Source organism: Erysipelothrix amsterdamensis (assembly GCF_940143175.1).
GTDB classification, from domain to species: Bacteria; Bacillota_I; Bacilli_A; order Erysipelotrichales; family Erysipelotrichaceae; genus Erysipelothrix; species Erysipelothrix amsterdamensis.
Map to the genome: position 1 here is coordinate 57,672 of NZ_OW659496.1, position 57,671 is coordinate 115,342.

A 57,671-nucleotide genomic window follows, 5' to 3' on the forward strand; every position below is an offset into this window, starting at 1 on the left:
AGAAGTGTTCCACATTCGAATGTCTACAGTTTAGTCTGTTTCTAAATAATCAAAGTTCAAGCTCCAGACAAACCTTCCTTTGATGTGCTCTAAAATTTTCGTGGCATACACCGAGCAGTGCTGGCCCTTATTCTTTGTGAGTGAGTTGATATCGTTTGCCCAAAGACCAAACGCCCGATATCAGGCTGCAGCGTTAAACGCTAATTAAGCAGCGAATTGTAAACTGTTGTTTCCAGTTAATTTTTTTTAGCTATTAGGTAGCAACTCCACTGCAATTCGAATCAAACGAAATCCTGTCGAAACCATGACATCCCCAGGACCACCATTATAACAATATTTCCGCAAAACTACAATAATTAGACGTTATCGTAGCTCTTTTTAAAAAATATCAGATGGTGTATTATAGATGGAGAAATAGAGGGACAGAAATCATGAATAGAGAAGTTTTAAGAGATAAAAAACGTATTGTTGTGAAAGTAGGGTCGTCATCCCTTACGCATAAAGAATCAGGAGATTTAAATTTTCGTAAACTCGAACAGCTTGTACGAGTTTTAGCGGATTTAAAGAGCCAAGGTAAAGAAGTTGTGCTTGTTTCTTCTGGAGCACAAGCTGTTGGTCGAAAGGCTCTAAATCTATCTCAAATCCCCGATAAAATGGCTAAGAAACAAGCATTAGCGGCGATTGGTCAAGCCAAATTAATGATGACATACCAGCGTTTATTTGCGGAGTATAATCAAATTGTTGCGCAAGTCTTACTTACAAAACATACAATGTTTAAAGAAGAAAGTCGTAATAATGCGAAGAATACCTTCCATGAACTACTGGAAATGGGCGTTATTCCGATTGTGAATGAGAATGATACCGTTGCAACTCACGAAATTGAGTTTGGAGATAATGACCACCTCAGTGCGTTTGTACTTGCGATGATTGATGCAGACTTACTCATTATTCTTTCGGATATTGATGGGTTTTACACGGATGATCCCTCACAAAATGAAGATGCACGACTCATCGAATATGTGGAGAAAATTGATGAACGTCATTTTAAAATGGGAAAAGAAACAAGCTCATCTGCAGTTGGTACGGGTGGTATGAGTGCCAAGATTGATGCAGGTCGCATTGTGACCAGTTCAGGAGCGGATATGGTCTTGGCGAACGGGAAAGATGTGAACATTCTTCATCAAATTCTTGATGGAGAAGTAGTTGGAACTTATTTTAAAGCAAATAAATCAGAATCGTTTGATTTAGAAGCTTATTTGTAGGAGGAACGATGAAAGACATTGGAATAAATGCGAAAGAAGCATCGCGCTCACTTGCATTATTAACACAAGAACAGAAAAATGATGCCCTTGGTCGTATTGGTGAGGACTTATTACGTAATGCATCCCAAATTATCGAAGCGAATCAATTGGATTTGGAAGCGGCAGATCAAAATGGAATTACTGGCGCATTGCGTGATCGCTTAGTTTTAAATCAAGCACGCATCGAAGCGATGGTACAAGGACTAAATGAACTTACGCTGTTAAAAGATCCAGTGGGTGAAGTTTTAGAGGTTTTAGAACCTGACAATGGATTGTACATTGAAAAAGTATCCGTACCACTGGGTGTTATTGGGATTATTTATGAATCAAGACCCAATGTAACGGTCGATGCTTTTGGTCTATGTTTTAAAAGTGGCAATGCGGTTGTATTAAAAGGTGGAAAAGAAGCGATACATACTAATATAGAACTTGAACGGATTGTTCGTGACAGCCTGACGGATTTAAAAATAAATCCCAACTGTGTCCAAGTTATTAAAGATACACGTCGTGAAGTAACGACCCAACTTATGAAACTTAATGAATATATCGATGTACTGATTCCACGAGGGAGTGCGGGCTTGATTCGTGCCGTTGTGGAAAACAGTACTATACCCGTTATTGAAACGGGGGCAGGGAATTGTCATATTTATGTGGATAACGATGCGGATGTATCGATGGCTTTAGATATTATTGAAAACGCGAAATGCCAAAGATTGGGTGTGTGCAATACGATGGAATCTTTAGTCGTACATAAAGATATTGCACCAACATTTTTACCTTTATTAGTGGATAAACTTCCTCATGTTGTTTATCATGGTGATTTGGTTGCATGTGAAATTGTAGATACAATGGTTCTCGCGAATGACGATGATTTTAGGAAAGAGTATTTGGATTTAGAAATGTCGGTTAAGGTTGTAGATTCTTTAGAAGAAGCGATTGCGCATATAAATTTCTATAATACGAAACATTCTGAAGCAATCATTACAAATAATGAGAAGACGGCTCAACGCTTTACGCAAGAGGTTGATGCTTCAACGGTGTATGTAAATGCATCTACACGCTTCACAGACGGCTCACAGTTTGGTTTTGGGGCTGAGATAGGTATAAGTACTCAAAAGTTGCATGCGCGGGGTCCAATGGGCTTAAAACAGCTTACATCTTATAAATATATCGTAAAGGGAAAGGGTCAGACACGTGTCTGACCCTTTTTCTATTTATCGAGTGTTGTCATTAAAGAACGATCATAGAAAGTACTTCTACGAGATAGTTCTTCATTAAAGGTCTCAAGCCCATCGCGCTCGACCAATGTTGGTTCTTTTGAGAATAAATCAGTACCCAAACCAAGACGGTGCCCATCAATCTCGACACCCATTGCGGAAAGTGTTGTCGGGAAGAAATCAACCGGAGAAAAGAAACGGTTATGAGTTTCTGCTGATTTTTGGGGAGCATTAAGAATTAAGTTAAAAACAGTTCGTTGATAACTTGGATCAAAATGCTCAAAGAATTTTTTATCCATGCTTAAGTGATCACCAGTAATTAGAACGGTAGTATCCTTATAAAAAGACTGTGCTTGAATCCAACGCACAAACTTAACCGTCTCTGCCTGAGAAAATTGAATTACGTTAGCATACTGAGAATCGTGTGGTGTGGGTGCGCCTTCTTGTAAGTAGCCATCGGGGAAATGTGTATCGGCAGTTTCCATTGTAAAATTAAAAGGTTTCCCGGTTGCGGAAAGACGTGTGATTTCATCTTTCGCAAAACGATACAGTTTATCATCTTCATAACCCCACCAAACTTGATAATCTTGAGGAATGAGGCCTTCATTACGGACATGGTTTAAATCGAATATATTAAATTCACCGTGCGAGGTGAAGTAGGTTGTAAGTCCACCGAAATCAGCATCAGCCCCAAACATAATGGTTTGTTCGTATCCTTGATCATGAAGAATATCTCCAATACCGCGTGCACCCGGTAAGAAATATCCAGACTTACCGTAATCTTGACCCTCTGCTGGAACTTTTAAAGGAATCCCCATGCCCATATTTACCATAGCTGCTACAGACCATCCAGAACCATAAGTCTGGAAAGGTCCTCCAAATGTGTCATTATGCGAAAAACTAATACCTTCTTTCGCAAGTTCAGTCATCTCTGGCATCAAATTCACATCCATGTGTCCACCTAATTCTTTAGGTAGGTAAGAGTTCTCCACAGACTCTACATAAATATGAATTAGATTGCGTTTTTTTTCTGGAAAACGAAGTAAATCATCACTTGGTTTGACATAATTGGCTTCAATATACGGAGATTTACTTGCGACAGAAGTTGCGACTTCATCTAAACGTAAGCGTTTCACCCCATACACCGTACCCACTAAAGCGAGTACAATTCCAATGATTAAGGTTGATGTTCGTAATTGCTTAGCAGTAATTACTTCACGACGGTGCTTTCTAAAAATATGTAAGTCTTTTTTGTTTAAGAGGACAAGCGCAAATACAATACCAACAAGTGCAGTCTTTACAACGGGTTTTAATAATTCTGCCATAACACTGTCACCGGTTCCCTTAACGGGTGAAATTAGGTTAAAGATAAACTGCTCTGGCGTTAATGCACCAAAGAAAGCTGTAAACCAACGTGAGAAGAAGAAAAATGCAGCCCCAATCACAATAAGAATAACAAGAATACTATTCGCAATACGATGACCGCGTGTACGAACATAATCTCCAGGAATGAAAATTATCGTATTATTGATAATCGCTTGAAGAAACATGAGGAGTAATCCGACAGGCAATGAGACAAGCACAAACTTAAGTGCAAAATTTAAAGAATAAGCACTGCTCACTAAAACTTGGGGTTTCTCCAAACCGAAACGGATGAATAATACCGTTACAACATTAACAAGAATGCCATAACCTAAAAGATTAACCCAAAGGGATTGCTTTTGGTGTTCTTGGTTCATTAAGTGTGTACTTAAAAAACCAAAAAACAATGCAATAAAACTATATGTCATTATTTGTATAATCATAGTAATACCTCGAATCTATATAAACAAAGGATACAATAGGAATCCCAAGCATACAAGATGAAAATGCTCAGAAAAGAGAAAAAGAGCCAGTTGGCTCTTCTATCCTTGTTTATCTTTAAGAATTGTCGCTTGTGAAGCAGCGTGAATCGCTTTCGCAAAGCCATTTGCATCAAGGGCACGAACGCCTTCGATTGTTGTTCCACCAGGGGAACAAACACGATCGACAAGTACATCAGCCGGTTCGCCACTTTGACTTAAATATTCTGCACTTCCTGTAACTGCTGCGCAGGTAATTTTAAGTGCAGTATCATAATCAAAACCTTCATCAAGTACTGACTTCGCAAGTTCATCGATAAACTTAAATACAAATGCAGGGGAACTCCCAGCAATCCCAATAAAACCACTAAATTGTGATTCGGGAATTGAAACAAATCCACCGAGTGCATCAAATATCCCTTGAACTTCGATGAGTGCGTCGGTAGTGACACGGTTGTTGTGACAAATCGCGGAAATTCCACGTTGAATCGCAACATTTAAGTTAGGCATAACTCGGATAATGGGCATGGAACCTGATAAAACTTCGATATCCTCAAGGGTTTTTTTAGCCGCAATTGAAACTAAGGTTTGATGATCTAAAACAGGCTTAATTTCTGCGAAGATGGTTTCAAACATTTCAGGTTTAACAGATAAAAACAATAAATCAACTGTTTGCGCACATTCTTGATTTGATTTACAGGGATGGACACCGAGAATCTGAGCTTTATCACACGTTGATTCGTAGGTTCTCCCACTAATATAAATCGAATCCTTATTATCAATGCCTTTGATGATTGCATTGGCCATATTACCAACGCCGATAAATCCAATTTTCATAATTCACCTCACGAGACTAAAACAAGTCTTCTTTATACATTACACGATGTACTTGCTGTACCCATTTCTTAAATTCCACAAAATACGCATCGTTCTTTACAAACTGAGGTCGGTGCAGTTCACCATAAACACCTTGTTCGTATCGATTTCGTACGTTGTGATTTGCTTGAGTGGGTGCAATATCTTCAATACAATTTACGGTATAACTTAAATCAGTATTTGCACTACAAATATAAATGCTTGCCGGATCAACAATATTCATGGTTGACAACTTATCCATCGTTAAAAATGTTTGACCTTCAATTTGTGGCATATAATACTCAATAATATGTTGTACAAGGAAGGTATGAAGTGATAAGTCAAAATCATCGCCAATTAAAGTACTCCCCATTAAAGCATCAAATAACGCGAAAATCTTATTCACAAAATCATAGGTTCCTGAAGGAAATTCACCAAAGGGAATAGTGTAATTTCCTTCAATTCCCTTTTTCACGACTTTTAATTCGTATTCCCAAAGATCTTTTCCCTTATGCGTGAATGCGTAATACGCTTCGATTACATTTGGAAATAGTGTGACTAACAGAGCACTTAATAAGGGCTGTGCTTTTTCAAACGCTAACTTTCCGATTGGGTCATGTGTTCCCGAGAATGGGGTTATGTTGTTGTCGGTAAAGAAATTAAAATAAGCTTGATGATCGTAATAGGGTTCTACACCAATGTGCATACGACGAATAAACATACACACATCTAAGAGGGTATATTTAATCGCAATTTTGTAAACAGATTGTCGCTCTATAATGAAGTTCAAAATAGACAACATCGTGTGTTCGCCATAATACGTATCATATAAGTTTTGAATTACGGGAATGTCCTTAGTAAGAATCATGCCTCTCCCAAACGAAAAGTCTGTAGGTGAAGCAGTAAAAATAATAATGGCGCGATTGTTGATGCGTTTAAAGAGACTTTCACTGACAATTTCTTGATATTGATTAAATACAATTTCATAAACAAATACTTGCCCATCAAGAATCATTTCATAAGCGAGAACCATATTATCTTGTGCGAAGATACGGTAATGACGTTTTGCCTCATCACGGAGATTGAACAATTCAATTGAGGGGTGATCATATTTAGGATTATCACGTGTTTCAAGTAAATAATTGAGGTAAAGACCGTTATTCATTTTTCTCAAAAACGCAAAGGATGATAAGAGTGATGATTTACCAGAGGCATTATCACCATAAATATAGATACGCGGTTTTACGGTTCCGCGCTTATTTTTAAACTCGACTCTCAAATCTTTATAACATCTAAAATTCTTTAGTGTTAGACTACCAAACATTAAAAGACCTCACTATTTTAAGTATTTATCCATCCAGTTGGTAATTTCTTCAAGTCGTTTAACACGAGCTTTAGGTTTACCAGTACGTGAAAGACCATGGTTTTCTCCACGTAACCAAACAAAACGTGTATCAACGCCGTTTTCTTTGATATATGTGAAGAATTGCATACCTTGTTCGATCGGACAGCGATAATCTTCATCCGAGTGGATAAAGAGTAACGGTGTTTTCACGTTGCGAGCATATTTAAGTGGCGATTGATGCCACATTTTTTCAGTGTCTTCAATTGGATCTGCAGCCGTTTGATCGTCTGCAAAGTAAAAGCCAATATCCGATGTACCATAGAACGAAATCCAGTTAGAAATAGAACGTTGGGTCGCAGCACATTTAAAACGATCTGTGTGACCAACAATCCAGTTTGTCATAAATCCACCATACGATCCCCCCGTTACACCAACACGCTTAGGATCGATTGCATAGCGATCTAAGACAATATCGGTAAACTTCATTAAGTCATCATAATCAACATCACCATAACGACCAAAGATATCCATAAATTCATTTCCATAAACATCTCCACCACGAGGGTTAGTAAAGAAGACAATATAGCCTTTGTTTGCCCATACTTGCATTTCATGATAGAAAACATCGGAATAGATTGTTTTTGGTCCCCCATGAATATCTAAGATAGCAGGATAAGATTGAGTAGGGTCGTAATCTTGCGGTAAAAGAACCCAACCATCAAGCAATTGCCCGTCATTGGTATACTCAAAGTGTTCAGGTTTTGCAATGTATGTGTCTTTAAGACTTGATTGATTAAATTCAGAAATCTTCGAGACTGTGTTATTTGTGAGGTCAAGACGATAAAGTTCTTGGAGGTTATTGTTATAGAGTCCAATACCGTAAAAATCATCGTTAAATTTAACCCAAGCATCAAGACTTCCTAATGCATCAAATGCACGTTCGATGGAAGTTCCATCAAAACTATAGAGTACAGTTCGATCACGGTATGTTCCTACAAAATAATAGATATCATCGACGACACGGTTGGTTACTGATCCGGCAAAACGAACATCACTACCAATTGAACCCCAAGCACTTAATCCAAAATCTTGGATTTTAATGAGGGCATTGTGAGTGATTTGATATAAATCACTGTTTTGATTAATACCATGTTTTTGGAGGTTACTTCCCAATGCGTAAACGGTATCGTTAATCATGAATACAGAACTAAAAGAAAAATCATGTTTTGTGTAGAGCGCTGTTTCTTCGTTTTTCTTAAAATCATACAAATAAAGATCTTGGAAGAAATCAGGTTTACCCATTGCAACTTCACGTGCATAAATCATACACTGTTTTTCTTTATCAAAATGATAGAGCGAAATGTCTTCATTTTTATCTGAGAGTGCGGTGTAACGATCTTCATCAATCGTATAGATAAACAATTGACTGCGTTTCGCTTGATTAAAACCGCCACCATTTGAGTAGAACGGAATTTCTTCAAAGACTTCGTAGTATGTGTTAGTTTCCGTTTCCGCGTTATATTTCGATCGTGCTTCATCGTCACCTTCAAGGAAAACGTGATCTGTGACACTTAAACTTCCGGAAAGTAATAAATGATTATCATCAATAACTTTTAAAAATCCTACTGGAAACTTGAAAGTATATGCGTGATTTAATTCGCCGGAATGAATGTCATAACGGTAAAACACTGAATGCTTCGCTTTGAGAGCATTCTTTTCGGATTCGATACGTGAAGTGGGGATTAGAAGGGTATCATCAGTCTCCCAAAAATAACGCGAATCATTTCCTAAATCAAAAATACGTTTATGCGTTGATCCATCCGTTAAATATAAATCATGAACATAATCATTTTCATCATAACGTGCATTTGATTTGATAAATGCCATGTGTTTCTTAGCAGGACTTGTCGTAAGTGAAGCCAAATAGGTATATTTCAGAAAATCTTTTAATTCTAATTGTTTCATATGTGTCACTCCTTTTTAGAATTATATCACAATCACGCCAAACAGAACCGTTTAAGCATAAAAAAAGGAGTTGGTGTTACCAACTCCTTAGACATTCAAAATTAAGCATGGATTACTTAGATCGTTGTTCCTTTAAAGGAATAAATAGTCGAAGGACTGGAACCATCACAGCTGCGACAATACCGACCGCAAACCCGGTATTATATAGGTTCATCCCTGCATGCAAGGAACCAGAATTAAGAACAACCGAAGAGTTTATAAATCCAGCAACAACACCCCAAATAAATCCGAAGTCTCCAGCAATTGGTGCTAGGGCGGTACAAAAAAGAGCACCAAGTAGTACTGCAGGTTGATCTAAAGACCAACTCTTGGTAAGGCCACCGAGGTAGATCCCGATAAAAATAGGCGTAATATTTTTCCAATGCTTCCCAGCTCCTGAGAAACCAATTATTGTGAGAATACCGCCAATATTGGGTCCATTAAGTGCACCTTTCGCAACGACAAGCACAAAGAATAACGCTAAAAATCCGTTCACGGACATATTAATTAAAACAGCACCAAGACCATATTTTTTATAAAAATCGTTATCACCATGTCCTGTTTCATGAAGCAATTGGCGATATTTTTTAAAAGCATCATGATCACTGAGCCAACCGATATAAAACAGCAAGAGAAACAAAATTGATAAGACAATTGCGGAGGGAACCGTATATTGAGTCGTTACGATCATGCGTTTATAGGGAACATAACCGTATGATTTCATTACGGATACATAGAGCGTACTCATAATACCAATCGCGAAACCAATATTCGCGAGGCTATAACCGTCATGAACTTTATATAAAGAACGTGCGACGGGTTTAATCGTAAATCCAATCGAGAGACCTACCGTAATACTCAAAAATAATCGTAAGTATAGAGGTAGGTTCACGACAAACATTAACTCACTTACAATTGGGGAAAAACTTGTAGCAAGCAACGATATATGTACGATATCCTTGTATGGCTCTTTGGTAACGAGTGCATAAAGATATGTACCAATGAGAATCGGAATAATATTGACAATGTTTTTACCAAACAATCCGAAACTTAACATAAGCATAATTGAGGCAATAACCGAACCTGAAAATTCGGTCTCAGAATACATAATGATTAAAACGGAAACAAGCGTGATCAGACCAGCATTAAAGAGTGCTGCGCCAACGCCGCCGATTGCGAAATAATCGGTAATCAAAATATCTGACTGAACAATGATCTGAATCATTCCAGAAAAAATAGCTTCAGGTGAATCAAGAACAAAAGCAGAGCCAATAAGTAAAACACTTAAATATAAGAAAAGCCGGTTTGTTTGATTACGCATAAATCACTTCCTTTTTCATAAATATAACTTAATTTTTCTTAAATAAAAAGCATTATATGAATAAAAGAACACCCAGAAAACAATAAAAAGAACGCATAAGCGTTCTAAAAATTGTTCTTTGAGTTTTCATCGTCGATTAAATTTCGGATATCAAGCATTTTTTGATCCGTTTTCGCAATCGTCTCTGCACAGTCAAAAAGTTCTTCGGATACTAACTCTATATGACGATGATCTTTTTTATAACGGATTTCATGTTCCAACGAAGCCCAAAAATCCATGGCAATTGTACGAATTTGAATTTCTACTTTAGCGTAATGTTTTCCATCTGAAAGAAAGACGGGAACCTCCACAATTAAATGAAGACTGCGGTAACCGTTCTCTTTAGGAAATTGAATATAATCTTTAATCTCAAGGACTTGGATATCGTCTTGATTTGAAATCATATCTGCGACAATATAGATATCATCGATGTATGAACAGATTACCCGAACGCCTGCAACATCATTTAAGTGCTGAGGGATTGAATCCACATTCAAAGGGACTTCAAGTCTAAGCAGCTTTTCCACAATACTTTGTGGTTTTTTAACGCGTGATTTTATGGTTGTAATTGGATTTCGTGTCGTAAGTGTTCCAAGTTCTCTGTCCAAAATTTCAAGTTTGGTGGTGATTTCGCGTACTGCGCAATCATATAAAAGCATTAAAGCAATGAAATTTTTGGTTTGATTTACAAAGTCTGTGGGCACTTTAAATTTTTGATTATTAATAATAACTTCATTTCGTGACATAAACTCACCTCTAATATTATTTTATCATAAAATATTAAAAGTCTATGATATCTAGAAGAAAGTAAAAAAGAGGGTTACCCCTCTATTATTGTTACGTCGTATTTTGGTTCATCACGTTCTTTATCAAACGTAATGCTGAGGTCTTTATCGCCAAAAAACCAGTCATCTGATTTTTCAACATAAAAGTTGATGCCTTCTACTTTGATCATTTCCAGCGGTCTACTGGGTTCCATAATTGCCAATGCAAAAGAGAAACCACCGTGAGGACCATAAACCTTTCCAAAAAATTTAACGCTGTCGTTTGCTTTAAGATTCAGTTCGCGAATATACCACTCTGCTGCTTCTTTTGATACTTCTAATTTCATTGTGTCACCTCTTTTAAATTATGTTATCACACTCTGGCTGAATTATTATGTAATATGCTTACTCTCGATAGGTAGCCATCAAGTCTTTAAACATATCGGCTGTGCTTGGGGGTGTAAAGGATACAGCGTTTGCGCCAGCTTGTATGGTTTTCCGACATGATTCTTCCGTAGGGCCACCAGTCGCGATAATTGGCACTTGCGGATGATTCTTTCGAATTGCCGCAACAACTTCAGGTGTGCGCGCTGCCGCGGATACATTTAGGATTGTTGCACCGGCATCAAGACGTGCCTGAATATCTTCATTTTCGTTTAGAACGGTGATGATAATCGGAATCTCAATCGCTTGTTTCACAAGACGTATTAATTTATTTGTAGTTGGAGCATTTAGGACAACACCTGTTGCACCTTGTTGTTCAGCGTCAACTGCAAGACCTACAACGCGAAGTCCACGGGTAGTGCCACCACCAATTCCAGAAAAGACGGGAACATCTGCAACGTTTTTAATTGCGTGTGTAATTATTGGTTGGGGTGTAAAAGGATAAATTGCGATAACCGCATCGGCATTACAATTACGAATAATTGCGACATCAGTCGTAAATAAAAATGATTTAATCGTACGACCAAATAATTTAATTCCACTTGCTTCCTGAATCGATTCAGGCACACGAATAATGTGTGATCTTAAGTTGCCATTATATTCTGGAACAAACATAATTACCTCCTAGATGAGACGTTTTTCAAATCCTCCGTCTACTTTTAAATTTTTTGTGACAATGATAAAGGCATTGGGATCATGTTTTCGAATAAGTTGTTTTAATTCAACAACTTCACTTTGCGCAACAATGGTTACAAATACATCCATTTGACTCCCGGTATATGCACCGTAGCCATCCCAATACGTTACGCCACGGTGAATAACTTCAATAATTTCTCGTTTGATATCTTTGTTTTTTGTATAAACCATAACACTAACTTCAATATTGTGCTCATGAAACTTATCAAGACAGAAGGAAAAGATAAAGGAGTACACGAGCGAATAAAGTGCAGTTTGTGCATTATAAACAATTAAACACACAAGATAAATTGAACAGTTCACCATTAAATATAATGAACCCAAACTTCCTTTCTTTTTTTGAGATAAATAAAACCCAATAACATCCAATCCACCTGAAGAACCTTTGGCACGATAGGATAGTGAGGCACCAAAAGCTCCAAGAACAGCCGCAATGATTATTGAAATAAAAACATCATCTACAATTGGCTGATTTAGGACAGGAATTAATGTAAAACAGATTGCTTGTGTTACAATAGTTACAAGTGTATAACGCACAAAAGAATGCGAAAACTTGAACCATGCAAAGATGAGCAATGGAATGTTTAAAAATAAATTGACAATCCCGGCGATGTCGAAACCAAATTCAAATTTAAAGACATATTGAATGGCATCACGCAGTAACTGGGCAATCCCAACCATACCGCCATTGTAAATCTGTGCAGGAATAATAAATAGATTAACAGAGAGTGCAAACATAATTGCACCAGTAATACAGAGTAAATAATTTTTTGTTTTTTTCATACTACAATTATAACAAAATCTCGGTGTTAAGAGTATTGTTTCTTTATGAAAGAATTTGAACCTACAAATTAATAAGATAAGAGGGATTAATGATGACAATACAAATTCGAAAAGCAAATATGGATGATTTAACCAAAATCATAAACATTCTCGAACAAGCGAAGATCGTTTTTCGAGAAAAAGGCATTGATCAATGGCAAAATGGTTATCCTAACGTAGATACAATTTTAAAAGATATACGTGATACGAGCAGTTATGTTATTTTAAAAGAACATGATATTGTGGGAACGTTTATGCTTCAATTTGGTGATGATGAAAATTATGATACGATTGAAGAAGGACAGTGGCATCAAGAGGGTCCATATGCTGTAGTGCATCGAATTGCGGTAGATCCTACATACTATGGTCAAAAAATAGCGACACAGGCATTTCTTGAAATAGAAAGTACTTGTGGAAAAGCAGGTTATTCAGTACTTAGAATTGATACCCACAAAAACAATCTTGCTATGAATGCACTGTTAGTGAAAACAGGATACCAACTTTGTGGTAAAATAACTTTAAAAGATGGGGGAGAACGACTCGCGTATGACAAAAAAATATAAAATTATTGATTGGCACTGTGATGTGCTTTTAAAACTCCAACAAGATCAAACGCTTCAATTTAAAGATTCGGAAGATTTGGATGTGAACTATGAAAAATTAAAAGCCAGTAATACTAAAGTTCAAGCTATGGCGATTTTTATTGATCCCGATTTGAACTTTGATGATAAATATCAAATTGCTTTAGAACAAATCGAAGCTTATAAGCATCGTGTACTTACAACTCCAGGTGTCGTTCAGTTAAAATCTTTTCAAGATATCGAGAACTTGGGCGAGGATGAAATCGGAACGTTTCTAACTTTAGAAGGACTCGATTGTGTTGGCAGTGATATGAATAAAGTGAAACATCTTTTAGATGAAGGCGTTCTTTCAATCGGTATGACATGGAATGAAGCGAATCTTGCATGTGATGGTATTGGTGAACCAAGAGGCGCTGGATTAACCGCTTTTGGGTTTAATGTAGTGGAAGAACTAAATGCTCGTAACTTATTTGTGGATGTATCACATATTAGTTTGAAGGGCTTTGATGATGTATTAAATAATGCGAAGCATGTAATCGCAAGTCATTCTAATGTTAAGGCTATCGCGAGTCATCGACGCAATTTAGATGATAATCAGATCCGCCGAATGGTAGAACATGGTTTTCCGATTCATGTTGTTTATTATGATGCTTTTGTAACCGATGAAGAAAAAGAAACACAAATTTCAGACTTGGTACGTCATATTGAATATTTAAGAAAAATGGGCTGTACAAATCAAATTGGACTCGGGTCTGATTTTGATGGGATTGCAACTAAAATCAAAAATTTAGAAGATGCTTCAAAAACCCAGAATCTACTTAAAGAAATAGAAATTGAATTTGGTGAGAAATTTACAAACGCGATCGCTTATGATAACTTTATTAATTATGTTAATCATAAAATGATATAAAGGAGAACTAAAACTAAATGGAAATCTTTAACACTCGATCATTAACACAGAAACAAAGATTTAATGTAGCACTGCTTGTAGGACTTGTATCCGCTGTAGTCTTAGGAATTGTATCTGGAATTTTTAGAAATAAAGTAGCCAACTTTTCACTCGTAATTGTGGGGGTCGGTTATCTAATCGCACTTGCAATTCAAAAATTTGGACGCGGTGTTCAAATAAAATTTTCCATTGCAGCTGCCTTATTCACATTCCTTGCGATTGTCATGAGTGATGTTGTTACGGTAATGGGGATTGCAGGACTCTTTGACTTGAGCAGTTACCAAATTATTTTCAAGTATGCGGCACAAAATGAAATTCATTCAGTTTTATGGATTGCCTATAGATTGCTTGCGATTTATATTAGCTATAACTATTCGAGGATTATTTAATGGATGGTAGAGAGACGATTGCAACGATAAATCTCGACAATCTTTCGTACAATATCAATAAAATACAAGAAGTGACGGGTAAGTCGCTTTTTGGCGTCGTTAAGGCAAATGCATATGGTCATGGTGATGTTGAATGCAGTCGCATCATGATAGAGGAGAACCTCCCATTTATTTGTGTATCATCAATTGATGAGGCACAACGTTTACTTCATAAAGGAATCAACCATGATATTCTAATTTTTAGTTATGTTGATCCAAAGATTATTGCGGAACAAGGGAAAGAACATTTTATTTATACCATCCCATCAATCCAGTGGTTTCGCGAAGTTATAGCCTTAAACCTTAATCTTCGCATGCATCTTGAAATTAATGTAGGGATGAATCGAATTGGGATTAAAAACGACAAAGAAATTGAAGAAATTCTATCGAGTGATGTTCCACTTGAAGGGATTTACACTCATTTACCAAGTCCTGAAAATCTTGAAAAAGGTAAGGAACAACTCACACGATTTGAGAATATAATTAATGCATCAGGACGTAATTTTAAATGGATTCACGTAGGAAATGCGCCGGTATCTCTAATTAAAGACAATACTTTAATCAATGGATTCCGTATGGGTTTGGCAGTATATGGATATCGCGTAGATATTCCATTTCTTAAACCGGTGTTATCACTTCATTCGAAAATCCGCCATATTGATAGAGTAAACCTAGGAGAATCGATTGGTTATGACTATACTTACCAAGTCGAAAAGAATGAATACTTTGGAACGATGCCAATCGGATACGCTGATTGTTTCGATGTTAGAAATAATTTAGTTCCTGTCTACATTAAGGGAAAACCCTATTCAATTGTTGGGAAAATATGTATGGATCAGACAATGATTCGAATTGATGAAAGTGTTTGCCTTGGTGACGAGGTTGAACTTATTGGACCTCATCGAACCTGTGTAGAAATTGAATCAATTACAGGAATTTCTAAATATATTCAACTCTCAACATTAAGCGAACGCATTACGCGATACTATACCCGAAAAGGTAAAGTTGTCTATATTGAAAAAAGAAAGTAAAAAAGAGGATTCTAGAATCCTCTTTTTTTATATGGAATTTAAAACGTAGGCTTTGATTTGGCTAAATGAAAATAACGTTAATCCCTCATAAGTACCTTCACGCCGTCTATGATTAAACCAGACCGCTTCCCACCCCGCGTTTTTAGCACCAATCACATCATTAGGAAGTGAGTCGCCAATCATTGTGAGTGTGCCTTCTTGTTGTGCTTCAATAACCTGAAATATTTCCCGAGACGGCTTATAATGTCCGATATCTCCAGATACTATAATTCGATGGGTAGGTAAGTATTTTTCAAGACGCAGTGCTTTGATTTTCTTCCATTGGTGTTCGGAAGGTCCATTGGTTAAAATGTAAAATGGAATATTTCGTTTCGCAAGAATCGTAAATAAATCTTGAATCGAGGGATGAAGTTCTAAGTGGTCTAAATAAAAAGCGTAGCGTTCTTGAAAATAATCCGCTTGCTCATTATTTATTATAATACCAAGATCTTCTAAAGGTTTTTGAATTCTATATCGTCTCATATCAAGGTTAGACATCGTCCCGTTTTGGGTTGCTGCAAACACAGAGTCACTATAGATGCGACTTTGTATGTATAAAGATTGAATGTCTTCTAGGTCTCTAAAACCTGAATCTTCGAGCGATTTTTTAAAAGGGATGATTTGGTCATAGATTGTATCATCCATATCAAAAATAAATGTTTTCATAAATTCTCCTCATCATATTGATTATAAGGTGGAATGTAAAAAGATAGTAGGGATAAAAAAGGATTAATTTGAATTAATCCTTTTTCTCTAAATTTATTTAATTTCCCACTGACTCTCGTTAGACATCATAAAAGAATTTAAAGAACGTAAGGCAACTTCTACCATGTCTGAAACAGCTTGATCTGTGTAAAAGGCACAATGGGGTGTAATGATAACATTTTTATGGCTTTCAAGTAGAGCAAGTTGATGATTTGAAAGTGTGGAAAGTCGGTGGTCCTTATGGAAAATTCCAAGTTCTCCTTCAAGAACATCCAGTCCAACAGCACCAATATGTCCATTTTCCACGTATTTAATCAAAGCATCGGTATCAATTAATTCACCACGAGCACAGTTTACAATTACAACTCCGGGTTTTGTTAGGGCGAGGCTTTCCGCGTTGATAATGTGATGTGTTGACTCGATAAGTGGAGCATGTAAAGTAATAACATCGGCTTCTTTTAAAAGTGTTTCGAGATCGACATAAGTAAGTACATCTTTGATAGAATCATTTTCATAGAGGTCATAGCCAATAATGCGACCACCAAAACCAGAAAGATTGCGGGCGGTTATACAGCCAATACGGCCAGTACCGATCACACCAAATGTCATATTATGCATTTCTTTACCCTGAATTCCTGGCAGTGAGTAATCTTTAACTTCTGTTCGTTTCATAATTGCTTTCATGTTACGAAGGGACATAAGAACTAACATCACCGCAAAGTCTGCAACGCAATTGGGTGAGTAAGTTGCGTTTGAGAACTTAAGGCCAAGATCTCGGACGGCATCCATATCCACATTATTAAATCCGGCAGAGCGGGATGCAATATATTTTGTGCCACCTTGCGCAAGAATTTCAAGAACTTCTCTGCTCGCATCACAATTACCTAGAAAGGCAACAGCTTCATATCCGTTCGCTTCATTAACGTTGTCAATACTCATTTGTGCATTCACAACTTTTAAGTCGATATTCATTTCCTTTGTATAGCGTTCAAAAGCTTCCTTTTCATCAGGACGTACAGCATATGCTACTAATTTCATATTTAACATTCTCCTTTATATGATTAAAATGTATTTATAGATAAAAATACACGGACATCTATCATGTGTATCCTACAATAAATCACGATAGAAGGGGTGTATTAAGCCCATAAAGATAGTATTTATTGATTTTCAATATCCTTTTGAGACAGAGCATCGCGGTCAACTTCCGAAATGGATTCAAAGCGACTTGAAATCTTTCGAGAGGTGATGTGTAAATCTTTCACATCTTGATTTACATTTTCGATATGCTTGCTTAAATTATCCCACCGTAATCGATAGCGATCAAACTCAACATTTAAACGCTTCAGTTCGTCATGAATAACACTTGCATACTTTTCACGTTCTAAATTCACGAGAATTGTTTGAATTGTGGTAAGTGTGCTCATTAGTGTTGTAGGAGAAACAAGCCAGACACGTTTTCGTTGAGCATAGTCTAAAATATCAGAATGATAGGCATTAATGGTCGCAAACACTGCTTCAGCTGGGACAAACATTAAAGCTTGATCAGAGGTAACACCGGGAATAATATACTTATCAGCAATCGCATCAATGTGCTTCTTACAATCCAGAACAAATTGTCGTTCAGCGTTTTGGCGTTGGCTGGTTTCAAGGGACTTATCAATCATGCGACGATAGTTTTCGAGGGGAAACTTAGAATCAATTACAAGAGTTCCGAGTGGTTCTGGCGCAAAAAGCACTGCATCAGGTCGAACACCGGGGGATAGATTATACTGCATTTGGTAGATGCGATCATTTTTATCTCCGAATATTGAAGCTAAAATCTGATGGAGTTGTACTTCACCAAAGGTTCCACGCGTTTTTTTATCGGTTAAAACATCTTGCAAAGAGACAATTTCAACGGAAAGTGCATCAATTTTCTTTTGAGCTTCGTCGATTTTACTTAATCGTTCAACGATGTTTGTGAAGGTATCATTTGTCTTCTTGAATCCTTGATCTAGAGATTGATTAACTTTTTCATCCATAAGCAGAAGTCGTTTTTCGACGCTTTCTGTAAGTTTTGTAAACTGTTGATCCAATTGAAGATTCATTTTATCGTGAAAAAGAATCAAGGCGCGATTTACTTCTTTTTCAAAAACGATGTTACGTTGTGTTAAGTCATTAAAGCGAAGATCCATTCGGTCGGTAAATTGATTAAATTTATCGGATGTCTTCTCACGACTTTCGAAATCGAATGCGACCATTTGATTTATTGTATTGTTTGCTTGACTCATCATTAAATCTTTAAGTTGTGCAAACTGATTTTGGAGCGTTTCGTTTTCGACGCTATTTCGTTGTGTTTTTAATTGCATATATATAAGGATAAGTAATAGTGCAATTATAATGAATAATAGAATTTGTATCATATAGACTCCTTTTACTAAAACTATTATACGATACTTCTGCATCACCATGTCAATTTCATGTGTTTATCGAGTAGAAATGACATTTTACTGTATAATAAAGATAGAGGTGTCAGTATGAATAAAATTGGATTAGCGTTATCAGGCGGTGGTGTGAAATCTATCTCCCAACTTCCTGTTATTCGAGCATTAAGTGATGAAGGTATTAAAATTGATATGGTATCCGGAACGTCAATGGGTTCTGTGATAGCGGCACTTGTTGCTTGCGGATTAAGTTCGGATGAATTAACCGATATTGTTTTAAAGTTAGAGCGAAATATTAAAGAGAAACATATTTTTTCAAAACCGAGTCTTAAGCTACTTCCTTTTTCAAAGGAAAAACTTACGGCGGGTTATGTAGATGGACAAGAGTTGGAAGATGAGCTTCAAAAGGTTTTGGACGAAATTGGTGTCAATAATATTTCGGAAGTGAAAATTCCGCTTGCGATTCCTGCAGTTGATTTAACTACAGGGAAAATAGTTTGTTTTGTTTCACATCCTCAGGATTTTAAAGTACTTGATCCAAAGTGGGATATTGTGACGGATATCCCGTTAGCAAAAGCGGTTCGTGCTTCCTGTTCCTTTCCATTTGTGATTGCAGCTATGGAATACCATGGGTACATGCTTGTGGATGGTGGTGTGAGAATGAATCTTCCGCTTGAATTAGTCGAGGCATACGGGTCCGATAAAACAATTGCCGTGACGATGCATTCCAACGAAAATTTCCATGAGTATAATTCGCTGATGGCTATTGCGACGCGTTGTATGGATCTTATGCGTATTGAAGAAGACTATCATATTATTAAAAATGCGGATATCCATATTAATGTACCACTAGACGATGTTTGGGTTTTTGAACTCGGTAAGGGTCGCTTTACAATGGATCGTGCAGATTTGGTTATAGAAAAACATAAGGATGATATAAAAGCCCTCGTGAAGAAGAAAACACTTTGGGAACGCATTAAAGAAGAATTGGGAGGGGTATAATGATTTATAAAACATTGAGTAATGGAACATCGATGCCGATGCTTGGTTTGGGAACCTATCGTTTACTTGAAGAAGATGCATATGAAATTGTTTTGAAAGCTCTTGAACTTGGATATCGTCATATTGATACTGCGATGATCTACGAAAATGAAGAGGCGGTCGGTCGTGCGATCAAGGCTTCAGGTGTTGCTCGTGAAGACCTCTTCATAACAACGAAATGTTGGAATGAAGACCAAGGGTATGAGACGACACTTAAAGCATTCGAATTATCGCTTGAAAAACTTGGCTTGGAATATATTGACTTATATCTAATTCATTGGCCACAACCAAGCTCGCATGAAACATGGCGCGCTTTCGAAGAAATCTACCGTAATAAGAAAGCAAAAGCGATTGGTGTGTCAAACTTCAATACGCAACAATTGGAAGCGTTGTTGGAAGAAGCGAAGATTGTTCCGATGGTCAACCAAGTTGAACGACATCCATTTCTAGTACAATCAGAATTGAAATCGATGTGTGATCGTTATGGAATTGCATGCGAGGGGTGGATGCCGATAGCTCGTAACAAAGTAGCGGACAGTAATGCTGTGTTGGCTTTAGCGGATAAGTATCACAAAACTGCTGCTCAAATTACATTAAGGTGGCAAATACAAACGGACTGGACAGTTTTCCCAAAAACTCAATCGATGATCCGTTTGGAGGAAAACTTTGATATATTTGATTTCGCACTAACAAATGAAGAAGTTGAAATTGTGAATAAGCTTAATGAAAATCTACGTTTAGGTACGAATCCAAATAAATACAATTTTAAATAGAGCGTTTACGCTCTATTTTTTTATTCAACCTTGTGAATCTTTTTATTTAAAGAAAGAATAATGTTAACCGAGAGTAGTAGATTTATCAATTCAAAATGGTATAATATACATATACTGATAATCATTATCATTATTACTGGAGGGTTTGTTATGTGGAAAGACACACTATTAAGTTTAAAAGAAACCATATTATGTGGGATTTTATTATTGCTCGGTGCACTACTTAAAAACAATGTACTATTAATATTAGCAATTGCAATTGGTGGCTATAACCAAACTAAAGAAGGAATTACAGATACAATTCAAAATAAACACTTGAACGTTGAACTCCTTATGATTTTATCGGCGATTGGCGCATGCTTAATCGGCTACTATATGGAAGGCGCTGTATTAATATTTATTTTTTCTCTATCAGGAGCACTTGAGGAGTTAACACTCGATCGCAGCCAGCGAGAAATTCGTTCTTTAATGGAACTGCAACCGACAGAGGCTACGCGTATTAATAAAAACGGAAGTACAGAAGTTGTGTCCGTTGAGTCATTACAAATTGGAGATAAGGTGATTGTGGCAGTTGGTGAAACAGTTCCAATTGATGCAATGATCTATAAAGGTCAAAGTAGTATTGAAGAAGCTGCAATTACAGGGGAATCAATGCCTAAGGAAAAAGGTGTGGGAGATTCCGTATTTGGTGGAACAATGAATATTTCGCATCCAATTACAATCGAAGTTAATACTTTGGTTAACGATACCCTCATTCAAAAAATTGTTAAGATGGTAGAAGAAGCACAACAATATCCATCAAAAACTGCCCGATTTATTGAGCGCATCGAAGATTATTATGCGCGTATAGTATTGGTTGTTGTTTTATTGGTTGTTCTTATCCCTATTATTACAATGGGTCAACCTTTTGAAACTGCGTTTTATCGTGGGATGATTCTACTCGTTGTGGCATCACCATGTGCGCTCATTGCGTCTGTTACACCAGCAACGCTTTCTGCAATCTCAAATGGTGCCAAGCGCGGAATTTTAGTAAAAGGCGGTATTCACTTCGAGAACATGATGGACGCCAAAGCGGTAGCTTTTGACAAAACCGGAACGCTAACACAAGGTGTACCATCTTTAACGAATGTATTCTACATGGATGATGTTGATGCTCGCGAGGTTGGTGAAGCCGTTATCGCAATAGAACAATATTCAACACATCCACTTGCGAACGCTGTGGTATCAGGTCTTTATAAACAATTGAATATCGAAGACTATCCATCTGCAAACAACGTTGAGGAAATTGCCGGCTTTGGTATTAAAGGTGTTTATGCGGGAAAAGAATATCGAATCGGTAAGTTTGAACACATGACATCAGAAGATCAAATCGTTACGGATAAAGGTCTGGAATTTGCTGATAACGGAAACAGCCTTGTTTATATCCAACAGGATGATGATGTTATCGGTGTTCTAGGACTTACAGATGTTATTCGTCCAGAAGCATTATCTTTAGTACACTGGCTAAATAAAAACAATATTAAGACTGTAATGATTACGGGAGATAATAAAAAAACAGCAGAACACATCGGAACACAGATTGGTGTATCGAAGATTGTTGCTGAATGTCTACCTGATGAAAAGGCAACAATTATAAGAGACTTAGAACGAGAGTACGGAACCGTCGTCATGATTGGGGATGGAATTAATGATGCGCCAGCTTTAGCGAATGCAACAATTGGGATTGCTATGGGAAGTGGTACAGACATCGCAATGGAAGCTGCTGATATTATTTTGGTTAAAGATGATATCCACGGAATTCAGTATGCGATGGAGTTATCACTGAAACTTCGTAAGATAGTGATTCAAAACGTAAGCTTTTCAATCGGAGTTATTCTCTTGTTAGTGATTTCAAACTTCTTTGATCGAATATCATTACCTTTGGGGGTTGTTGGTCATGAAGGAAGCACTATTTTAGTAATTTTAAACAGTTTAAGACTCTTGAAAGAAATAAAAATCGAACGATAAGTGATTTTAAAGGGATTATTCCCTTTTTTTATTGCCCCAAACCACCAAATCAAGCCTTTAAAATCACACATAATAAGAATTCAACGATAAACTTAAAATAAAGTGAAAATAGTGTTGACGGTGGCTAAAGAGGGTGGTATTATATACAAGCGCTAAGGGAAACCGGGTGCAGAAAATGGTCTTTGAAAACTAAACAGGAAACGTCAATTTCAAAAAGAAATACGGATAAATAAATAAACAAAACTCGTCAGAGTTAAAAAGAGAAAGAATCAAATGGAGAGTTTGATCCTGGCTCAGGATGAACGCTGGCGGCGTGCCTAATACATGCAAGTCGAACGAAGTGAAGAGGAGCTTGCTCCTTGGAACTTAGTGGCGAACGGGTGAGTAATACATAAGCAACCTGCCTCGATGCCTGGGATAACAGAGGGAAACTTCTGCTAATACCGGATACGTTAATCTAAGACATCTTAGATTAATTAAAGATGGGATACATCACAACGAGATGGGCTTATGGCGCATTAGTTAGTTGGTAAGGTAACGGCTTACCAAGACGATGATGCGTAGCCGACCTGAGAGGGTGACCGGCCACACTGGGACTGAGACACGGCCCAGACTCCTACGGGAGGCAGCAGTAGGGAATTTTCGGCAATGGGGGAAACCCTGACCGAGCAACGCCGCGTGAGTGAAGACGGCCTTCGGGTTGTAAAGCTCTGTTGTAAGGGAAGAACGATAGGAAGAGGGAATGCTTTCTATATGACGGTACCTTACCAGAAAGCCACGGCTAACTACGTGCCAGCAGCCGCGGTAATACGTAGGTGGCAAGCGTTATCCGGAATTATTGGGCGTAAAGGGAGCGCAGGCGGTTTATCAAGTTTATGGTTAAAGTTCGGGGCTTAACCCCGTGATGCCATAGAAACTGGTAGACTAGAGTGCAGGAGAGGTTAGTGGAATTCCATGTGTAGCGGTAAAATGCGTAGATATATGGAGGAACACCAGTGGCGAAGGCGGCTAACTGGCCTGTAACTGACGCTGAGGCTCGAAAGCGTGGGGAGCAAATAGGATTAGATACCCTAGTAGTCCACGCCGTAAACGATGGATACTAAGTGTTGGAGAAATTCAGTGCTGTAGTTAACGCAATAAGTATCCCGCCTGGGGAGTATGCGCGCAAGCGTAAAACTCAAAGGAATTGACGGGGGCCCGCACAAGCGGTGGAGTATGTGGTTTAATTCGAAGCAACGCGAAGAACCTTACCAGGTCTTGACATACCGCGCAAAAGCACAGAGATGTGTAATAGTTATGGCGGATACAGGTGGTGCATGGTTGTCGTCAGCTCGTGTCGTGAGATGTTGGGTTAAGTCCCGCAACGAGCGCAACCCTTGTCTTTAGTTACCAGCATTAAGTTGGGGACTCTAAAGAGACTGCCGGTGATAAACCGGAGGAAGGTGGGGATGACGTCAAATCATCATGCCCCTTATGATCTGGGCTACACACGTACTACAATGGCGTATACAGAGGGCAGCGAAGCAGCGATGCGGAGCGAATCTCAGAAAGTACGTCTCAGTTCGGATTGGAGTCTGCAACTCGACTCCATGAAGTCGGAATCGCTAGTAATCGCGGATCAGAATGCCGCGGTGAATACGTTCTCGGGCCTTGTACACACCGCCCGTCAAACCATGAGAGTTGGTAATACCCGAAGCCGGTGGCCTAACCTAGTTTACTAGGAGGGAGCCGTCGAAGGTAGGATCGATGATTGGGGTTAAGTCGTAACAAGGTATCCCTACCGGAAGGTGGGGATGGATCACCTCCTTTCTAAGGAGTAATTAGAAAGACGTGAAGTTGACACCTAAAGTTTCCTGTTTAGTTTTGAGAGTCCGTTGGAATCTCAAGAAAAATGATCTTTGAAAACTGAATAACAGAAAAGAAAAAGAGATAGACAAAGAAATAAATGTTATCAACATGATCTTTTCGAATAGTTGTATAAAACTAGATTTACATCAAGTTAAACAAAAACAGTAACTTAAGCAATTAAGTAAGCAATCAAAGCAAACACACAGCTTATCAAGCGATAAGCGTTAAAAAAAACCTGATTTTAAGAATTAGGGCGCGAAATTACATGTGATTAAATATGTAAGGGCGTACGGTGGATGCCTAGGCACTAAGAGCTGATGAAGGACGCGACTAACAGCGAAATGCCTCGGGGAGTGGTACGTACACAACGATCCGGGGGTATCCGAATGGGGAAACCCAATACTGGTTATGCAGTATTACACATAAATGAATACATAGTTTATGATGAGGCAACCTTGCGAACTGAAACATCTTAGTAGCAAGAGGAAAAGAAAACAAAAGTGATTCCCTGAGTAGTGGCGAGCGAAACGGGAAGAGCCCAAACCATCTTCGTGATGGGGTAGTAGGACCACAACGTGGGATATCGAAGCTAGTCGAATGGCATTGAAAGGCCAGTCAAAGAAGGTGCAAACCCTGTAGACGAAAGCGTAAGATACTCTAGTGGTATCCTGAGTACGGCGAGGCACGAGAAACCTTGTCGGAATCAACCGGGACCACCCGGTAAGGCTAAATACTCCTTAGTGACCGATAGTGAACCAGTACCGTGAGGGAAAGGTGAAAAGAACCGCGGAAGCGGAGTGAAATAGATCCTGAAACCGTATGCTTACAAGAAGTCAGAGCCCGTTAATGGGTGATGGCGTGCCTTTTGTAGAATGAACCGGCGAGTTACTCATAATGTGCGAGGTTAAGTTGAAGAGACGGAGCCGAAGCGAAAGCGAGTCTTAATAGGGCGATATAGTACATTGTGGTAGACCCGAAACTGAGTGATCTAGCCATGACCAGGTTGAAGTTTGGGTGAAACCAAATGGAGGACCGAACCGACCATCGTTGAAAAGCTGGCGGATGAGTTGTGGCTAGCGGAGAAATTCCAATCGAACTCAGATATAGCTGGTTCTCCCCGAAATAGCTTTAGGGCTAGCGTCAATGTAAGGCCACTGGAGGTAGAGCACTGAATGTATGATGGCCCCATCTCGGGGTACTGAATATAATCAAACTCCGAATGCCAGTGGATAGTAGTTGGCAGTCAGACTATGGGTGATAAGGTCCGTAGTCGAAAGGGAAACAGCCCAGACCATCAGTTAAGGTCCCAAAATTCATGCTAAGTGGAAAAGGATGTGGGGATGCACAGACAACTAGGAGGTTGGCTCAGAAGCAGCCATCCTTTAAAGAGTGCGTAACAGCTCACTAGTCGAGTGACCCTGCGCCGAAAATGTACCGGGGCTAAGTATGATACCGAAACTATGGATTTATTGTTTCAATAAATGGTAGGGGAGCGTTCTATACTGCGTTGAAGCTGTACCGTAAGGAGCAGTGGAGTGTATAGAAGTGAGAATGCCGGTGTGAGTAGCGAGATGTCAGTGAGAATCTGACACACCGATTGCCTAAGGTTTCCAGGGGAAGGCTCGTCCTCCCTGGGTAAGTCGGGACCTAAGATGAGGCTGAAAAGCGTAGTCGATGGACAACAGGTTGATATTCCTGTACCCGATACATAAGTGAAGGAATGACAGAGAAGGCTAGGTTATGCCAGCGACTGGAAGTGCTGGTTTAAGCGAAGGAGCTGTATGGTAGGCAAATCCGCCATGCAAAGCAAAGGCGTTACGAGGAGTGAACCCGTGAGGAAGTAGCGAAGTAACTGATGCCAGCTCTCAAGAAAAGTTTCTAGCGTTAATTATGTATTGGCCCGTACCAAAACCGACACAGGTAGGCAAGGAGAGAATCCTAAGGTGAGCGAGAGAACTGTTGCCAAGGAACTCGGCAAAATGACCCCGTAACTTCGGGAGAAGGGGTGCTCGTAAGAGCCGCAGTGAAGAGGCCCAAGCGACTGTTTAACTAAAACACAGCTCTCTGCAAAGTCGCAAGACGAAGTATAGGGGGTGACACCTGCCCGGTGCTGGAAGGTTAAGGGAATATGTTAGAATTCGTTCGAAGCATTGAACTGAAGCCCCAGTGAACGGCGGCCGTAACTATAACGGTCCTAAGGTAGCGAAATTCCTTGTCGGGTAAGTTCCGACCCGCACGAAAGGTGTAACGATTTGGGCGCTGTCTCGGCAGCAGACTCGGTGAAATCTTAGTACCGGTAAAGATGCCGGTTACCCGCAACTAGACGGAAAGACCCCATGGAGCTTTACTGTAGCTTGATATTGAACTTTGAGCCTACATGTACAGGATAGGTGGGAGACTATGAAGCATGTACGCTAGTATATGTGGAGTCGCCATTGGGATACCACTCTTGTATGTTTGAAGTTCTAACCGCGTACCGTGATCCGGTACCGGGAGAGTGTCAGGTGGGCAGTTTGACTGGGGCGGTCGCCTCCTAAAGAGTAACGGAGGCGCCCAAAGGTACCCTCAGATTGGTTGGAAATCAATCGACGAGCGTAAAGGCAGAAGGGTGCTTGACTGCGAGACCTACAAGTCGAGCAGGGACGAAAGTCGGGCTTAGTGATCCGGCGGTTCCGAGTGGAAGGGCCGTCGCTTAACGGATAAAAGCTACCCTGGGGATAACAGGCTAATCTCGCCCAAGAGTTCACATCGACGGCGAGGTTTGGCACCTCGATGTCGGCTCATCGCATCCTGGAGCTGAATTAGGTTCCAAGGGTTGGGCTGTCCGCCCATTAAAGCGGTACGCGAGCTGGGTTCAGAACGTCGTGAGACAGTTCGGTCCCTATCTGTTGTGGGCGTAGGAAATTTGAGGAGCGCTGTCCCTAGTACGAGAGGACCGGGATGGACATACCGCTGGTGTACCAGTTGTTCTGCCAAGGGCATCGCTGGGTAGCTAAGTATGGACTGGATAAGCGCTGAAAGCATCTAAGCACGAAGCCAACTCCAAGATGAGATTTCCCATACGTAAGTAGTAAGACCCCTGAGAGACGATCAGGTTGATAGGTCAGAGGTGGAAGCATAGTGATATGTGGAGCTGACTGATACTAATAGGTCGAGGTTTTAATCACAAAAGATACAACGATTCGAAAAAGATCAAATTTCTGTTATTCAGTTTTGAGAGTTCATCTCTCTAATGCACTATGATCTGGTGATTTTAGCGAAGTGGTCACACCTGTTCCCATCTCGAACACAGAAGTTAAGCACTTTAGCGGCGACAATATCTAGCCACGCGCTAGTGAAGATAGTTCATCGCCAGGTAATTTGACACTCTATTTAGAGTGTCTTTTTTTTATGTTCTCAAAGAAGCGCTTATACTGACCATCACGGTATAAAATGATGAAACCCGATGTCGATCTAAAAAATTATAGAATAAAGTGGTAAGTCTAAATAGGTGCTGCATTGTGAGCTGGATCGGTATCAAGCTTATAAAACGCCAACTTTTGTGAGCGAAAAGGGAAAAAGAAACAAAAAACTATCCAAAAACCCCCTATAAAATAGACAAAAAAACAGGTTAAATAGGCATATATGAACCGTGAAAATCACGAATGAACTGAAAAGACCTAAAAAAAGAAGAAATGTCAAAATAAAGTGAAAATAGTGTTGACGGTGGCTAAAGAGGGTGGTATTATATACAAGCGCTAAGGGAAACCGAGTGCAGAAAATGGTCTTTGAAAACTAAACAGGAAACGTCAATTTCAAAAAGAAATACGGATAAATAAATAAACAAAACTCGTCAGAGTTAAAAAGAGAAAGAATCAAATGGAGAGTTTGATCCTGGCTCAGGATGAACGCTGGCGGCGTGCCTAATACATGCAAGTCGAACGAAGTGAAGAGGAGCTTGCTCCTTGGAACTTAGTGGCGAACGGGTGAGTAATACATAAGCAACCTGCCTCGATGCCTGGGATAACAGAGGGAAACTTCTGCTAATACCGGATACGTTAATCTAAGACATCTTAGATTAATTAAAGATGGGATACATCACAACGAGATGGGCTTATGGCGCATTAGTTAGTTGGTAAGGTAACGGCTTACCAAGACGATGATGCGTAGCCGACCTGAGAGGGTGACCGGCCACACTGGGACTGAGACACGGCCCAGACTCCTACGGGAGGCAGCAGTAGGGAATTTTCGGCAATGGGGGAAACCCTGACCGAGCAACGCCGCGTGAGTGAAGACGGCCTTCGGGTTGTAAAGCTCTGTTGTAAGGGAAGAACGATAGGAAGAGGGAATGCTTTCTATATGACGGTACCTTACCAGAAAGCCACGGCTAACTACGTGCCAGCAGCCGCGGTAATACGTAGGTGGCAAGCGTTATCCGGAATTATTGGGCGTAAAGGGAGCGCAGGCGGTTTATCAAGTTTATGGTTAAAGTTCGGGGCTTAACCCCGTGATGCCATAGAAACTGGTAGACTAGAGTGCAGGAGAGGTTAGTGGAATTCCATGTGTAGCGGTAAAATGCGTAGATATATGGAGGAACACCAGTGGCGAAGGCGGCTAACTGGCCTGTAACTGACGCTGAGGCTCGAAAGCGTGGGGAGCAAATAGGATTAGATACCCTAGTAGTCCACGCCGTAAACGATGGATACTAAGTGTTGGAGAAATTCAGTGCTGTAGTTAACGCAATAAGTATCCCGCCTGGGGAGTATGCGCGCAAGCGTAAAACTCAAAGGAATTGACGGGGGCCCGCACAAGCGGTGGAGTATGTGGTTTAATTCGAAGCAACGCGAAGAACCTTACCAGGTCTTGACATACCGCGCAAAAGCACAGAGATGTGTAATAGTTATGGCGGATACAGGTGGTGCATGGTTGTCGTCAGCTCGTGTCGTGAGATGTTGGGTTAAGTCCCGCAACGAGCGCAACCCTTGTCTTTAGTTACCAGCATTAAGTTGGGGACTCTAAAGAGACTGCCGGTGATAAACCGGAGGAAGGTGGGGATGACGTCAAATCATCATGCCCCTTATGATCTGGGCTACACACGTACTACAATGGCGTATACAGAGGGCAGCGAAGCAGCGATGCGGAGCGAATCTCAGAAAGTACGTCTCAGTTCGGATTGGAGTCTGCAACTCGACTCCATGAAGTCGGAATCGCTAGTAATCGCGGATCAGAATGCCGCGGTGAATACGTTCTCGGGCCTTGTACACACCGCCCGTCAAACCATGAGAGTTGGTAATACCCGAAGCCGGTGGCCTAACCTAGTTTACTAGGAGGGAGCCGTCGAAGGTAGGATCGATGATTGGGGTTAAGTCGTAACAAGGTATCCCTACCGGAAGGTGGGGATGGATCACCTCCTTTCTAAGGAGTAATTAGAAAGACGTGAAGTTGACACCTAAAGTTTCCTGTTTAGTTTTGAGAGTCCGTTGGAATCTCAAGAAAAATGATCTTTGAAAACTGAATAACAGAAAAGAAAAAGAGATAGACAAAGAAATAAATGTTATCAACATGATCTTTTCGAATAGTTGTATAAAACTAGATTTACATCAAGTTAAACAAAAACAGTAACTTAAGCAATTAAGTAAGCAATCAAAGCAAACACACAGCTTATCAAGCGATAAGCGTTAAAAAAAACCTGATTTTAAGAATTAGGGCGCGAAATTACATGTGATTAAATATGTAAGGGCGTACGGTGGATGCCTAGGCACTAAGAGCTGATGAAGGACGCGACTAACAGCGAAATGCCTCGGGGAGTGGTACGTACACAACGATCCGGGGGTATCCGAATGGGGAAACCCAATACTGGTTATGCAGTATTACACATAAATGAATACATAGTTTATGATGAGGCAACCTTGCGAACTGAAACATCTTAGTAGCAAGAGGAAAAGAAAACAAAAGTGATTCCCTGAGTAGTGGCGAGCGAAACGGGAAGAGCCCAAACCATCTTCGTGATGGGGTAGTAGGACCACAACGTGGGATATCGAAGCTAGTCGAATGGCATTGAAAGGCCAGTCAAAGAAGGTGCAAACCCTGTAGACGAAAGCGTAAGATACTCTAGTGGTATCCTGAGTACGGCGAGGCACGAGAAACCTTGTCGGAATCAACCGGGACCACCCGGTAAGGCTAAATACTCCTTAGTGACCGATAGTGAACCAGTACCGTGAGGGAAAGGTGAAAAGAACCGCGGAAGCGGAGTGAAATAGATCCTGAAACCGTATGCTTACAAGAAGTCAGAGCCCGTTAATGGGTGATGGCGTGCCTTTTGTAGAATGAACCGGCGAGTTACTCATAATGTGCGAGGTTAAGTTGAAGAGACGGAGCCGAAGCGAAAGCGAGTCTTAATAGGGCGATATAGTACATTGTGGTAGACCCGAAACTGAGTGATCTAGCCATGACCAGGTTGAAGTTTGGGTGAAACCAAATGGAGGACCGAACCGACCATCGTTGAAAAGCTGGCGGATGAGTTGTGGCTAGCGGAGAAATTCCAATCGAACTCAGATATAGCTGGTTCTCCCCGAAATAGCTTTAGGGCTAGCGTCAATGTAAGGCCACTGGAGGTAGAGCACTGAATGTATGATGGCCCCATCTCGGGGTACTGAATATAATCAAACTCCGAATGCCAGTGGATAGTAGTTGGCAGTCAGACTATGGGTGATAAGGTCCGTAGTCGAAAGGGAAACAGCCCAGACCATCAGTTAAGGTCCCAAAATTCATGCTAAGTGGAAAAGGATGTGGGGATGCACAGACAACTAGGAGGTTGGCTCAGAAGCAGCCATCCTTTAAAGAGTGCGTAACAGCTCACTAGTCGAGTGACCCTGCGCCGAAAATGTACCGGGGCTAAGTATGATACCGAAACTATGGATTTATTGTTTCAATAAATGGTAGGGGAGCGTTCTATACTGCGTTGAAGCTGTACCGTAAGGAGCAGTGGAGTGTATAGAAGTGAGAATGCCGGTGTGAGTAGCGAGATGTCAGTGAGAATCTGACACACCGATTGCCTAAGGTTTCCAGGGGAAGGCTCGTCCTCCCTGGGTAAGTCGGGACCTAAGATGAGGCTGAAAAGCGTAGTCGATGGACAACAGGTTGATATTCCTGTACCCGATACATAAGTGAAGGAATGACAGAGAAGGCTAGGTTATGCCAGCGACTGGAAGTGCTGGTTTAAGCGAAGGAGCTGTATGGTAGGCAAATCCGCCATGCAAAGCAAAGGCGTTACGAGGAGTGAACCCGTGAGGAAGTAGCGAAGTAACTGATGCCAGCTCTCAAGAAAAGTTTCTAGCGTTAATTATGTATTGGCCCGTACCAAAACCGACACAGGTAGGCAAGGAGAGAATCCTAAGGTGAGCGAGAGAACTGTTGCCAAGGAACTCGGCAAAATGACCCCGTAACTTCGGGAGAAGGGGTGCTCGTAAGAGCCGCAGTGAAGAGGCCCAAGCGACTGTTTAACTAAAACACAGCTCTCTGCAAAGTCGCAAGACGAAGTATAGGGGGTGACACCTGCCCGGTGCTGGAAGGTTAAGGGAATATGTTAGAATTCGTTCGAAGCATTGAACTGAAGCCCCAGTGAACGGCGGCCGTAACTATAACGGTCCTAAGGTAGCGAAATTCCTTGTCGGGTAAGTTCCGACCCGCACGAAAGGTGTAACGATTTGGGCGCTGTCTCGGCAGCAGACTCGGTGAAATCTTAGTACCGGTAAAGATGCCGGTTACCCGCAACTAGACGGAAAGACCCCATGGAGCTTTACTGTAGCTTGATATTGAACTTTGAGCCTACATGTACAGGATAGGTGGGAGACTATGAAGCATGTACGCTAGTATATGTGGAGTCGCCATTGGGATACCACTCTTGTATGTTTGAAGTTCTAACCGCGTACCGTGATCCGGTACCGGGAGAGTGTCAGGTGGGCAGTTTGACTGGGGCGGTCGCCTCCTAAAGAGTAACGGAGGCGCCCAAAGGTACCCTCAGATTGGTTGGAAATCAATCGACGAGCGTAAAGGCAGAAGGGTGCTTGACTGCGAGACCTACAAGTCGAGCAGGGACGAAAGTCGGGCTTAGTGATCCGGCGGTTCCGAGTGGAAGGGCCGTCGCTTAACGGATAAAAGCTACCCTGGGGATAACAGGCTAATCTCGCCCAAGAGTTCACATCGACGGCGAGGTTTGGCACCTCGATGTCGGCTCATCGCATCCTGGAGCTGAATTAGGTTCCAAGGGTTGGGCTGTCCGCCCATTAAAGCGGTACGCGAGCTGGGTTCAGAACGTCGTGAGACAGTTCGGTCCCTATCTGTTGTGGGCGTAGGAAATTTGAGGAGCGCTGTCCCTAGTACGAGAGGACCGGGATGGACATACCGCTGGTGTACCAGTTGTTCTGCCAAGGGCATCGCTGGGTAGCTAAGTATGGACTGGATAAGCGCTGAAAGCATCTAAGCACGAAGCCAACTCCAAGATGAGATTTCCCATACGTAAGTAGTAAGACCCCTGAGAGACGATCAGGTTGATAGGTCAGAGGTGGAAGCATAGTGATATGTGGAGCTGACTGATACTAATAGGTCGAGGTTTTAATCACAAAAGATACAACGATTCGAAAAAGATCAAATTTCTGTTATTCAGTTTTGAGAGTTCATCTCTCTAATGCACTATGATCTGGTGATTTTAGCGAAGTGGTCACACCTGTTCCCATCTCGAACACAGAAGTTAAGCACTTTAGCGGCGACAATATCTAGCCACGCGCTAGTGAAGATAGTTCATCGCCAGGTAATTTGACACTCTATTTAGAGTGTCTTTTTTTTATGTTCTCAAAGAAGCGCTTATACTGACCATCACGGTATAAAATGATGAAACCCGATGTCGATCTAAAAAATTATAGAATAAAGTGGTAAGTCTAAATAGGTGCTGCATTGTGAGCTGGATCGGTATCAAGCTTATAAAACGCCAACTTTTGTGAGCGAAAAGGGAAAAAGAAACAAAAAACTATCCAAAAACCCCCTATAAAATAGACAAAAAAACAGGTTAAATAGGCATATATGAACCGTGAAAATCACGAATGAACTGAAAAGACCTAAAAAAAGAAGAAATGTCAAAATAAAGTGAAAATAGTGTTGACGGTGGCTAAAGAGGGTGGTATTATATACAAGCGCTAAGGGAAACCGAGTGCAGAAAATGGTCTTTGAAAACTAAACAGGAAACGTCAATTTCAAAAAGAAATACGGATAAATAAATAAACAAAACTCGTCAGAGTTAAAAAGAGAAAGAATCAAATGGAGAGTTTGATCCTGGCTCAGGATGAACGCTGGCGGCGTGCCTAATACATGCAAGTCGAACGAAGTGAAGAGGAGCTTGCTCCTTGGAACTTAGTGGCGAACGGGTGAGTAATACATAAGCAACCTGCCTCGATGCCTGGGATAACAGAGGGAAACTTCTGCTAATACCGGATACGTTAATCTAAGACATCTTAGATTAATTAAAGATGGGATACATCACAACGAGATGGGCTTATGGCGCATTAGTTAGTTGGTAAGGTAACGGCTTACCAAGACGATGATGCGTAGCCGACCTGAGAGGGTGACCGGCCACACTGGGACTGAGACACGGCCCAGACTCCTACGGGAGGCAGCAGTAGGGAATTTTCGGCAATGGGGGAAACCCTGACCGAGCAACGCCGCGTGAGTGAAGACGGCCTTCGGGTTGTAAAGCTCTGTTGTAAGGGAAGAACGATAGGAAGAGGGAATGCTTTCTATATGACGGTACCTTACCAGAAAGCCACGGCTAACTACGTGCCAGCAGCCGCGGTAATACGTAGGTGGCAAGCGTTATCCGGAATTATTGGGCGTAAAGGGAGCGCAGGCGGTTTATCAAGTTTATGGTTAAAGTTCGGGGCTTAACCCCGTGATGCCATAGAAACTGGTAGACTAGAGTGCAGGAGAGGTTAGTGGAATTCCATGTGTAGCGGTAAAATGCGTAGATATATGGAGGAACACCAGTGGCGAAGGCGGCTAACTGGCCTGTAACTGACGCTGAGGCTCGAAAGCGTGGGGAGCAAATAGGATTAGATACCCTAGTAGTCCACGCCGTAAACGATGGATACTAAGTGTTGGAGAAATTCAGTGCTGTAGTTAACGCAATAAGTATCCCGCCTGGGGAGTATGCGCGCAAGCGTAAAACTCAAAGGAATTGACGGGGGCCCGCACAAGCGGTGGAGTATGTGGTTTAATTCGAAGCAACGCGAAGAACCTTACCAGGTCTTGACATACCGCGCAAAAGCACAGAGATGTGTAATAGTTATGGCGGATACAGGTGGTGCATGGTTGTCGTCAGCTCGTGTCGTGAGATGTTGGGTTAAGTCCCGCAACGAGCGCAACCCTTGTCTTTAGTTACCAGCATTAAGTTGGGGACTCTAAAGAGACTGCCGGTGATAAACCGGAGGAAGGTGGGGATGACGTCAAATCATCATGCCCCTTATGATCTGGGCTACACACGTACTACAATGGCGTATACAGAGGGCAGCGAAGCAGCGATGCGGAGCGAATCTCAGAAAGTACGTCTCAGTTCGGATTGGAGTCTGCAACTCGACTCCATGAAGTCGGAATCGCTAGTAATCGCGGATCAGAATGCCGCGGTGAATACGTTCTCGGGCCTTGTACACACCGCCCGTCAAACCATGAGAGTTGGTAATACCCGAAGCCGGTGGCCTAACCTAGTTTACTAGGAGGGAGCCGTCGAAGGTAGGATCGATGATTGGGGTTAAGTCGTAACAAGGTATCCCTACCGGAAGGTGGGGATGGATCACCTCCTTTCTAAGGAGTAATTAGAAAGACGTGAAGTTGACACCTAAAGTTTCCTGTTTAGTTTTGAGAGTCCGTTGGAATCTCAAGAAAAATGATCTTTGAAAACTGAATAACAGAAAAGAAAAAGAGATAGACAAAGAAATAAATGTTATCAACATGATCTTTTCGAATAGTTGTATAAAACTAGATTTACATCAAGTTAAACAAAAACAGTAACTTAAGCAATTAAGTAAGCAATCAAAGCAAACACACAGCTTATCAAGCGATAAGCGTTAAAAAAAACCTGATTTTAAGAATTAGGGCGCGAAATTACATGTGATTAAATATGTAAGGGCGTACGGTGGATGCCTAGGCACTAAGAGCTGATGAAGGACGCGACTAACAGCGAAATGCCTCGGGGAGTGGTACGTACACAACGATCCGGGGGTATCCGAATGGGGAAACCCAATACTGGTTATGCAGTATTACACATAAATGAATACATAGTTTATGATGAGGCAACCTTGCGAACTGAAACATCTTAGTAGCAAGAGGAAAAGAAAACAAAAGTGATTCCCTGAGTAGTGGCGAGCGAAACGGGAAGAGCCCAAACCATCTTCGTGATGGGGTAGTAGGACCACAACGTGGGATATCGAAGCTAGTCGAATGGCATTGAAAGGCCAGTCAAAGAAGGTGCAAACCCTGTAGACGAAAGCGTAAGATACTCTAGTGGTATCCTGAGTACGGCGAGGCACGAGAAACCTTGTCGGAATCAACCGGGACCACCCGGTAAGGCTAAATACTCCTTAGTGACCGATAGTGAACCAGTACCGTGAGGGAAAGGTGAAAAGAACCGCGGAAGCGGAGTGAAATAGATCCTGAAACCGTATGCTTACAAGAAGTCAGAGCCCGTTAATGGGTGATGGCGTGCCTTTTGTAGAATGAACCGGCGAGTTACTCATAATGTGCGAGGTTAAGTTGAAGAGACGGAGCCGAAGCGAAAGCGAGTCTTAATAGGGCGATATAGTACATTGTGGTAGACCCGAAACTGAGTGATCTAGCCATGACCAGGTTGAAGTTTGGGTGAAACCAAATGGAGGACCGAACCGACCATCGTTGAAAAGCTGGCGGATGAGTTGTGGCTAGCGGAGAAATTCCAATCGAACTCAGATATAGCTGGTTCTCCCCGAAATAGCTTTAGGGCTAGCGTCAATGTAAGGCCACTGGAGGTAGAGCACTGAATGTATGATGGCCCCATCTCGGGGTACTGAATATAATCAAACTCCGAATGCCAGTGGATAGTAGTTGGCAGTCAGACTATGGGTGATAAGGTCCGTAGTCGAAAGGGAAACAGCCCAGACCATCAGTTAAGGTCCCAAAATTCATGCTAAGTGGAAAAGGATGTGGGGATGCACAGACAACTAGGAGGTTGGCTCAGAAGCAGCCATCCTTTAAAGAGTGCGTAACAGCTCACTAGTCGAGTGACCCTGCGCCGAAAATGTACCGGGGCTAAGTATGATACCGAAACTATGGATTTATTGTTTCAATAAATGGTAGGGGAGCGTTCTATACTGCGTTGAAGCTGTACCGTAAGGAGCAGTGGAGTGTATAGAAGTGAGAATGCCGGTGTGAGTAGCGAGATGTCAGTGAGAATCTGACACACCGATTGCCTAAGGTTTCCAGGGGAAGGCTCGTCCTCCCTGGGTAAGTCGGGACCTAAGATGAGGCTGAAAAGCGTAGTCGATGGACAACAGGTTGATATTCCTGTACCCGATACATAAGTGAAGGAATGACAGAGAAGGCTAGGTTATGCCAGCGACTGGAAGTGCTGGTTTAAGCGAAGGAGCTGTATGGTAGGCAAATCCGCCATGCAAAGCAAAGGCGTTACGAGGAGTGAACCCGTGAGGAAGTAGCGAAGTAACTGATGCCAGCTCTCAAGAAAAGTTTCTAGCGTTAATTATGTATTGGCCCGTACCAAAACCGACACAGGTAGGCAAGGAGAGAATCCTAAGGTGAGCGAGAGAACTGTTGCCAAGGAACTCGGCAAAATGACCCCGTAACTTCGGGAGAAGGGGTGCTCGTAAGAGCCGCAGTGAAGAGGCCCAAGCGACTGTTTAACTAAAACACAGCTCTCTGCAAAGTCGCAAGACGAAGTATAGGGGGTGACACCTGCCCGGTGCTGGAAGGTTAAGGGAATATGTTAGAATTCGTTCGAAGCATTGAACTGAAGCCCCAGTGAACGGCGGCCGTAACTATAACGGTCCTAAGGTAGCGAAATTCCTTGTCGGGTAAGTTCCGACCCGCACGAAAGGTGTAACGATTTGGGCGCTGTCTCGGCAGCAGACTCGGTGAAATCTTAGTACCGGTAAAGATGCCGGTTACCCGCAACTAGACGGAAAGACCCCATGGAGCTTTACTGTAGCTTGATATTGAACTTTGAGCCTACATGTACAGGATAGGTGGGAGACTATGAAGCATGTACGCTAGTATATGTGGAGTCGCCATTGGGATACCACTCTTGTATGTTTGAAGTTCTAACCGCGTACCGTGATCCGGTACCGGGAGAGTGTCAGGTGGGCAGTTTGACTGGGGCGGTCGCCTCCTAAAGAGTAACGGAGGCGCCCAAAGGTACCCTCAGATTGGTTGGAAATCAATCGACGAGCGTAAAGGCAGAAGGGTGCTTGACTGCGAGACCTACAAGTCGAGCAGGGACGAAAGTCGGGCTTAGTGATCCGGCGGTTCCGAGTGGAAGGGCCGTCGCTTAACGGATAAAAGCTACCCTGGGGATAACAGGCTAATCTCGCCCAAGAGTTCACATCGACGGCGAGGTTTGGCACCTCGATGTCGGCTCATCGCATCCTGGAGCTGAATTAGGTTCCAAGGGTTGGGCTGTCCGCCCATTAAAGCGGTACGCGAGCTGGGTTCAGAACGTCGTGAGACAGTTCGGTCCCTATCTGTTGTGGGCGTAGGAAATTTGAGGAGCGCTGTCCCTAGTACGAGAGGACCGGGATGGACATACCGCTGGTGTACCAGTTGTTCTGCCAAGGGCATCGCTGGGTAGCTAAGTATGGACTGGATAAGCGCTGAAAGCATCTAAGCACGAAGCCAACTCCAAGATGAGATTTCCCATACGTAAGTAGTAAGACCCCTGAGAGACGATCAGGTTGATAGGTCAGAGGTGGAAGCATAGTGATATGTGGAGCTGACTGATACTAATAGGTCGAGGTTTTAATCACAAAAGATACAACGATTCGAAAAAGATCAAATTTCTGTTATTCAGTTTTGAGAGTTCATCTCTCTAATGCACTATGATCTGGTGATTTTAGCGAAGTGGTCACACCTGTTCCCATCTCGAACACAGAAGTTAAGCACTTTAGCGGCGACAATATCTAGCCACGCGCTAGTGAAGATAGTTCATCGCCAGGTAATTTGACACTCTATTTAGAGTGTCTTTTTTTATATATATTTTTTTCTTAAATTTAATTATATAGTCTTATATTTGATTTTTAATATCAAATAAATGTGAAGTAGTTGAAAAGATAGTGAAGTTCATTCAATCGCTTTATAATCACTTATAAAAGCGTAAAATTGATTAAGTGATATAAAGGAGAATAAAATGACTAAAAAATTAACATTTCTTATATTAAGCGTACTAATGATTGCCTCGTCTACCTTTACAATCAAAGCAGTAACTACAGATGAAAAACTAACTGGTTACAATAAGTCACAAGGATTATCACCAGAAGAGGAAGAAAAAGCTGGTGACTTTTCTTATTACAATATGTTAATTAGTGGATATCATTCTGCTAATACGGCGGATGTTGAGGGGCCAATGTTTGTTAATAAGGACTCAAATCTTTCTAAAGATTTTCATACATTTAGTTACGGAGTGATGTTTGAATCAGACAATAATGGAGTTGGGCAGCCTATTGATCCTGATCAAAATATTGCATTATTAATTGGTGGTCAGGTAAATAATTATTACCCAAATGATCATCCTACAAATTTAAAGTATCCAACTATTGGGGAAGGAAGCTCAAATAGAGGTTGGCTTGTTTCATCAGACATTGATTCATGGAAAGAACAAGCTTTTAATATGAACCTCTCAAAAGGGAAACAACGAGATATAAACGAATCACAATACAAAAATATTCTTAAATCTGTATCTGCTAGCATCGATATGCTTGAAGAAGATTTAAGTGGTGTAACAAGTATGGTTAAACCATTACTAGGCGAAGATGGAAAGCAAATGAAAACTCTGGGAGATTACGTAGATGGTCGTTATGTTTCGTATGATATTTACCAGTCTACGATTGATGACCGCATTCTTGTGGTAAACGTTGTACCAGATAAAGAAGGTACTGTTATATTCGAAGCGCTAGGGTTCGATTATAAACAAATTATCGATAGTGATAAGATTGATCAGGTTGTTGTGACATCATTTGATCGTGAAGCAAGTGGAATCAAACGACATGCTGAAAAAATTGTATTTAAAGGAAATTATCTTACAAATCACTCTGGAAATAATGCAGTACTTGATATTTCACGAGGACCCGAGCATCATATTGCTGTAAATAATGCAAACAAGGTTTTATACTACTTTCCTAAAGCACAACAAGTCACAAACTTTTATAACCGCGTAAGTTGGAATGAAATCAAAGCACCTACTGGTATTACTGTTGATAATCCAGGACTTAACGATGATAAAACATTAAATTATAATAAAGAATATCTAAAAAACTATGCAACCGGATCATCCAATAATGGAAGTGCATCTGAAGGAGGAGGCGCTACGATTATTGGTAGTGTTGTTGCACCTGAAGCTGCAGTAGTTTTAGCTTCAGGTAATATTAATGGATTTCTAGTTTCTCATGATTTACATCAACGATTGGGTGCAGAGGTTCATAATTTTAGAAATAAATGGATCCACAGAACAAAAGACACGGGTTCCATAGAAGTAAATAAAATAGATGCTGATGACCAAAGTAAAGTCTTGGAACATGCAGAATTCAAACTCTTTACGCACATCAAATCGAAGAAAGTTTATGCAGTCGTGAATCAAGACACCCATGCTTTCGAATCGTGGGTAACAGATAAAGATCAAGCCAGTGTTTTGAAAACAGATGGAATGGGGAAAGTAAGTGTTCATAATCTTGCTCCTAGTCGTTATTGGGTTGAAGAAGTAAAAGCACCGGATGGATATGAAATACTAACACAACCGATTGTTGCAGATGTAACCGTAAACCATACGACAGCGAGGCCATTAAAATTGGATGTTGAAAACAACAAAACAGGAAATAAACCCGAACATGGTGGTTTTAAGATGATTAAATATGGCGATAAGTCAGATCTGAAACCCCTTGGTGATGCGGAGTATATTCTCTATAAAAAATATAAAGCGGATGATACTCAAGGTAGCAGAGAGATTACTGAATATTATACGGGATTTGGAGAATTTACAGATTGGTCTTCAAATATTCTTTTTGCCAAACATATCATTACAAATACCAATGGTGAGGCGGTTGTTGATGGACTCCTTATTCCCAAGGATGATAAAGCAGAATACTATATTTTAGAAGCAAAAGCACCTAAGGGATTTGATTTAAATCCAGAACCTGTACAAATCAAACTGGGACAAGATCCTAGTACCAATCCTCAGGTATTGTTTAAAGCATATGACAATGAAGAAGAACCATGGAAACCGATTGTTCCTGGGATGCCAGAAGGTTCGATTTTGATTGATAAATTTGATGCATCAATCAATGAAAAACCAACTTCAAATAACCAGCTGAAAGGTGCGGAATTTATTCTTTCCAAAACAGTTGAAGAGAGTGGAAGTAAAGTTACTAAGTTTTATAAAGGAATCAGTGATAAAGATAATCCATGGACTCTTGAGGAATCACAAGCGGATCATCTCATTTCAGATAATGAAGGAAAAGTTCATGTAAACCATCTACGATTAGGAAATTATCAAATAAAAGAAATTAAAGCTCCAGATGGTTTCATTACCAGTTCGAAAATTTACGATGCAAATCTTACCCAAAATAACAATGAAAACATGGTTAAGATAAAAGTAGACATACCAAACTTACCACAGCCTAAAGTTATAGTTAAAAAAGTGGACGAAGACACCACAACAAAAACATTAGCTGGCGCTGAATTTATTCTTTATCAAGAAAATAGTGTTAAAGAGTATCTAACTGAAAACATGAAGTGGAGTGCCCAAGAGAGTGAAGCGAAACACTTTGTGACACAAAGCGACGGAATAGCAGAAATTAATCTACCCCAATACGGTGTTTTTTATCTTAAAGAGGTTAAAGCACCAGATGGATATGAAATTAATTCAAATCCACTCAAGTTGGATATCGATGAAGCATCAAAAATCAAAGATTATGAATTTGAGATTTCTAATAAAAAAATTAAACCAACTGGTTCAATTGAGTTGAAGAAAGTTGACAAAGACAATAAGTCGTTAGTACTAGAGGGAGCTGAATTTAAACTCTATCGCAATGATAAAAATCCTGAGTACTATGTAAGTGCAAATCGTTGGTCAAATAATATTGATGATGCAGCTCTTTTTAAATCAGATCAAGGCGGAATCATTCAAATACATAATCTTGAACTTGGAACGTATTACTTTAAAGAAACAAAAGCTCCGGAAGGATATGATCTTATTGCAGAAAGTTTACAGGTAGAACTTACGGATGCTGTGAATCCGCCACGAACTTCGGTCATTTTCGAGAATAAGAAGAAGGTCGAAGAACTAGGATTTATTAAGTTACTTAAAGTTGATTCTGATGATCAAAGCAAGGTTTTATTAGGTGCAGAATTTTATTTAATTCGCGATAATCAATATTATACTGCAGCAGGAAGTTGGTCATCTTCTGAAGCCGATGCAAAACACCTTATAACGAATAAAGACGGCGTTGTTGAGGTGGATGGACTAAAAGAAGGAACTTATACCTTTAGGGAAATAAAAGCGCCTGAGGGTTATGAAAAGGCGGTTATTGAAAAAGAAGTATCGCTTGATTTTACCAGTGGAACGAAAGCAGCATCTGTAACCTTTGAAAACAGCAAGCAACCATCCTTCTTAGGTGAAATCAGTTTAACGAAGGTTGATAAAAATAATACTAATCTTACATTAGCGGGAGCGGAGTTCATATTATATCGCAATGGCGAAAATGGGCTCGAGTATCGGACTGTAAGTGATACGTGGCATCAGGATAAAGCCAAGGCGAAGAATTACGTAACGGATGGCACAGGTAAAATTAGTGAACAAAATCTTGCGAAAGGCACATATGTGTTTTTAGAAACAAAAGCACCTGACGGGTATGATTTAAATCCAACACCCGTTTCGCTTGTTTTAGATGGTAGCGTATCAACGGCTACAGTAATCTTTGAAAATGAAAAACTTCTCGCTTCATTGGGTTCGGTATCACTATTGAAAGTTGATGCAGAGAATCAATCAACAGTACTTCAAGGTGCGGAGTTTATTTTCTACCGATTCAATGATCAACAGGTTAAAGAATATAGAGTCAATTCCACTCAGTGGAGTTTGGCGAAAGACGAAGCACAAGTTATGAGAACAGGTCAGGATGGTATGATTAAAGTAGAGGGTTTGAAAGATGGAACCTATTATTTTGAAGAAACACGTGCCCCTGAGGGGTTTGAATTGGATACAACACCAATTTCAGCCAAGCTTGATTCCTTAATCAACACTACAACAAATGTCGTAGCTACGAATCAATCAATTCCCGTTTTAAAGGGAAAAGTGGCGTTGAAGAAGACAGATTCAATGGATTCCACAATTTTATTAGAAGGAGCAACCTTTAATTTTGCTACGGATACATCACCCCGATCTTATTATGCAGGATCAGGGAAATGGTCGGATGATAAAAATGAAGCACTCGCATTGAGTACGGACGAAGCAGGTTTGCTCGAAATCGAAAATCTCGATTTGGGTGACTATCTATTTATTGAAACAGAGGCACCAATTGGTTATGAATTAGATTCAGAACCCCATAAAGTCAGTGTTAATGACGATCAACCGGTTCTTATCGAAATTACAAATAAAAAAATTGAAACAGTAAAAGGGTCAATTAAACTGATTAAAGTAGATGCGGATGATCCAAGTCACTTATTGGAAGGCGCTTCATTTATTATCTTTAAGAATGCGAGCGATCCAGAGTATCTAACAACGGATAATCAATGGAGTAAGGATCGAAATCGTGCTCGTAGTTTTAAAACCGATGTAGAAGGGGTTATCTCCGTAGATGACTTGGAATTAGGAACGTATTTCTTTGAGGAAATCGTCGCACCAGAAGGCTATGCATTGGATGCGACCCCTCATAAGGTCCTCGTAGAGGGGGTAAATGATTCGAAACCAGTACAAATTGTTGTTGAGAACACAAAATTAGCTAAACCAAAAGGTTCCTTAGAACTGATTAAAGTAGATACAAATAATAGCAGTAAGTATTTAAATGATGCAGAATTTATTCTATATCGCGAAGGACAAGGGAGTATTGAATACCTTACGGAAATGAATACATGGTCACTTTCAAGCGATGATGCTCAAATATTTGTAACGGCACATCAAGGGATTATCAAAATCAATAATCTTGAATTTGGGACTTACTATTTTAAAGAAGTGAAGGCACCACAAGGTTATGAGTTGGATGAAACACCAATTGAAATGATTGTGGGGGTTCATAATCCGGATGGAACGGTGAGATTTAAAAATCAGTTAAAAACGATACCTCAAATTCCAGAAGAGCCTAACAAGCCGGTGATTCCAGAGTTGCCAACAATTCCAAAGGAGCCAGAGTTACCAGCTACAGGTGTATCGAAGCAAAATTATACACTTGAAATTTCAGTAAGTCTGATTTCGGCAGGGGCATATCTAATCATAAAAGGGAAACGAAGAAGAAATTTACTATAAAAAAACACACAGTTTCGGGGAAGACCAAGTTCCCCTGAGGCTATGTGTTTTTTATTAGATTGATAATTCCATCTGGAATTGTTTTATAGATAAATCGAATCCGAGATTCATTAAGCATTCAATAATTTCTGTGTTACGGGCATCGACATTGTTGATAATAAGCATATTATGCTGCGTACTAACATGAGAAATAAGTCTTTCAAAATCTGAAATTGCGGTGTAACCAAAATGGCGTACACCGCCACTTGATGACAAAGTTATGAAAGCATCTATATCATCCGTTTCAAGTGTATAGGTTTTGTGCTCCAATTCATTAAAGTGTTTGTTTGAGAAGGACGGTTCAGTATGCCATAAATGACTGAGTTGATCAATTAGGGAACCTTGATGGAAATGGATGGATTCATCAAGGTTTGGTTTAGATGCTGAACCTTTAAAGCAAACATAAGATGCTGTTTTTTCAAAACCCATTCGGGTATAAAGTCTGATGGCTTCTTCATTAGTTTGTAGCACTTCAAGTTGGTATGTATCAATACCGTATAAACTAAAAAAAGTTAATGTGGCATCAAACATTTGTGAATAAACACCTTTTCCTCGATGTTTAGGGAGTACACCAGTCATCACATTATAAGCTAAATTTCCATCAGTAGCATTGATAATGAAACCTACTAATCTTCCTTCATAGAGCGCACCAAAGGAATACGTTAAGTTGGTATTTACACTTTCAAGCTTGTCTTTTAGTTGTTTTTCAGTTAGTTTAATTTTAACCGCATAGTCATCAAAAGAATGGTTTACCACATCGGTAAGTTCTTTTAATGTACGGTCATTAAGTTGTATGATTTCGTACATTTTTTCACCTCATGATAAATATTGTACCACGGACATTGCGGACGTTTGTATTATTAACTAAAAAATGTATAATAAGTTCTAGAAAAGAGGGCATTATGGCAGATCATGGTTTAAGATTACAACTATCAGGTATTTCAATTTTATTGTTAGGAATCGGATTAGGCAATAATGAGATATTATTATGGTTTGGTATTATTGTAAGTTTGTATGGACTCTATCGTTCCGCAGATGAACAGGGCAAGAAATCCAAAGGGAAATATGTTCCTAATATGGATAAATTAGCAGAGCGGTCTGCAGAGTCGATAAAGGAAGCACGTCGTGGACTCGAAGATACTGAAGTAAAGGAAGAGATAGAATAATTTCTCTCCTTTTTTTAAAATATATTCACTTATGGAGATCGATGTCGTGATATTAAATATCGGTTTTCTATAAATACTCTAATTTATTTTAGAGAAGATTCTAAACGTGGTTGACATTCACACTTTAACTAACCTATACTATCCATGTATTAATAACCAAATATAATACCCATAATATGGTTGGGTAGTATCTACCGATGTACCGTAAACACATCGACTATCGTGGTGAAAACTCGCAAGATCGTTTTCTCCCGATCTTTTTTTATTTGGTTTTTTAATCAGAAGAAAGCTAAGGAGAGGAGATAAAATGGAAAAATTCTTTAAGCTCAAGGAAAATAATACAACAGTTGGTACGGAGGTATTGGCTGGAATAACAACATTCTTTGCGATGGCATATATACTGTTTGTTAATCCACAAATATTATCTGAATCAGGGTTGCCGTATAATGGGGTTTATATAGCAACAATTCTTGCATCTGTAATTGGTACATTAATTATGGGGTTATTTGCGAATATCCCTTACGCACAAGCACCAGGAATGGGGTTGAATGCGTTCTTTACTTATACGGTTGTATTAGTAGGTGGTTTTACACCTTATGAAGCACTTGCTATGGTATTTATCTGTGGATTGTTGAATATGTTTATGACGGTCACAAATATTCGTAAACATCTAATCAAAGCAATTCCAGAAACATTACAATTAGCAATCAGCGCAGGTATTGGCTTGTTTATCGCTTATATTGGACTTCTTAACATCAAGTTTATCGAGTTTGGAGCTGTACCATCAATTACAAACTTTAAAGATCCAAGTATTGTCTTAGCAGTAATCGGACTTATCATTACAATTGTATTAATGCTTAAAAAAGTTAAAGGTGCAATTTTGATTGGTATCCTTGCAACGACTGTTATTGGTATTCCAATGGGAGTTGTTCAACTCGGTGGAGCCGCACAGTCAACTGTTGGGTTCTCAGTAATCTTTAAAGAATTTGGGGAAATTTTTGGTAAGGCACTGGGTCAAGAAGGTCTTGTGAGTCTCTTTACAAATTATAATTTAACTAAAATTCTACCAATTATCTTTGCATTTTCATTAACAGATACTTTTGACACAATCGGTACATTTATTGGTACGGGTCGTCGTTCAGGGATTTTTTCTCAAGAAGATCAAGATTCTTTAGAATCTGGAAGTGGAATGAAGTCAAAATTAGAACGTGGATTGTTTGCAGATATGATCGCAACTACCGCAGGAGCAGTTCTTGGAACTTCAAATGTTACGACGTTTGTTGAAAGTTCTGCCGGGATTGGGGCCGGTGGACGCACTGGACTGACTTCTGTTGTTACAGCAGCATGTTTCTTAGCAAGTATTATCTTAGCACCAGTTGTTAGTTTAATCCCTGCAGCAGCTACAGCACCTGCTCTTATTGTTGTTGGTATATTAATGAGTGCTTCATTTGGTGATATTGAATGGACTAATTTTGAAAAAGCTGTTCCAGCATTTTTCACAGTTATTATGACAGTTCTAACTTACAGTATTTCAAATGGTATTGCATGTGGTTTCATTGCTTATATTATCGTAGAGGTATCAATGAAACGTGGATCAAAGGTCCATCCAATTGTTTATGGAAGTGCGTTACTCTTTATTCTGAACTTTGTAATTACAGCAATGAGCTAAGGTCACTAAAATATATCCTTATAAATAAAAACCACTCAAGGAACTGACCTAGTTCCGTGGGACTAAAGAAAAAAACCTCTTGTATGAGAATTATTGTAAAATAGTTCAATATAGGAGGTTTTTATATGGGAACACGAACTATGCATAGCTATGAGACAAAGATGAAAGTTATAGAAATGAAATTGGCAGGATACTCAAGCAGGTTTATTCAGACTGAACTTGGAATAAAAAATGTAACACAAGTCAAAACATGGTGGAGATGGTATCGAAATGGTGAACACTATCGATTTTCTCAACCTGTAGGCAAGCAATATACTTTTGGAAAAGGGCCTGAAGGAGACACGGTCGAAGAAACACAAAGACTTAGAATTAAATCTTTGGAGCAACAAATTGAACTATTAAAAAAGTATTTGGAAAGAGAAAGGATGTGGTTCCTGAAATAATCATCAAGCTCGTTGAAGAGTATCGCAACACTGTATCAATTAAAGATATCTTGAATCTTTTTGGGGTACCTAAGTCAACGTATTACCGTTGGACTAAAAAAGAGCAACTAGATTCTAATAATTATTCTGTCAATGAAGCATTAGTAATTGAACTTTGTAAAGAAAATAAATTTCGTTATGGATATCGAAAAATAACTGCATTAATTCGAAAAGAAAGAATTATCAATAAGAATACTGTTCAAAAGATAATGCAGAAACACCAATGTCAATGCCGTGTTAAGGTCAAACGGTATCGAAAAAACAAAAATCCGAAGATCATTATGCCCAATATCATTAATCGCGACTTTAAATCACTACGTCCTCTAGAGAAATTGGTGACAGATATCACTTACATCCCTTATGGCCATAAAATGCTCTATTTATCTACGATCATGGATTTATATAATGGTGAGATTATTGCGTCTACATTGAGTGACAGACAAAACCTAGAATGTGTGGTTGATACATTAAATCAACTTCCGGATATCGTTCAGCCATGTATTCTTCATTCTGATCAAGGAAGTGTCTATACATCAAAAGAGTATCAACTTAGAGTAAAAAATAAAAGCATTACCATGAGTATGTCCCGTAAGGGGACACCCGCTGATAATGCTCCTATCGAATCGTTTCATGCCTCTCTAAAGTGTGAAACATTCGAATTAAACCCAGAACTAAAGGGTTCTACTGAAATTGTATCACAAACTGTGATAAACTATTTAAAATATTACAATGAAAATCGAATACAAGAAAAGCTAGGATATCAATCGCCCGTAAATTATCGGTTAACTTCATCCTAACTTGGTTTTTTCTTTAGTCCCACGGAACTAGGTCAGTTCCCAACGAAGAGTGGTTTTTATTTATAATAAGTTGAGTTTTTTTAGAATCTTTTTATGAGCTGTAATGATTGCTAGTTTGTGTAACTGTTCTAGGGGAATAAAGTACCAATTTTGATTTAAGTCTTTAACGGTATCAACTTCAAAAACAGAAATGTTCCACTGTAAATGGGAAAATTTATGTTTTAAGGTGAATACTGGATCTGGTGCTAAAATTCCATCAATTTGTGGCAATCTTAGAAGTCCCTCCATCAGACCGTCTTCGTGATCATCTGAAATTAGAATTCTGCCATCTTTCTGATATATCAGAACTGATTTTTCATAAATGGGTACCGGTTTTGCTTTAGGAATAAATGGTATTGTTCCGATACACTCACCACGATAACAAGCGCACATTTCTTTAAAAGGGCAACCTTCGCAGTTTGTGTTACTTGGCGTACATACAAGAGCTCCCAGCTCCATAAGAGCTTGTGTAAAGTCACTGGGGTCAGCGCCATTTAATAATAACTCCTCTTTAAGAAATGTTTCAAAGTATTTATGGCAAGCCCGTGTATTAACATTTTCAGTATAGTTGAGGTATCGTGCCATAACACGTTTTACATTTCCATCGATTGCAATTTCAGGCAAACTGAAAGCAATTGAGGCGATTGCACTGGAAGTGTAGTCACCAATACCTGGAATTTTCATGAGTTCTTTTTTGTCAGCTGGAAGCGTACCTTCGTAATGCTCCATAACGTATTGAGCACCGGCATGAAGGTTTCGTGCACGACGGTAGTAACCGAGTCCTTCCCACATTTTCAAAACCTCATCAATTTCTGCATTGGCGAGTGTTTCAACATCGGGATATCGTTTTATCCATCGATCATAATAGGGAATCATGGTAGCGATTTGTGTTTGTTGGGCCATGATTTCGCTTACCCATATTTTGTAAGGATCTTTTTGAGACCTAAATGGTAACACACGTTTGTTTTCGTGGTACCAGCCCATGAGTCGTTCTGTAAAGTTCATAAGGATAGTATACACGATAAAATAAAAAGAAAAGAGCTCGGTGCTCTTTTCTTAGAGAGATAGTGCGTTTCATTATCATTTACTCCATAAGTGGTTAAGAAGGAAATCATGAAGTAAATTTCAAGAGAGACAATGAATTGCAGTAACAACTTACATTATTTTCCAAGTTGTTACTTATATGATATACGGAATCGGGGCGGAAATCAAGAATAAATGGTATAATAAACGTGGGAAAAAATGTGAAGAGGACAATTATGGAAACTTATACAAAATCGCTTTCTAAAAAAGATAAGATCACGTTAATCTTCCAACTTCTATTAGGTGTATTTACAGTGATAGTTGGTGTTTTATTTATATTTAGAGATAAAATTTTATGGTCGTTAATCTATTGGATGTTTGTTGCGATGTTAGCGGCAACAATACTTTTGTTTTTATATCGATCTATAAAAAATCGAAGTGTTTCGGATGCACTTATAGCGCTCGGATCCGGTGTTTTTCTAGCTTTAATTATTTATAAAGAGGCCCTCTATATTGAAATTATGGCATTGTTTTTTGGTATTTGGGCTTTGTTTAATGCACTTGTTCATGGACTTGAATTTTATGTCGCAATTCATGAGAAACAAAAAAACAAACTTTTTAAACTATTCGCTTCTGTAGTTTCTTTAATAATGGGTATTGTATTACTAACGCGTGGCGTATCGAATCGCTTTTTAATGAATATTCAAATTGGTTCGTACGTGATTTTCTTTGGAATCGTATCCATCATATCTTCAGCTCGCGTATTGTGGCGTCATCAAACGAGCGTACGATTATCTGCTCCTGTTTTTTTAGCCGCGATGAATCCTTATTTTCTAGTTAAAGAGACACGAAAATTGGTTCAGAGTAATCCAGATGCTGTGATTGATAAGGTCGTGAAGACTGAAGGAAATTACATCTCAATCTATATTTATGCGAAAGATCACGGTTATAACCGGATGGGACATTTGGATATTGGTTATAACGGGGTTATTTACTCTTATGGTGCTCATGATCCGTTCAACCGTGCGAAATCTATGGCATATGGAGATGGTGTCATGATTGTGGGAAGCGAAGTCGATTATGTTCAGTATGCAGTGGACGATGATACAACTGTATTTCGCTTTATTTGTGAATTATCTGATGAACAGCGTGAATTTGTGGAAAAGCGTTTAGATGAGTTGTTTAAGTCCGCTTATTATTTTAAGTGGCCATATCAACTTGATACTAAGAAAGAACATCATCTTACGAATTTAATTGATGCAGGTGCTGCTGTCGATTACTATAAGTTTAAAGAGGGTGAGTTTAAAACCTATAATGTCTTTACCACAAATTGTGTTTTAATCGCTGATTATGTCATTCAGTCAACGGGTATGAAATTATTCCAAATGAGTGGAGTTATTACACCGGGTGCTTATTATGATTATCTTGATAATTTATTAAATAAACCCGGTTCGATTGTTGTTAAGCGGGAAATATATCGAAAAAAAGAAGTTTAAAGAATGATAAGCTCCCCTTAAAGTAGACACCCGAAATAAATAAAATCGGGCACTACAAAAAAGGAGGAGCTTTTTCTATGGGGAGAAAGAATAAATATCCAGCCGAAATAAAAGAACAAGCAATTAATGAATATTTGAATGGCATAAAAGGTGCACCAGAAATAGCTGAAGAATTATCTATTGATTCTAGTACATTACGTAGTTGGGTGAAAAAGTATCAAACTTATGGTATTGAAGTTTTTTCAGATAAAGATCGAAACAAAAGTTATTCGAAAGAGCTCAAGGAATCCGCAATTAGGGATTATCTTGAAGGCGCAGGTTCTCTTAAAGATATTAGTATTAAATATGGTATAAGTTCCCATGAGGTTTTGCGCGGATGGATAAAAAAGTATAATAGACTTGAAACTATAAAGGATTACGATCCTAAAGGAGAAGTCTATATGACAAAAGGTAGAAAAACAACAATTGAGGAGCGTCAGGAAATTGTCGCATATTGTATTGAACATGACTACGATTATAAGGGGACTGCTGAGCGCTATGAACTTTCTTATGCTCAGGTTTATCAGTGGGTGAAAAAGTATAACGAATTGGGAGATGATGGTCTTCTTGATAAACGTGGCAAGCGAAAACAAGAAGATCAACTTAGTAATGAAGAACGTTTAGAACGTAAAGTAAAACTACTTGAAAGACAACTCGAACTGAAAGAACGCGAGAACATTCTATTAAAAAAAGTGAAGGAAATCGAAAGGGGGCGATATTCTCCAAAGCAAAACAAGAAGTAAAGTATCTCGCAGTGCAGGAACTACATCATAAACATGGCTGGAGTATTCAGTGGATGTGTAAGGTACTTAAAATCGCAAGAAGTAGTTATTATAAATGGACGCATCGTGTTGAAACAAGCAATGAAATTGAAAATCATGAGCTTTGCAATCTCATTCTTGATTATGATGAACTATTTGGACATATCTTAGGCTATCGACGCATGACGGATTGGATCAATGAGTTGAATAGCGTTCAATATAACTCGAAGAGGATTCATAGACTCATGAAGATGCTAGGGGTGAAATCAGTGATTCGTCAAAAGTCTAAAAAATATTCACGAAGCACTCCTGAAATCACAGCTGAAAATATTTTAAATCGAAATTTCTTTGCCGCAAAACCGAATGAAAAATGGCTGACAGACGTCACAGAATTTAAGATTAAAGGTTCAAGTAAGAAACTATATCTCAGTGCGATTATTGATCTTTATGATTTAAGTGTTGTGGCGTATCAAATAAGTGATCGGAACAATAATCAACTTGTGTTTGATACTTATCATAAAGCTATCGCGAGATATCCAGAGGCAAAACCTTTATTTCACAGTGACCGCGGATTCCAATACACAAGTAGGGCATTTAGGAAACAGCTAGAAGATCAAGGAGTGATGCAAAGTATGTCTAGAGTGGGACATTGTATTGATAATGGTCCTATGGAAGGATTTTGGGGAACAATCAAATCAGAAATGTACTACCCTAATGAATTCAGTACAAGAAGCGAATTGAAGAAAGCAATTGAAGTGTATATTGATTTTTATAACAACAAGAGACTTCAGAAACGCTTCAAAAACAAAACACCAATGATGGTTCGAACTGAAGCGCTAGGAACAGAGACACCTGTAGTCTACGCGATTCCAACTAACAAGAAGATTGAAGCTTACTGGTCAAACATTAGAGAAAAACAAATGCAGTCACTTGTAGCATAAAAAAGATGATTCATCATAAAGTGATAAATCATCTTGGATATTTTATTTATTTCACCTGTCTACTTGACAGGGAGCAGTTCAGAATCCTTTGGATTCTTTTTATTTTGTATTAAGCATATTCATTGATAATATTTCGAATTCGAAATATTATAGTAATACAAGTAGGAGGTACTTATGAAACAGTTAAAAGGACTACATCATGTAACTGCGATTACGAGCAGTGCAGAAGAAATTTACAAATTTTATACATATATTTTAGGAATGCGTCTTGTTAAGAAAAATATTAATCAAGACGACATTCATACTTACCACCTTTATTTCGCAGATGACCGTGGTAATCCCGGAACGAATATGACATTTTTTGATTTTCCAAATATCACAAAGTCACAGCGTGGTACGAATGAATTATCTCGAACCAGTTTTCGAGTAGCTTCCGATGAAGCACTTGTGTACTGGGAAAAACGATTTACACACTTTGAAATTCCATTTGAATCAGATCATATGTTCTTTGGGAAAAAAGCAATCACATTTGAGGATTTTGATGGACAGCGTTATGCTCTAGTTTCTGATGAGAATAATGTTGGTGTTGCTTCAGGAGAACCATGGCACAAGGGTCCTATTCCGGATGCTTACGCGATTACCGGCTTAGGTCCGATGTTTATGGATGTATCGAATGTTGAGTTAACACATCAAGTTCTTTCAACCATATTTGGAATGAGAAAGACGATGGAAGAGAATGCATTAACGCTCTACGAAATGGGTGATGGCGGTAATGGGGGTTCAGTTATCGTGCGTGCGAATCGAGAACAATCAAATGCAATTCAAGGCTTTGGGGGCGTTCATCACGTTGCATTTAGAGTTGATGAAAAAGAAGATCTTATGAAGTGGTATCGAGGGTTATCTGAAATGGGGATTCCTAGTTCGGGTTATGTAGAACGTTTCTATTTCGGTTCACTCTATATCCGAATCCTTCCTAATATTCTTTTCGAAATCGCAACTGATGGACCAGGGTTTATTGATGATGAAGAAACTTATGAAGTTCTTGGTGAGATGTTGACATTACCACCACATCTTCGTCCAAAGCGTGACTATATTGAGTCACAAATCAAAAATTTCGATACAGTTCGTAGTACTCGCGAATTTAAGAAAGAAGAATTTTAATGACAGACCTTAAGACGCTTACGATCCTGTTTCGCACACATCAAAATATCTTAGAACAAGTTAAAGAGAGTATTAAAGATTTTGAAATTAATGTTAATGAATTTCAAGCACTTGAAGCGCTTTATCATAAAGGAAAACTTACCACTCAAGCGCTTTGTGATACGGTTCTTGTACCAGGAAGTAGTATGACGTATGTCGTAGATCAGTTAGAGAAAAAAGGTCTTGTTGTTCGATTGAAAGACGAGAATGATCGCAGAATAAACTATGTTATGCTTAGTCCTAAAGGTTTAAAGGATATCGAAATTATCTACAATAAGCATTATGAAGTGATGCGTAAGCGATTCGATAAACTTACGTCAGAAGAAGAAGTAACACTTCAAAATCTTTTAAAGAAAATAGGAAAGGAGGGCTAGTATGATCCATAAAATGATACCAGGGAAATCGGAACGTACAATTATTGGTTTACATGGAACTGGTGGTACCGAAGAAGATATGGTTCAGATTGCGCATTATATTGATCCGGATGCTGCATATATTGGTATTCGAGGTAATATTGTGGAATCAGGAATGAACCGATATTTTAAACGAGTCGATATGAAAACATTTGATTTAGAAAGTTTGAATCACGAATCTGTAATCTTAAAAAACGAAATTATGACATTACTGAAAACATATAATCGATCTTTGGAAGAGGTATCTGTCGTAGGATATTCAAACGGTGCAAATATTACATTGAATTTACTAAAAATGGATTATGGTCTCTTTAAACAAGCACTCTTATTTCACCCAATGCATGTACAACCGAGCATTCCATTTTCAAAGCACCTACAAACCCGTGTATTTATAACAAGTGGTACGGGTGATCCCTATACGGATGTCCAAGATATTGAAGTAATGGTTGAAGAATTGCGAAAATCTCAGATTTTTGTAACACACTTTCATACGCAGCATGGTCATCAATTAATTCCTGAAGAAATTAAACAAGCACGTGATTTCTATGAAATTTAACACACATGAGTTAAGTGCTAAAGAACGTTATAAATTATTGACTGGAAGCGTAGTACCACGACCAATTGCTTGGATAACAACTCGAAACACAGATGATTCAATAAATCTTGCCCCTTTCAGTTTTTTTAGTCTCGTTTCAACGGAAGTTCCCATTGTTTCGGTTGCGATTAATCGAAGTAATGGAAAACTAAAAGATACAAGTAAGAATCTCTTACAAACACGCGAATGCGTGATTCATATTGCGAATCATGAGCATGTTGAAGCAATGAATGAGAGTTCGATGACACTTTCTTATGGAGAAAGTGAAGTATCTAAAGTGAATCTCGAAACACAATCAAGTACGATGATTGACACTTTGAGTCTTAAAGATGTAAAGATAAAACTAGAAACTGTACTGTTTAGTCATCAAGAAATTGAAAATGAGGATGGAGTATGTACAGATCTGTTTTTACTTAAAGTACTTCATTTGGATATCGATGATTCCATTTTTATGCAGGAGAATCAGTACATCGATGTAAATAAATTCGGTCCTATTGCACGTCTTGCAGGAAATCAATTCGCCGAAATTAAGCCAGTATTTACATTAAAACGCCCTAAATAAAAAGAAGCTCGATTGTGAGCTTCTTTTTATAATTCTTGCAGTAATTTTTTCGCAATATCTTGATTTAATTTAGGTTCTTTGATTAATTTCGCTACAAGTCGATCAACATCTTCTGACGGACACCCTATAGCTAAAGCAAGGGATTTTGCCTGTAGTTTCATATGTCCATTTTGAATCCCTACAGTTGTGAGTGCATAAAGGGCTGCAAAGTTTTGTGCGAGCCCCACCGAAGCTAAAATCATCATTAGCTCTTCGGCGTTTTCATATCCTAAAATTTTACGACTCAATTGTGCTTTAGGGTGGATTGCGATGGAGCCACCTACAGTACCAATTGGGAGGGGGAGTTTGATCGTGCCTTCAATCATGTTGTCGGAATTTATACACCACGTGGCAAGCGGTTGATAGCTTCCTGTGAGCGATGCATAGCTATGGACTGAAGCCTCGATTGCTCGCCAATCATTTCCAGTAGCAATAACTACAGCATCGATACCGTTCATAATTCCTTTGTTGTGGGTTGTAGCACGATACGGATCAACTTCAGCAAGATGACTTGCTTGTTGGATTCGTAAAGCGATATCATCAGGGAAACGAAGTGTTTGGGGATCGATTATAACACGTGCTTCAACCAAACATTCGGTTGCGAGGTTCGATAATATGGCCATGAGCGGATGTTCATCAAAAACTGATTCAAGATGATTTCCAATTGCTTCTAAGATTGTATTCATCATATTGGCGCCCATTGCTTCTTGAGTATCAATCGTACAGTATACAATCAAAAAAGGTGTTTTATGAGGTTTATTGATGAATGCAGTATGGATATGACGTAGACCACCTCCACGCTTAACAATAGAAGGGTACGCTTCGCGAGCAATTTTAAATAACAAATCTCGGTTATCATCCAAGTATTGAATCATTTCTACTTGATTATGGGGATTCGCAAACGCAATTTGTCCAATCATGTTACGTTTGTGAATACGAGCATGGATGCCACCATTATTCTTCATGATTTTCGCAGCGTTACTTGCAGCGGCGATTACAGAAGGTTCCTCAGTAACCATAGGAACAACATACTCTTGATTATTTATCAAAAAATTTGGAGCACAACCCATTGGGATTTCATATGTAGTAACCGCATTTTCTATCATATGTTCATAAATCTCCGGTCCCAGAGGAATATCAAGACCGAAATCGTAGAGACTTTGATCATTTAATACATTACGGCGTTCTGTTATCGTTTTTTTATAAAATTTATTGTACATAATGAACACTCCTTTTATAAATATCATACCGAATTTGATTATATATGCCAAGTAGAATTGAGAGGTGTGGTATTATATTAAAAAAGGAGTGATATGATGAAAACAAATAAAGTTTCAATTATCGGTGCAGGATTCGTCGGTTCAACAACAGCTTTTGCGTTAATGAATAGTAATATTGCATCTGAAATCGTAATCGTTGATATTAACAAAGAAAAAGCACAAGGTGAGGCAATGGACTTAGACCAAGGTCGCGTGTTTGTTTCTCCAGTTAAGATAATTGCTGGAGATTATCCAGAAACTCAGGGTTCAGATATTGTAATTATTACAGCGGGTTTAGCTCAGAAACCCGGTGAAACACGTATAGATCTTGTAAATCGTAATATTAAGATTTATGAAGAATTAGTACCAAATATCGTAAAATACAATCCCGATGCTATTTTACTTGTGGTGTCAAACCCAGTCGATATTTTGACACATATTACTTATAAACTGTCTGGATTTCCAGCAGAACGTGTTATTGGTTCAGGAACGGTCTTAGATACTGCACGTTTCCAATCGATGTTAGCGAATAAATTTGAAGTTGATGCTCGAAACATTCATGCGAATATTATTGGAGAACACGGCGATAGTGAAATTGCTACATGGTCTTTAACGACCGTTGCAGGACTTACTATCGACCAATACTGTGAGAATGTTGGTATTGAGTTTACAGAAGAAACACGTCAAAAAGTTACGCATGACGTAAAAACTGCAGCTTATGAAATTATTGACAGAAAAGGGTATACAAACTATGCTGTCGCACTCGCAATTACGCGTATTGTGAATGCGATTTTAAGAGATGAAAATTCAATTTTAACGGTATCAAGTCTTCAAGATGGCGCATACGGCATCGAAGATGTTTATATTTCAGTTCCTACAGTAGTGGGAAGAACCGGTGTTAAACATGTTATTGAAGTTCCGTACAGTTCAAACGAGGTT

Annotated in this window: 36 protein-coding genes, 9 rRNA genes, 1 other RNA gene and 1 riboswitch (2 of these 47 cut by a window edge); of the genes, 30 read left to right on the top strand and 16 right to left on the bottom strand. The window is 39.5% G+C overall.

The window, feature by feature from the left end; all coding sequences use genetic code 11:
- Positions 1-315, bottom strand: a transfer-messenger RNA (tmRNA) gene (gene ssrA, locus NMG63_RS00280) (it extends 33 nt beyond the left edge of the window).
- Between the two features lie 116 nt (positions 316-431).
- On the opposite strand from ssrA, the gene proB reads away from it, so the two are divergent.
- Both proB and NMG63_RS00290 read left to right on the top strand, forming a co-directional pair.
- Entirely contained in the window at positions 432-1,262 is an 831-nt protein-coding gene (gene proB, locus NMG63_RS00285; protein WP_254007098.1) for a glutamate 5-kinase, read from the top strand.
- 8 nt (positions 1,263-1,270) lie between these two features.
- Complete coding sequence (locus NMG63_RS00290; protein ID WP_254007099.1) at positions 1,271-2,503, top strand: glutamate-5-semialdehyde dehydrogenase; 1,233 nt, start codon at positions 1,271-1,273, stop codon at positions 2,501-2,503.
- Positions 2,504-2,511: 8 nt separating this feature from the next.
- Here NMG63_RS00290 and NMG63_RS00295 read toward each other — a convergent pair whose 3' ends face one another.
- The 9 genes from NMG63_RS00295 to NMG63_RS00335 all read right to left on the bottom strand — a co-directional run bounded on the left by NMG63_RS00295 (position 2,512) and on the right by NMG63_RS00335 (position 12,610).
- Positions 2,512-4,323, bottom strand: a complete 1,812-nt coding sequence (locus NMG63_RS00295; RefSeq protein ID WP_254007100.1) for an LTA synthase family protein — start codon at positions 4,321-4,323, stop codon at positions 2,512-2,514.
- A gap of 99 nt (positions 4,324-4,422) precedes the next feature.
- Entirely contained in the window at positions 4,423-5,196 is a 774-nt protein-coding gene (gene proC / locus NMG63_RS00300; protein ID WP_254007101.1) for a pyrroline-5-carboxylate reductase, read from the bottom strand.
- Between the two features lie 16 nt (positions 5,197-5,212).
- Positions 5,213-6,538 carry an AAA family ATPase gene (locus NMG63_RS00305; protein WP_254007102.1) on the bottom strand — a complete coding sequence of 442 codons (1,326 nt, stop codon included), beginning with the start codon at positions 6,536-6,538 and terminating at the stop codon, positions 5,213-5,215.
- Positions 6,539-6,550: 12 nt separating this feature from the next.
- The gene (locus tag NMG63_RS00310) at positions 6,551-8,524 is read right to left on the bottom strand and encodes an alpha/beta hydrolase family protein (protein WP_254007103.1); all 1,974 of its coding nucleotides are present in this window, start codon (positions 8,522-8,524) and stop codon (positions 6,551-6,553) included.
- A 112-nt stretch (positions 8,525-8,636) separates the two neighbouring features.
- Positions 8,637-9,884, bottom strand: a complete 1,248-nt coding sequence (locus tag NMG63_RS00315) for a DUF1576 domain-containing protein (RefSeq protein WP_254007104.1) — start codon at positions 9,882-9,884, stop codon at positions 8,637-8,639.
- 104 nt (positions 9,885-9,988) lie between these two features.
- The gene (locus NMG63_RS00320) at positions 9,989-10,669 is read right to left on the bottom strand and encodes a GTP pyrophosphokinase (RefSeq protein WP_003774069.1); all 681 of its coding nucleotides are present in this window, start codon (positions 10,667-10,669) and stop codon (positions 9,989-9,991) included.
- A gap of 74 nt (positions 10,670-10,743) precedes the next feature.
- The gene (locus NMG63_RS00325) at positions 10,744-11,034 is read right to left on the bottom strand and encodes a HesB/YadR/YfhF family protein (protein WP_123172029.1); all 291 of its coding nucleotides are present in this window, start codon (positions 11,032-11,034) and stop codon (positions 10,744-10,746) included.
- Positions 11,035-11,092: 58 nt separating this feature from the next.
- Positions 11,093-11,746, bottom strand: a complete 654-nt coding sequence (locus NMG63_RS00330; protein ID WP_003774066.1) for a beta/alpha barrel domain-containing protein — start codon at positions 11,744-11,746, stop codon at positions 11,093-11,095.
- A gap of 9 nt (positions 11,747-11,755) precedes the next feature.
- A complete protein-coding gene (locus NMG63_RS00335; protein ID WP_123172028.1) occupies positions 11,756-12,610 on the bottom strand; it encodes a YitT family protein in 855 nt (284 codons plus the stop codon).
- A gap of 89 nt (positions 12,611-12,699) precedes the next feature.
- On the opposite strand from NMG63_RS00335, the gene NMG63_RS00340 reads away from it, so the two are divergent.
- The 4 genes from NMG63_RS00340 to alr are packed head-to-tail and all read left to right on the top strand — an operon-like array spanning position 12,700 to position 15,638.
- On the top strand, positions 12,700-13,212 hold the full coding sequence (locus NMG63_RS00340) for a GNAT family N-acetyltransferase (protein WP_254007105.1): 513 nt from the start codon (positions 12,700-12,702) through the stop codon (positions 13,210-13,212).
- On the top strand, positions 13,196-14,140 hold the full coding sequence (locus tag NMG63_RS00345; protein WP_123172026.1) for a dipeptidase: 945 nt from the start codon (positions 13,196-13,198) through the stop codon (positions 14,138-14,140). The genes NMG63_RS00340 and NMG63_RS00345 overlap by 17 nt, the downstream gene beginning before the upstream one ends.
- Before the next feature lie 17 nt (positions 14,141-14,157).
- Positions 14,158-14,568, top strand: a complete 411-nt coding sequence (locus NMG63_RS00350; protein ID WP_003774054.1) for a hypothetical protein — start codon at positions 14,158-14,160, stop codon at positions 14,566-14,568.
- Positions 14,568-15,638 carry an alanine racemase gene (gene alr / locus NMG63_RS00355; protein WP_254007106.1) on the top strand — a complete coding sequence of 357 codons (1,071 nt, stop codon included), beginning with the start codon at positions 14,568-14,570 and terminating at the stop codon, positions 15,636-15,638. Before NMG63_RS00350 ends, alr begins: the two co-directional genes overlap by 1 nt.
- Positions 15,639-15,665: 27 nt before the next feature.
- Here alr and NMG63_RS00360 read toward each other — a convergent pair whose 3' ends face one another.
- The 3 genes from NMG63_RS00360 to NMG63_RS00370 all read right to left on the bottom strand — a co-directional run bounded on the left by NMG63_RS00360 (position 15,666) and on the right by NMG63_RS00370 (position 18,787).
- A complete protein-coding gene (locus NMG63_RS00360) occupies positions 15,666-16,343 on the bottom strand; it encodes an HAD family hydrolase (RefSeq protein WP_123172024.1) in 678 nt (225 codons plus the stop codon).
- 93 nt (positions 16,344-16,436) lie between these two features.
- Positions 16,437-17,420: a D-isomer specific 2-hydroxyacid dehydrogenase family protein gene (locus tag NMG63_RS00365; RefSeq protein WP_123172023.1), complete on the bottom strand. Its 984-nt coding sequence runs from the start codon at positions 17,418-17,420 to the stop codon at positions 16,437-16,439.
- A 122-nt stretch (positions 17,421-17,542) separates the two neighbouring features.
- On the bottom strand, positions 17,543-18,787 hold the full coding sequence (locus NMG63_RS00370) for a DNA recombination protein RmuC (RefSeq protein WP_254007107.1): 1,245 nt from the start codon (positions 18,785-18,787) through the stop codon (positions 17,543-17,545).
- A 114-nt stretch (positions 18,788-18,901) separates the two neighbouring features.
- Between NMG63_RS00370 and NMG63_RS00375 the strand changes: the two genes are divergently transcribed.
- From NMG63_RS00375 to NMG63_RS00435, 13 genes are all read left to right on the top strand, one after another.
- A complete protein-coding gene (locus tag NMG63_RS00375) occupies positions 18,902-19,810 on the top strand; it encodes a patatin-like phospholipase family protein (protein WP_123172022.1) in 909 nt (302 codons plus the stop codon).
- The gene (locus tag NMG63_RS00380) at positions 19,810-20,622 is read left to right on the top strand and encodes an aldo/keto reductase (protein WP_123172021.1); all 813 of its coding nucleotides are present in this window, start codon (positions 19,810-19,812) and stop codon (positions 20,620-20,622) included. Before NMG63_RS00375 ends, NMG63_RS00380 begins: the two co-directional genes overlap by 1 nt.
- Before the next feature lie 150 nt (positions 20,623-20,772).
- Positions 20,773-22,629 carry a heavy metal translocating P-type ATPase gene (locus tag NMG63_RS00385; protein ID WP_254007108.1) on the top strand — a complete coding sequence of 619 codons (1,857 nt, stop codon included), beginning with the start codon at positions 20,773-20,775 and terminating at the stop codon, positions 22,627-22,629.
- A gap of 270 nt (positions 22,630-22,899) precedes the next feature.
- Positions 22,900-24,438: ribosomal RNA gene (locus NMG63_RS00390) — 16S ribosomal RNA — on the top strand.
- Positions 24,439-24,746: 308 nt separating this feature from the next.
- A 23S ribosomal RNA gene (locus NMG63_RS00395) occupies positions 24,747-27,644 on the top strand.
- A gap of 76 nt (positions 27,645-27,720) precedes the next feature.
- A 5S ribosomal RNA gene (gene rrf / locus NMG63_RS00400) occupies positions 27,721-27,834 on the top strand.
- 498 nt (positions 27,835-28,332) lie between these two features.
- Positions 28,333-29,871: ribosomal RNA gene (locus NMG63_RS00405) — 16S ribosomal RNA — on the top strand.
- A 308-nt stretch (positions 29,872-30,179) separates the two neighbouring features.
- Positions 30,180-33,077: ribosomal RNA gene (locus NMG63_RS00410) — 23S ribosomal RNA — on the top strand.
- 76 nt (positions 33,078-33,153) lie between these two features.
- A 5S ribosomal RNA gene (gene rrf, locus NMG63_RS00415) occupies positions 33,154-33,267 on the top strand.
- Positions 33,268-33,765: 498 nt separating this feature from the next.
- Positions 33,766-35,304, top strand: a 16S ribosomal RNA gene (locus NMG63_RS00420).
- A gap of 308 nt (positions 35,305-35,612) precedes the next feature.
- Positions 35,613-38,510, top strand: a 23S ribosomal RNA gene (locus NMG63_RS00425).
- Positions 38,511-38,586: 76 nt separating this feature from the next.
- Positions 38,587-38,700 (top strand): 5S ribosomal RNA (gene rrf / locus NMG63_RS00430).
- Together the 16S, 23S and 5S rRNA genes form the textbook arrangement of a ribosomal RNA operon.
- 190 nt (positions 38,701-38,890) lie before the next feature.
- Positions 38,891-44,212: a SpaA isopeptide-forming pilin-related protein gene (locus tag NMG63_RS00435; RefSeq protein WP_254007109.1), complete on the top strand. Its 5,322-nt coding sequence runs from the start codon at positions 38,891-38,893 to the stop codon at positions 44,210-44,212.
- 54 nt (positions 44,213-44,266) lie between these two features.
- On the opposite strand, the gene NMG63_RS00440 is transcribed toward NMG63_RS00435, so the two are convergent.
- Positions 44,267-45,058: a GNAT family N-acetyltransferase gene (locus tag NMG63_RS00440; protein ID WP_254007110.1), complete on the bottom strand. Its 792-nt coding sequence runs from the start codon at positions 45,056-45,058 to the stop codon at positions 44,267-44,269.
- A gap of 95 nt (positions 45,059-45,153) precedes the next feature.
- Here NMG63_RS00440 and NMG63_RS00445 point away from each other — a divergent pair, with 95 nt between their 5' ends.
- The 3 genes from NMG63_RS00445 (at position 45,154) to NMG63_RS00455 (ending at position 48,365) form a co-directional block, all read left to right on the top strand.
- A complete protein-coding gene (locus tag NMG63_RS00445) occupies positions 45,154-45,417 on the top strand; it encodes a hypothetical protein (protein ID WP_123172017.1) in 264 nt (87 codons plus the stop codon).
- 138 nt (positions 45,418-45,555) lie between these two features.
- A riboswitch (purine riboswitch) is annotated at positions 45,556-45,658 on the top strand.
- A 66-nt stretch (positions 45,659-45,724) separates the two neighbouring features.
- Positions 45,725-47,086 (top strand): NCS2 family permease, encoded by a 1,362-nt coding sequence (locus NMG63_RS00450; protein ID WP_254007111.1) that lies wholly within the window; start codon positions 45,725-45,727, stop codon positions 47,084-47,086.
- 125 nt (positions 47,087-47,211) lie between these two features.
- Positions 47,212-48,365, top strand: a protein-coding gene (locus tag NMG63_RS00455) for an IS3-like element ISErh1 family transposase (protein WP_254006376.1) whose coding sequence is annotated in 2 segments (ribosomal slippage) — positions 47,212-47,485 and positions 47,485-48,365 — 1,155 coding nt in all. Because the reading frame shifts where the segments join, the coding sequence is not laid out codon by codon here.
- 60 nt (positions 48,366-48,425) lie between these two features.
- Here NMG63_RS00455 and mutY read toward each other — a convergent pair.
- Positions 48,426-49,409, bottom strand: coding sequence for an A/G-specific adenine glycosylase (gene mutY, locus NMG63_RS00460; RefSeq protein WP_123172061.1), 984 nt, complete (start codon positions 49,407-49,409; stop codon positions 48,426-48,428).
- A 254-nt stretch (positions 49,410-49,663) separates the two neighbouring features.
- Between mutY and NMG63_RS00465 the strand changes: the two genes are divergently transcribed.
- The 7 genes from NMG63_RS00465 (at position 49,664) to NMG63_RS00495 (ending at position 55,434) form a co-directional block, all read left to right on the top strand.
- Positions 49,664-50,923, top strand: coding sequence for an HdeD family acid-resistance protein (locus tag NMG63_RS00465; protein WP_123172015.1), 1,260 nt, complete (start codon positions 49,664-49,666; stop codon positions 50,921-50,923).
- 77 nt (positions 50,924-51,000) lie between these two features.
- The gene (locus NMG63_RS00470) at positions 51,001-51,705 is read left to right on the top strand and encodes a helix-turn-helix domain-containing protein (RefSeq protein WP_254006375.1); all 705 of its coding nucleotides are present in this window, start codon (positions 51,001-51,003) and stop codon (positions 51,703-51,705) included.
- A complete protein-coding gene (locus tag NMG63_RS00475; RefSeq protein ID WP_254007443.1) occupies positions 51,678-52,664 on the top strand; it encodes an IS3 family transposase in 987 nt (328 codons plus the stop codon). Before NMG63_RS00470 ends, NMG63_RS00475 begins: the two co-directional genes overlap by 28 nt.
- Before the next feature lie 174 nt (positions 52,665-52,838).
- The gene (locus NMG63_RS00480) at positions 52,839-53,825 is read left to right on the top strand and encodes a VOC family protein (RefSeq protein WP_254007112.1); all 987 of its coding nucleotides are present in this window, start codon (positions 52,839-52,841) and stop codon (positions 53,823-53,825) included.
- The gene (locus NMG63_RS00485) at positions 53,825-54,238 is read left to right on the top strand and encodes a MarR family winged helix-turn-helix transcriptional regulator (RefSeq protein ID WP_123172013.1); all 414 of its coding nucleotides are present in this window, start codon (positions 53,825-53,827) and stop codon (positions 54,236-54,238) included. Before NMG63_RS00480 ends, NMG63_RS00485 begins: the two co-directional genes overlap by 1 nt.
- A 1-nt stretch (position 54,239) precedes the next feature.
- On the top strand, positions 54,240-54,833 hold the full coding sequence (locus NMG63_RS00490; RefSeq protein WP_123172012.1) for an alpha/beta hydrolase: 594 nt from the start codon (positions 54,240-54,242) through the stop codon (positions 54,831-54,833).
- Complete coding sequence (locus NMG63_RS00495; protein ID WP_254007113.1) at positions 54,823-55,434, top strand: flavin reductase family protein; 612 nt, start codon at positions 54,823-54,825, stop codon at positions 55,432-55,434. The genes NMG63_RS00490 and NMG63_RS00495 overlap by 11 nt, the downstream gene beginning before the upstream one ends.
- Positions 55,435-55,460: 26 nt before the next feature.
- Here NMG63_RS00495 and NMG63_RS00500 read toward each other — a convergent pair whose 3' ends face one another.
- Positions 55,461-56,693 (bottom strand): hydroxymethylglutaryl-CoA reductase, degradative, encoded by a 1,233-nt coding sequence (locus NMG63_RS00500; RefSeq protein ID WP_254007114.1) that lies wholly within the window; start codon positions 56,691-56,693, stop codon positions 55,461-55,463.
- A gap of 96 nt (positions 56,694-56,789) precedes the next feature.
- Here NMG63_RS00500 and NMG63_RS00505 point away from each other — a divergent pair, with 96 nt between their 5' ends.
- Positions 56,790-57,671: the 5' portion of an L-lactate dehydrogenase gene (locus NMG63_RS00505; RefSeq protein WP_013852439.1), read on the top strand. It continues 60 nt past the right edge of the window; the window shows 882 of its 942 coding nt (coding positions 1-882); it begins with the start codon at positions 56,790-56,792; its stop codon lies off the right edge, out of view.

Bases quoted from the DNA above. Each gene is read 5' to 3' on its own strand.
- proB (WP_254007098.1), top strand. From the start codon at position 432: ATGAATAGAGAAGTTTTAAGAGATAAAAAACGTATTGTTGTGAAAGTA.
- NMG63_RS00290 (WP_254007099.1), top strand. From the start codon at position 1,271: ATGAAAGACATTGGAATAAATGCGAAAGAAGCATCGCGCTCACTTGCA.
- NMG63_RS00295 (WP_254007100.1), bottom strand. From the start codon at position 4,323: ATGATTATACAAATAATGACATATAGTTTTATTGCATTGTTTTTTGGT.
- proC (WP_254007101.1), bottom strand. From the start codon at position 5,196: ATGAAAATTGGATTTATCGGCGTTGGTAATATGGCCAATGCAATCATC.
- NMG63_RS00305 (WP_254007102.1), bottom strand. From the start codon at position 6,538: ATGTTTGGTAGTCTAACACTAAAGAATTTTAGATGTTATAAAGATTTG.
- NMG63_RS00310 (WP_254007103.1), bottom strand. From the start codon at position 8,524: ATGAAACAATTAGAATTAAAAGATTTTCTGAAATATACCTATTTGGCT.
- NMG63_RS00315 (WP_254007104.1), bottom strand. From the start codon at position 9,884: ATGCGTAATCAAACAAACCGGCTTTTCTTATATTTAAGTGTTTTACTT.
- NMG63_RS00320 (WP_003774069.1), bottom strand. From the start codon at position 10,669: ATGTCACGAAATGAAGTTATTATTAATAATCAAAAATTTAAAGTGCCC.
- NMG63_RS00325 (WP_123172029.1), bottom strand. From the start codon at position 11,034: ATGAAATTAGAAGTATCAAAAGAAGCAGCAGAGTGGTATATTCGCGAA.
- NMG63_RS00330 (WP_003774066.1), bottom strand. From the start codon at position 11,746: ATGTTTGTTCCAGAATATAATGGCAACTTAAGATCACACATTATTCGT.
- NMG63_RS00335 (WP_123172028.1), bottom strand. From the start codon at position 12,610: ATGAAAAAAACAAAAAATTATTTACTCTGTATTACTGGTGCAATTATG.
- NMG63_RS00340 (WP_254007105.1), top strand. From the start codon at position 12,700: ATGATGACAATACAAATTCGAAAAGCAAATATGGATGATTTAACCAAA.
- NMG63_RS00345 (WP_123172026.1), top strand. From the start codon at position 13,196: ATGACAAAAAAATATAAAATTATTGATTGGCACTGTGATGTGCTTTTA.
- NMG63_RS00350 (WP_003774054.1), top strand. From the start codon at position 14,158: ATGGAAATCTTTAACACTCGATCATTAACACAGAAACAAAGATTTAAT.
- alr (WP_254007106.1), top strand. From the start codon at position 14,568: ATGGATGGTAGAGAGACGATTGCAACGATAAATCTCGACAATCTTTCG.
- NMG63_RS00360 (WP_123172024.1), bottom strand. From the start codon at position 16,343: ATGAAAACATTTATTTTTGATATGGATGATACAATCTATGACCAAATC.
- NMG63_RS00365 (WP_123172023.1), bottom strand. From the start codon at position 17,420: ATGAAATTAGTAGCATATGCTGTACGTCCTGATGAAAAGGAAGCTTTT.
- NMG63_RS00370 (WP_254007107.1), bottom strand. From the start codon at position 18,787: ATGATACAAATTCTATTATTCATTATAATTGCACTATTACTTATCCTT.
- NMG63_RS00375 (WP_123172022.1), top strand. From the start codon at position 18,902: ATGAATAAAATTGGATTAGCGTTATCAGGCGGTGGTGTGAAATCTATC.
- NMG63_RS00380 (WP_123172021.1), top strand. From the start codon at position 19,810: ATGATTTATAAAACATTGAGTAATGGAACATCGATGCCGATGCTTGGT.
- NMG63_RS00385 (WP_254007108.1), top strand. From the start codon at position 20,773: ATGTGGAAAGACACACTATTAAGTTTAAAAGAAACCATATTATGTGGG.
- NMG63_RS00435 (WP_254007109.1), top strand. From the start codon at position 38,891: ATGACTAAAAAATTAACATTTCTTATATTAAGCGTACTAATGATTGCC.
- NMG63_RS00440 (WP_254007110.1), bottom strand. From the start codon at position 45,058: ATGTACGAAATCATACAACTTAATGACCGTACATTAAAAGAACTTACC.
- NMG63_RS00445 (WP_123172017.1), top strand. From the start codon at position 45,154: ATGGCAGATCATGGTTTAAGATTACAACTATCAGGTATTTCAATTTTA.
- NMG63_RS00450 (WP_254007111.1), top strand. From the start codon at position 45,725: ATGGAAAAATTCTTTAAGCTCAAGGAAAATAATACAACAGTTGGTACG.
- mutY (WP_123172061.1), bottom strand. From the start codon at position 49,409: ATGAACTTTACAGAACGACTCATGGGCTGGTACCACGAAAACAAACGT.
- NMG63_RS00465 (WP_123172015.1), top strand. From the start codon at position 49,664: ATGGAAACTTATACAAAATCGCTTTCTAAAAAAGATAAGATCACGTTA.
- NMG63_RS00470 (WP_254006375.1), top strand. From the start codon at position 51,001: ATGGGGAGAAAGAATAAATATCCAGCCGAAATAAAAGAACAAGCAATT.
- NMG63_RS00480 (WP_254007112.1), top strand. From the start codon at position 52,839: ATGAAACAGTTAAAAGGACTACATCATGTAACTGCGATTACGAGCAGT.
- NMG63_RS00485 (WP_123172013.1), top strand. From the start codon at position 53,825: ATGACAGACCTTAAGACGCTTACGATCCTGTTTCGCACACATCAAAAT.
- NMG63_RS00490 (WP_123172012.1), top strand. From the start codon at position 54,240: ATGATCCATAAAATGATACCAGGGAAATCGGAACGTACAATTATTGGT.
- NMG63_RS00495 (WP_254007113.1), top strand. From the start codon at position 54,823: ATGAAATTTAACACACATGAGTTAAGTGCTAAAGAACGTTATAAATTA.
- NMG63_RS00500 (WP_254007114.1), bottom strand. From the start codon at position 56,693: ATGTACAATAAATTTTATAAAAAAACGATAACAGAACGCCGTAATGTA.